The organism is Hymenobacter rubidus (assembly GCF_016734815.1).
Lineage (GTDB): Bacteria > Bacteroidota > Bacteroidia > Cytophagales > Hymenobacteraceae > Hymenobacter > Hymenobacter rubidus.
Map to the genome: position 1 here is coordinate 57,672 of NZ_JAERQF010000002.1, position 57,671 is coordinate 115,342.

44 protein-coding genes (1 of these 44 only partly in view) are annotated in these 57,671 nt (G+C 61.1%); 34 read left to right on the forward strand and 10 right to left on the reverse strand.

Annotation, left to right across the window (positions count from 1 at the left end; genetic code table 11):
- The 4 genes from JKL48_RS01570 to JKL48_RS01585 form a co-directional block, all read left to right on the forward strand.
- Positions 1-2,317 carry the 3' portion of a hypothetical protein gene (locus JKL48_RS01570; RefSeq protein WP_201977689.1) on the forward strand. It extends 74 nt beyond the left edge of the window, so 2,317 of the gene's 2,391 nt are visible here — the last part of the coding sequence; its start codon lies off the left edge, out of view; its stop codon occupies positions 2,315-2,317.
- Between the two features lie 95 nt (positions 2,318-2,412).
- Positions 2,413-5,301, forward strand: a complete 2,889-nt coding sequence (polA, locus tag JKL48_RS01575) for a DNA polymerase I (protein ID WP_201977691.1) — start codon at positions 2,413-2,415, stop codon at positions 5,299-5,301.
- Positions 5,302-5,436: 135 nt separating this feature from the next.
- Positions 5,437-5,877: a DoxX family protein gene (locus JKL48_RS01580; RefSeq protein ID WP_201977693.1), complete on the forward strand. Its 441-nt coding sequence runs from the start codon at positions 5,437-5,439 to the stop codon at positions 5,875-5,877.
- Positions 5,870-6,352: a DinB family protein gene (locus JKL48_RS01585; protein WP_201977695.1), complete on the forward strand. Its 483-nt coding sequence runs from the start codon at positions 5,870-5,872 to the stop codon at positions 6,350-6,352. Before JKL48_RS01580 ends, JKL48_RS01585 begins: the two co-directional genes overlap by 8 nt.
- An 8-nt stretch (positions 6,353-6,360) precedes the next feature.
- Here JKL48_RS01585 and JKL48_RS01590 read toward each other — a convergent pair whose 3' ends face one another.
- A complete protein-coding gene (locus JKL48_RS01590; RefSeq protein WP_201977698.1) occupies positions 6,361-8,496 on the reverse strand; it encodes a sigma-54-dependent Fis family transcriptional regulator in 2,136 nt (711 codons plus the stop codon).
- A 291-nt stretch (positions 8,497-8,787) separates the two neighbouring features.
- Here JKL48_RS01590 and JKL48_RS01595 point away from each other — a divergent pair, with 291 nt between their 5' ends.
- The 4 genes from JKL48_RS01595 to JKL48_RS01610 all read left to right on the forward strand — a co-directional run bounded on the left by JKL48_RS01595 (position 8,788) and on the right by JKL48_RS01610 (position 13,622).
- On the forward strand, positions 8,788-10,152 hold the full coding sequence (locus JKL48_RS01595; RefSeq protein ID WP_201977699.1) for a TolC family protein: 1,365 nt from the start codon (positions 8,788-8,790) through the stop codon (positions 10,150-10,152).
- A 146-nt stretch (positions 10,153-10,298) separates the two neighbouring features.
- Positions 10,299-10,748, forward strand: a complete 450-nt coding sequence (locus JKL48_RS01600; RefSeq protein ID WP_201977700.1) for a universal stress protein — start codon at positions 10,299-10,301, stop codon at positions 10,746-10,748.
- A gap of 56 nt (positions 10,749-10,804) precedes the next feature.
- Complete coding sequence (locus tag JKL48_RS01605; protein ID WP_236668552.1) at positions 10,805-11,908, forward strand: HlyD family secretion protein; 1,104 nt, start codon at positions 10,805-10,807, stop codon at positions 11,906-11,908.
- A 142-nt stretch (positions 11,909-12,050) separates the two neighbouring features.
- Complete coding sequence (locus JKL48_RS01610; protein ID WP_201977701.1) at positions 12,051-13,622, forward strand: DHA2 family efflux MFS transporter permease subunit; 1,572 nt, start codon at positions 12,051-12,053, stop codon at positions 13,620-13,622.
- 189 nt (positions 13,623-13,811) lie between these two features.
- Here JKL48_RS01610 and JKL48_RS01615 read toward each other — a convergent pair whose 3' ends face one another.
- From JKL48_RS01615 to JKL48_RS01625, 3 genes are all read right to left on the reverse strand, one after another.
- Positions 13,812-14,855 (reverse strand): hypothetical protein, encoded by a 1,044-nt coding sequence (locus tag JKL48_RS01615; protein WP_317191877.1) that lies wholly within the window; start codon positions 14,853-14,855, stop codon positions 13,812-13,814.
- Positions 14,856-14,987: 132 nt separating this feature from the next.
- Positions 14,988-16,331: a TonB family protein gene (locus JKL48_RS01620; RefSeq protein ID WP_201977703.1), complete on the reverse strand. Its 1,344-nt coding sequence runs from the start codon at positions 16,329-16,331 to the stop codon at positions 14,988-14,990.
- On the reverse strand, positions 16,306-16,716 hold the full coding sequence (locus JKL48_RS01625; protein WP_201977705.1) for a BlaI/MecI/CopY family transcriptional regulator: 411 nt from the start codon (positions 16,714-16,716) through the stop codon (positions 16,306-16,308). The genes JKL48_RS01620 and JKL48_RS01625 overlap by 26 nt, the downstream gene beginning before the upstream one ends.
- 267 nt (positions 16,717-16,983) lie before the next feature.
- Between JKL48_RS01625 and treF the strand changes: the two genes are divergently transcribed.
- From treF to JKL48_RS01650, 5 genes are all read left to right on the forward strand, one after another.
- On the forward strand, positions 16,984-18,597 hold the full coding sequence (gene treF / locus JKL48_RS01630; RefSeq protein ID WP_201977707.1) for an alpha,alpha-trehalase TreF: 1,614 nt from the start codon (positions 16,984-16,986) through the stop codon (positions 18,595-18,597).
- Between the two features lie 216 nt (positions 18,598-18,813).
- On the forward strand, positions 18,814-19,368 hold the full coding sequence (locus JKL48_RS01635; RefSeq protein WP_201977708.1) for an RNA polymerase sigma factor: 555 nt from the start codon (positions 18,814-18,816) through the stop codon (positions 19,366-19,368).
- On the forward strand, positions 19,365-21,191 hold the full coding sequence (locus tag JKL48_RS01640) for a hypothetical protein (protein ID WP_201977709.1): 1,827 nt from the start codon (positions 19,365-19,367) through the stop codon (positions 21,189-21,191). Before JKL48_RS01635 ends, JKL48_RS01640 begins: the two co-directional genes overlap by 4 nt.
- Before the next feature lie 1,909 nt (positions 21,192-23,100).
- Complete coding sequence (locus JKL48_RS23345; protein ID WP_201977710.1) at positions 23,101-24,129, forward strand: T9SS type A sorting domain-containing protein; 1,029 nt, start codon at positions 23,101-23,103, stop codon at positions 24,127-24,129.
- Positions 24,130-24,408: 279 nt separating this feature from the next.
- Positions 24,409-25,224, forward strand: a complete 816-nt coding sequence (locus tag JKL48_RS01650; protein WP_201977711.1) for a porin family protein — start codon at positions 24,409-24,411, stop codon at positions 25,222-25,224.
- Between the two features lie 255 nt (positions 25,225-25,479).
- Here JKL48_RS01650 and JKL48_RS01655 read toward each other — a convergent pair whose 3' ends face one another.
- Positions 25,480-27,531 carry a vWA domain-containing protein gene (locus tag JKL48_RS01655; RefSeq protein ID WP_201977712.1) on the reverse strand — a complete coding sequence of 684 codons (2,052 nt, stop codon included), beginning with the start codon at positions 27,529-27,531 and terminating at the stop codon, positions 25,480-25,482.
- 237 nt (positions 27,532-27,768) lie between these two features.
- Here JKL48_RS01655 and JKL48_RS01660 point away from each other — a divergent pair, with 237 nt between their 5' ends.
- Together JKL48_RS01660 and JKL48_RS01665 are read left to right on the forward strand one after the other, a co-directional pair.
- The gene (locus JKL48_RS01660; RefSeq protein WP_201977713.1) at positions 27,769-28,458 is read left to right on the forward strand and encodes an RNA polymerase sigma factor; all 690 of its coding nucleotides are present in this window, start codon (positions 27,769-27,771) and stop codon (positions 28,456-28,458) included.
- A complete protein-coding gene (locus tag JKL48_RS01665; protein ID WP_201977716.1) occupies positions 28,445-29,629 on the forward strand; it encodes a zf-HC2 domain-containing protein in 1,185 nt (394 codons plus the stop codon). Before JKL48_RS01660 ends, JKL48_RS01665 begins: the two co-directional genes overlap by 14 nt.
- A 122-nt stretch (positions 29,630-29,751) precedes the next feature.
- On the opposite strand, the gene JKL48_RS01670 is transcribed toward JKL48_RS01665, so the two are convergent.
- Positions 29,752-30,822 (reverse strand): proline iminopeptidase-family hydrolase, encoded by a 1,071-nt coding sequence (locus JKL48_RS01670; RefSeq protein WP_201977717.1) that lies wholly within the window; start codon positions 30,820-30,822, stop codon positions 29,752-29,754.
- A 526-nt stretch (positions 30,823-31,348) separates the two neighbouring features.
- Here JKL48_RS01670 and JKL48_RS01675 point away from each other — a divergent pair.
- Positions 31,349-32,581, forward strand: coding sequence for a S8 family serine peptidase (locus JKL48_RS01675; protein WP_201977718.1), 1,233 nt, complete (start codon positions 31,349-31,351; stop codon positions 32,579-32,581).
- Between the two features lie 226 nt (positions 32,582-32,807).
- On the opposite strand, the gene JKL48_RS01680 is transcribed toward JKL48_RS01675, so the two are convergent.
- Positions 32,808-33,191: a dodecin family protein gene (locus JKL48_RS01680; protein ID WP_201977719.1), complete on the reverse strand. Its 384-nt coding sequence runs from the start codon at positions 33,189-33,191 to the stop codon at positions 32,808-32,810.
- Positions 33,192-33,424: 233 nt separating this feature from the next.
- Here JKL48_RS01680 and fumC point away from each other — a divergent pair, with 233 nt between their 5' ends.
- The 7 genes from fumC (at position 33,425) to JKL48_RS01715 (ending at position 38,542) form a co-directional block, all read left to right on the forward strand.
- Positions 33,425-34,819, forward strand: a complete 1,395-nt coding sequence (fumC, locus tag JKL48_RS01685; protein WP_201977720.1) for a class II fumarate hydratase — start codon at positions 33,425-33,427, stop codon at positions 34,817-34,819.
- Between the two features lie 86 nt (positions 34,820-34,905).
- Positions 34,906-35,529 (forward strand): hypothetical protein, encoded by a 624-nt coding sequence (locus JKL48_RS01690; protein WP_201977722.1) that lies wholly within the window; start codon positions 34,906-34,908, stop codon positions 35,527-35,529.
- A gap of 68 nt (positions 35,530-35,597) precedes the next feature.
- Positions 35,598-36,191, forward strand: coding sequence for a GNAT family N-acetyltransferase (locus JKL48_RS01695; protein WP_201977724.1), 594 nt, complete (start codon positions 35,598-35,600; stop codon positions 36,189-36,191).
- Positions 36,184-36,591 carry a diacylglycerol kinase family protein gene (locus tag JKL48_RS01700; RefSeq protein WP_317191883.1) on the forward strand — a complete coding sequence of 136 codons (408 nt, stop codon included), beginning with the start codon at positions 36,184-36,186 and terminating at the stop codon, positions 36,589-36,591. Before JKL48_RS01695 ends, JKL48_RS01700 begins: the two co-directional genes overlap by 8 nt.
- A 90-nt stretch (positions 36,592-36,681) precedes the next feature.
- On the forward strand, positions 36,682-37,140 hold the full coding sequence (locus JKL48_RS22965; protein ID WP_236668554.1) for a DUF6970 domain-containing protein: 459 nt from the start codon (positions 36,682-36,684) through the stop codon (positions 37,138-37,140).
- A gap of 92 nt (positions 37,141-37,232) precedes the next feature.
- The gene (locus JKL48_RS01710; protein WP_201977726.1) at positions 37,233-37,727 is read left to right on the forward strand and encodes a DinB family protein; all 495 of its coding nucleotides are present in this window, start codon (positions 37,233-37,235) and stop codon (positions 37,725-37,727) included.
- A gap of 284 nt (positions 37,728-38,011) precedes the next feature.
- Complete coding sequence (locus JKL48_RS01715; protein WP_201977728.1) at positions 38,012-38,542, forward strand: gluconokinase; 531 nt, start codon at positions 38,012-38,014, stop codon at positions 38,540-38,542.
- Positions 38,543-38,762: 220 nt separating this feature from the next.
- Here the strand turns inward: JKL48_RS01715 and JKL48_RS01720 are convergent, their stop codons facing one another.
- Positions 38,763-39,605, reverse strand: coding sequence for a DUF4382 domain-containing protein (locus JKL48_RS01720; RefSeq protein ID WP_201977730.1), 843 nt, complete (start codon positions 39,603-39,605; stop codon positions 38,763-38,765).
- A 279-nt stretch (positions 39,606-39,884) separates the two neighbouring features.
- Complete coding sequence (locus JKL48_RS01725; RefSeq protein ID WP_201977736.1) at positions 39,885-42,917, reverse strand: AsmA family protein; 3,033 nt, start codon at positions 42,915-42,917, stop codon at positions 39,885-39,887.
- A gap of 465 nt (positions 42,918-43,382) precedes the next feature.
- Between JKL48_RS01725 and JKL48_RS01730 the strand changes: the two genes are divergently transcribed.
- The 3 genes from JKL48_RS01730 to JKL48_RS01740 all read left to right on the forward strand — a co-directional run bounded on the left by JKL48_RS01730 (position 43,383) and on the right by JKL48_RS01740 (position 47,127).
- On the forward strand, positions 43,383-44,606 hold the full coding sequence (locus tag JKL48_RS01730) for an OmpA family protein (RefSeq protein WP_201977737.1): 1,224 nt from the start codon (positions 43,383-43,385) through the stop codon (positions 44,604-44,606).
- Between the two features lie 125 nt (positions 44,607-44,731).
- Complete coding sequence (locus tag JKL48_RS01735) at positions 44,732-45,763, forward strand: PorP/SprF family type IX secretion system membrane protein (RefSeq protein WP_201977743.1); 1,032 nt, start codon at positions 44,732-44,734, stop codon at positions 45,761-45,763.
- Positions 45,764-45,831: 68 nt separating this feature from the next.
- Complete coding sequence (locus JKL48_RS01740) at positions 45,832-47,127, forward strand: SUMF1/EgtB/PvdO family nonheme iron enzyme (RefSeq protein WP_201977751.1); 1,296 nt, start codon at positions 45,832-45,834, stop codon at positions 47,125-47,127.
- A gap of 73 nt (positions 47,128-47,200) precedes the next feature.
- On the opposite strand, the gene JKL48_RS01745 is transcribed toward JKL48_RS01740, so the two are convergent.
- Positions 47,201-47,902: a ComF family protein gene (locus tag JKL48_RS01745; RefSeq protein ID WP_201977753.1), complete on the reverse strand. Its 702-nt coding sequence runs from the start codon at positions 47,900-47,902 to the stop codon at positions 47,201-47,203.
- 219 nt (positions 47,903-48,121) lie between these two features.
- Here JKL48_RS01745 and JKL48_RS01750 point away from each other — a divergent pair, with 219 nt between their 5' ends.
- The 8 genes from JKL48_RS01750 (at position 48,122) to mnmG (ending at position 57,621) form a co-directional block, all read left to right on the forward strand.
- Positions 48,122-48,535, forward strand: a complete 414-nt coding sequence (locus JKL48_RS01750) for a carboxymuconolactone decarboxylase family protein (RefSeq protein ID WP_201977755.1) — start codon at positions 48,122-48,124, stop codon at positions 48,533-48,535.
- Positions 48,532-48,924, forward strand: a complete 393-nt coding sequence (locus JKL48_RS01755; RefSeq protein WP_201977756.1) for a hypothetical protein — start codon at positions 48,532-48,534, stop codon at positions 48,922-48,924. Before JKL48_RS01750 ends, JKL48_RS01755 begins: the two co-directional genes overlap by 4 nt.
- A gap of 137 nt (positions 48,925-49,061) precedes the next feature.
- Positions 49,062-49,832, forward strand: a complete 771-nt coding sequence (locus JKL48_RS01760; RefSeq protein WP_201977757.1) for an exodeoxyribonuclease III — start codon at positions 49,062-49,064, stop codon at positions 49,830-49,832.
- 176 nt (positions 49,833-50,008) lie between these two features.
- On the forward strand, positions 50,009-53,539 hold the full coding sequence (locus tag JKL48_RS01765; RefSeq protein WP_236668555.1) for a DUF4175 family protein: 3,531 nt from the start codon (positions 50,009-50,011) through the stop codon (positions 53,537-53,539).
- A gap of 164 nt (positions 53,540-53,703) precedes the next feature.
- Entirely contained in the window at positions 53,704-54,150 is a 447-nt protein-coding gene (locus JKL48_RS01770; protein WP_201977758.1) for an ATP-binding protein, read from the forward strand.
- Between the two features lie 5 nt (positions 54,151-54,155).
- Positions 54,156-54,653 (forward strand): rRNA maturation RNase YbeY, encoded by a 498-nt coding sequence (ybeY, locus tag JKL48_RS01775; protein ID WP_317191878.1) that lies wholly within the window; start codon positions 54,156-54,158, stop codon positions 54,651-54,653.
- A 175-nt stretch (positions 54,654-54,828) separates the two neighbouring features.
- A complete protein-coding gene (locus JKL48_RS01780; protein WP_236668556.1) occupies positions 54,829-55,560 on the forward strand; it encodes a GNAT family N-acetyltransferase in 732 nt (243 codons plus the stop codon).
- A gap of 192 nt (positions 55,561-55,752) precedes the next feature.
- A complete protein-coding gene (mnmG, locus tag JKL48_RS01785) occupies positions 55,753-57,621 on the forward strand; it encodes a tRNA uridine-5-carboxymethylaminomethyl(34) synthesis enzyme MnmG (protein ID WP_201977759.1) in 1,869 nt (622 codons plus the stop codon).
- Positions 57,622-57,671 lie beyond the last annotated feature (50 nt).

The following is a 57,671-nucleotide window of genomic DNA, read 5'->3' on the forward strand; positions in this document are numbered from 1 at the left end:
GGACACCCTGGGCGGCGTTGCGCGCAAGCTGCGCCAGTACGAGCAGCGGGGCCCGCACGAAAAGCTGTTTCTGCACCTCGACCGGCCGGCGTACCTCTGCGGCGAAACCATGTGGTTTAAGGTCTATGCGGTGGACGGTACTTCCGCCCGGCCGCTGACTTTGAGCAGCGTGGCCTACGTGGAAGTGCTGGACGCCGGCAACCACCCGGTGCTGCAAGGCAAGGTGGCCTTGCAACACGCCACCGGGCAGGGCTCCTTCGTGCTCCCCAACGCGCTGGCGGCAGGCAGCTACACGGTGCGGGCCTACACGAGTTGGATGAAAAACTTCAGCCCCGAGGCCTATTTCCACTGTTCGGTCACGGTCATTAACACGTTCACGGCTTCCGGAGCGGCGAGCAAGGATTCCTCGGCCACTTCCGAGGCCCGCTTTTTTCCGGAAGGCGGCAACCTGGTGCGGGGCCTGCGCAGCCGGGTTGGCTTTCAGGTGACGGACCGGGCGGGCCGGGGCATGGCCGCTACGGGCAAGGTAGTGAGTCAGAGTGGGGCGGTGGTGGCCACGTTCAGAACCTTGCGGCTGGGCATGGGAGCTTTCGACTTCACTCCGGCGGCGGGCCCGGAAACCTACTCCGCCGTGGTCACGCTGGCCACCCGGCAGGTCATCACCCGGAAGCTACCGCCGGCCTTTGAGCAAGGCTACGTGCTGCGCCTGGACAACACCGGCCCCGACCAATTAACCCTGACGGTGCACGCCAGCAGCACCCAACCCGAAACCGTGTTTCTGCTGGGCCACTCGCGGCAGCAAACGGCCCTGGCCACCCGGTTGCAGCTGGTGAATGGCCAGGCCACGCTTGTGGTGAATAAAGGTGCACTACTGGCAGGCGTGTCGCATTTCACGCTGTTCAACGCCAACCAGCAGCCCGTGTGCGAGCGGCTCTATTTTAAGCCCCCACCGCCGCAGCTGGCCATTTCCGTGCGCCCTGATAAGGCCCAGTACACCACCCGCGAGAAGGTGAGCCTGGCCCTTACGACGACCGACCAGCAAGCGCCGCTGCCCGCCAACCTGTCGATGGCCGTGTACCGGCTCGATTCATTAGCGGCCCGGCCCGGACCAGCCATCGACCGCTACCTCTGGTTGCTGGCTGACGTGCGGGGCGCAGTAGAAAATGTGGACGACTACTTCACGGCCACCGGCCCCGAAGCGGCCGAAGCCACCGATAACCTGATGCTGACGCAGGGCTGGAGCCGGTTTCGGTGGGAAGACGTGCTGGCTGCCAAACCGTTCGAATTTCTGGCCGAGCCCAACGGCCCCATCATAGCCGCGCGCCTTGCGCAGGTGGGCACCCACCTGCCCCGGCAGGGTGTGCTGGCTTACCTGGCCTCGCCGAGTCGCATCACCCGGCTTAGCACGGCCGAAAGCAATGCCCAGGGCTTGGTGTGGTTTGAACCCAGCCGTTTTACCGGCCCGCGCGAAATCATTCTGCAAACCGACCCGGCCCAGGACAGCACCTGCCAACTCACGGTGTTCGACCCGTTTTCGACGCGATTTGCGGCGGCGGCGCTGCCGCCCTTCGGGCTGTCGGCACGTTTCCAGCCCGACTATGCCAAGCGCCATGTGCAGGCCCAGGTGCAGAACGTGTTTATGGGCAAGTACCGCAACCGCTACGCCCCCGAACCCACAGACAGTATGGCCTTCTATGGCAAGCCGGACGAGACGTATTTGCTGGACAAGTACACTCGTTTCAAAGTAATGGAAGAGGTGTTGCGTGAGTACGTGCCGGGCGTCGTTGTTCGCATTCGCAAAGACGGCTTTCACTTGTTGGTGGTGGACCGGCTGAACAAAATCGTGCGGCAGGAAACCCCCATGGTGTTGCTCGACGGCGTACCGGTGTTCAATATCAACAAAATAATGGCCATGAACCCGCTCAAGATTCAGAAGCTGGACGTCATCGATGGCCGCTATTTCCACGGCCGCGCCATCTACAACGGCATTGTGGGCTTCACTACCTACAAAGGCGACCTCGAAGGCTTCCCGCTCGATGCCCACGCGCTGGTGCAGCAATACGACGGCGTGCAGCGCCAGCGCGAGTTCTACGCCCCGCGCTACGACACGCCCGAGGCTGCCAAAAGCCGCCTGCCCGACCTGCGCAACCTGCTCTATTGGAACCCCAACCTCAGCACCAGTGGGGCGGCCGGCAAAACCGTGGATTTCTACACCGGCGACCAAACCGGCCGCTACCTCGTGGTGCTGCAAGGCCTGGCAGCCAACGGGCTGGCCGGCAGCCACAGCTTCGTGCTGGACGTGAAGCCGGCGCTGTAAAAAACAGCCGTGCACAGCCTTGAAAAGGCCCTGCTATTCGGGAATAGCAGGGCCTTTTTTCGACCATCTGCCTTCCGCAACCGTACTTTCGTACCATGACCGATACCGCTCCCACCGCCCCCAAGAAGCTCTTTCTGCTCGATGCCTTTGCCCTCATCTACCGCTCGCACTTTGCGTTCAGCAAAAACCCGCGCATCAATTCCAAGGGTATGAACACCGGGGCCGTGCTGGGCTTCACCAACACGCTGGTGGAAGTGCTGCAAAAGGAAAAGCCCACCCACATTGGCGTGTGCTTCGACGGGCCTAAAAAGACCTTCCGCCACGACCAATTTGCCGCTTACAAGGCCCAGCGCCAGGCCATGCCGGAGGACATTGGCATTGCCATTCCCTACATCAAGCGCATCATTCAGGGCTTTCACATTCCCATTCTGATGATGGACGGCTTTGAGGCCGACGACGTCATCGGCACGCTGGCGCAGAAGGCGGAAAAGCAGGGCTTTGAGGTGTTTATGATGACGCCCGACAAAGACTATTGCCAGCTGGTGACGGACCACATCAAAATTTACCGCCCCGCCTTCATGGGCAACGCGGCCGAAATTCTGGACGTGGCCCACGTGCTGGCCCGCTTCGAGATTGAGCGCGTGGAGCAGGTGATTGACATTCTGGGCCTGCAGGGCGATGCCAGCGACAACATCCCCGGCATTCCCGGCATTGGCGAAAAGACGGCCAAGACGCTCATTCAGAAGTACGGCTCGGTGGAAAACCTGCTGGCCAACGTGGACGAGCTCAAGGGCAAACAGCAGGAAAACGTGCGCAACTTCGCCGAGCAGGGCCTGCTGAGCAAGGAATTGGCCACCATCCACGTGAACGTGCCGCTGGAATTCGAGCCCGAAAAACTGGTGCTCGACGCGCCCGACGAAGCCACGCTGCGCGACCTGTTCGACGAGTTGGAGTTCCGGCAGCTGGCCGCCCGCATCCTGGGCGGCGGCCCCGAGCGCACGCCGGCCCGCGTGGCCGCGCCCGGCAGCACGCCCACGCGCCGGCCCAAGCCGGCGCCCGGCGGCCAGGCCTCGCTCTTTGGCAACCCCGGCGATGAGGCCGTGGCCATTGGCGCCGAAGAAGGCGAAACGGCTGGCTACGGCGCCCCCGCCGGCCCGCGCAAACGCCTGGAGGACGTGCCCTACCAGTACCACCTGATGGACACACCCGAGCTGCGCAAGTCGCTGCTGAGCTTCCTGTTGCAGCAAGCCGAGGTCAGCTTCGACACCGAAACCACCGGCCTCGACACCATGACGGCGCGGCTGGTGGGCCTGAGCTTCTGCTGGCTGCCGGGCGAGGCCTACTACGTGCCCGTGCCGGCCGACGACCAGGAAGCCACCCAGGCCATTGTGGACGAGTTTTGCCCCTTTTTCGAGGCCGAGCACATTCTCAAAATTGGCCAGAACATCAAGTACGACCTCACCATTCTGCGCCACTACAACGTGGAGGTGAGCGGGCCGCTGTTTGACACCATGCTGGCCCACTACCTCATCGAGCCCGACATGCGCCACAACATGGACGTGCTGGCCGAAACCTACCTGCACTACACGCCGGTAAGCATTCTGGAGCTCATCGGCCCCAAGGGCAAGAAGCAGATAACCATGGCCGACGTGCCGCCCGCCCAGGTGAAAGACTACGCCTGCGAAGACGCCGACGTGACCCTGCAGCTCAAGCACGTTTTCGAGCCCATGTTGAAGGACCTCGGCCTGCTGGGCTTGCTCAACGACGTAGAAAACCCGCTGGTGCCGGTGCTGAGCAGCATTGAATACGAGGGCATTCGGATTGATTCGAACGCCATGAACGAGTACTCGGCCGAGTTGCAAGGCTACATCAAGGAGTTGGAAACCCAGATTTTCCGCGAGGCCGGGCAGGAGTTCAATATCGGCTCGCCGAAGCAGCTGGGCGAGGTGCTGTTCGACAAGATGGACATTGGCAAGGGCAAAATCAAGAAGACCAAAACCGGCCAGTACGCCACCGGCGAGGAAGTGCTCAGCCTGCTCGCGGCCGACAACCCCATTGCCGCCCTCATCCTCGAATACCGCCAGCTCACCAAGCTGCGCAGCACCTACGTAGAGGCCCTGCCCCAGCTGGTGAGCCCCGCCGATGGCCGCGTGCACACCAACTTCAACCAGGCCGTGGCCGCCACCGGCCGCCTCAGCAGCACCAACCCCAACCTGCAGAACATCCCCATCCGCACGGAGAAGGGCCGCGAAATCCGCAAAGCCTTCGTGCCGCGCGACGACCAGCACGTGCTCCTCGCGGCCGACTATTCGCAGGTGGAGCTGCGCATCATGGCCGATTTCTCGGGTGATAAAACCATGATTGAGGCCTTCCGCCTGGGTCAGGACGTGCACACCAGCACCGCCAGTAAGGTATTTAAGGTGCCTATGGACCAGGTAGATGCTGAGATGCGCCGCAAGGCCAAAACCGTCAATTTTGGCATCATCTACGGCATTTCGGCCTTCGGACTGGCCCAGCGTATCGGCATCAGCCGCAAGGAGGCCACCGACATCATCGAGACCTACTTTCAGGAATTCCCCTCGGTGAAGGCCTTCATGGACGACAGCATCAACCGCGCCCGCGAGCTGGAATACGCCGAAACGCTGCTCAAGCGCCGCCGCTACCTGCGCGACATCAACTCGCGCAACGCCACGCTGCGCGGCTACACCGAGCGCAACGCCATCAACGCTCCCATTCAGGGCACGGCCGCCGACATCATCAAGATGGCCATGATTAACATCTACCACTGGCTGCGCGAGGAGAAACTCCAGACCCGCATGATTCTGCAGGTGCACGACGAACTCGTGTTCGACGCCGTGCAGGAAGAGGTCGAGTACATCACCCCCAAAATCAAGGAGTTGATGACCACCGCCCTGCTGCTGCCCCACGGTGTACCGCTGGAAGTGGAAGTGGGCACGGGGCGAAACTGGTTGGAGGCGCACTAACTCATAGCCAAGAGGAATAAGAGGAACGGGCATGCTTCGACTGCGCGCAGCACGACCGTTCCTCTATTCCTGCCCCTTTGCCACACCTCCAACTACCCGCAGGCCGTATAGCCATTTCACCCACTTACGCCCGCCATGCCGCACCGCCCCCACACCACCACGCTCCAAAACGTCGCCCGGGGCGTACTGGGCACGTTCATGGTTTTTGCCGGCACCGGCCACCTCACCTTTGCCCGGCGCGAATTCCAGGCCCAGGTGCCCGACTTTGTGCCCGGCGACAAGGACACCACCGTGCTGGCCTCAGGCGTGGTCGAAATCGGGCTGGGACTCGCGCTGCTGTTGCTGAAGGGCAAAAACCGGCGGCGCATGGGCATTGGGCTGGCCGCGTTCTACGCAGCGGTATTTCCCGGCAACGTGCACCAGTACACCGAGCGCATTTCGGCCTTCGGGCTCGATACCGATGCCAAGCGGCTGGCGCGGCTCTTTTTCCAGCCCGTGCTGATGGGCGCGGCCCTGTATTCGACCGGTGCTTTGCAGCCCCTAACGAAACCGAAACGCCAGAATGCCAATGGATAGGCCCCATCAGAAAGCCATGCTGGCGGAATTAACCAGCCTGCTCACCAAAGACAACGCCCACACTACTTTCGAGGACGCCTGCGCTGATTTGACGCCCGAAATCTGGAACCAGCGCGTGCCCGACGTGCCCTACACCATCTGGCAGCTGGTCGAGCACGTCCGCATCGCGCAGTGGGACATTGTGGAATTCTGCCTCGAGCCGGAGCACGAGTCGCCGAAATGGCCGGAGGGCTACTGGCCCGCCCCCGATGCCACCGCCGACGAAGACCAATGGCAGGAAGCCCTGGACCACATCCGGCAGAACCGGCAGCGCTTCCTCCACCTGCTGCACGCCCCCGGCACCGACCTGCTGGCCAAAATACCCCACGGCACCGGCCAGACCATTCTGCGCGAGGCCATGCTCATTGCCGACCACAACGCCTACCACACCGGCGAAATCATCCTCATCAGGCGCTTGCTGAAGGCTTGGAAATAGACATTCACTCACGCCTCTACCCCTACCATCCGCTTAATCCCCAGCTTTTTCATCCGCGCTTCCAGCGTTTTGGGGTTGATATCCAGCAGCACGGCGGCCCCCTGCGAACCGCTGACGCGGCCGCCGGTGCGGGTGAGGGCGGCGAGTATATGGTCGCGCTCCTGCTCTTTCAGCGTCTTGATGGGCGTTTCGGGCTGGGGCGCGGGCGCAGCGGTGGCAGCCATCATGAGCGGCGCCCCGGCAAAGCCCGCAAACTCCAGAAACGGGCCTTGGCTCACAATGATGGCCTGCTCCAGCACATGCTCCAGCTCGCGGATATTGCCAGGCCAGGAATACGATTGCAGCGCGGCCAAATCGGTGGGGCGCACTTGCCGGACGGGCTTGCCCAGCCGCTTGCTCAGGCGCTGGATGAAGTGGCGCAGCAGGGGCTCAATGTCTTCGCGGCGCTCGCGCAGGGGCGCTAGCTCGATGGGAAAAACGTTGAGGCGGTAGTATAAATCGGCCCGGAACCGGCCGGCAGCTACTTCGTCGGCCAGCACGCGGTTGGTGGCGGCAATGACCCGTGCGTCGGAATGCAGCACTTTGGTACCGCCCAGGCGCTCGAACTCGCGCTCCTGCAGCACGCGCAGCAACTTGGCCTGCAGGTCGAGGGGCAATTCGCCGATTTCATCCAGGAAAATACTGCCGCCGTTGGCTAGTTCGAACTTGCCGATGCGGCGCTCCACGGCCCCGGTAAAAGCCCCTTTTTCGTGGCCAAACAGCTCGCTTTCAATCAGCTGCGCGGGCAACGCGGCACAGTTGAGTTTGATGAGGGCGCGGGCGTGGCGCGGCGAAGCGTTGTGCAGCTCCCGCGCCACCAGTTCCTTGCCGGTGCCGGTTTCGCCCGAAATCAATACCGTGGTGTCCGTCGGAGCCACTAGGCCGATGCGGCGCTCGACCAACTGCAAGGCCGGGCTGCTGCCAATAAAAGTACCCGAATCGGCTCCGAAGCGGGCCGAGGTGTTGATTTCATCAACCAGGTAGGTGCGTTCCTGCTCTACCTGAGCCTTCAATTCCTCAATCTGCTCGAAGGCGAAGAGGTTTTCGAGGGCCAGCGCAATCTGGGGCGTGAGGGCCAGTACGGTGGCCAGGTCTTCGGGGCGGAAGGCCGTGGGGTTGGGCGAGGCCAGCATGAGCACGGCCGCGCCATCGGGCCGCTGCCAGATGGGCACAATGAGCATGGCGCGCGTGCCGTACTCTTCGTACACATACCGCAGCAGCGGGTAGCGCTGGGCCTGGGCCCGGAAGTCATCGGCCGCATAAAGGCCGGGCACCTTCAGCAAGTCGCTCAGCTGGTGATACATGGCCGAAGCGTCGAGCCGGTTCAGGCCGTACTGGCGGTTGGGGTCGAGGGCCAGCAGGGGCGCATCAGGCCCCTCGCCGGAGCGCGAAAACTCAGCGAACCCCTCGAACGGCTCCTGCCGGCCGGCCCGCTGCACCCGCAAGCCAAAGTAGTCGAACCGCACCACGCGGCTCAGCGCCTCGGCTACGGCCCGGAACAGCGGCTCGCGCTGCTTGATGCTGAGCAGGGCATTGGTGATGTTGAGCTGCAGGGTCCGCTCCTGCTCGCGCCGAGCCACTTCCTCGAAGGCCAGCGTGTTGGCCACGGCAATGGCTATCAGGGAGCCAATTTTTTCCAGCAGCTTTTCGTCGGCGGCCGTGAAGGTGGGCGTGCGGCGCGAGGCCAGCGTCATGAAGCCGGTGAGGCGGCCGCCGATGTGCAGCGGCACCGCCGTGAGGTGCGTGACGCCCAGGTGGGTCATCTTCTTATACGCCGCATACTCCGGATAATCGGCCAGGTACTGTTGCGGCGTGAACTGCTGCACGCGCGGGTTGGCCACCAGTTTTTCGAGCGGTGAGCCGGCAATGGGCGAAAAGTAGTCGGCCCCGGGCGGCAGGGGCGGCGCTTCGTCGGTGCCGTAGTAGTCGCGCAGGAACAGGCGCTTCTGCTTTACTTCCTCATCAAACACGTTGATGCCGATGAGGTCGAAGGGAAAAATGAGCCGCAACTTGGTCGTGACAACCTTGAACAACTGGTCTTTATCGCGAATCGTGGCGATGGCCTCGTTGAGGTGCAGCAGCAGAGTTTCGTCAGTGGTCGGCATGGGCAGTGCGGTAGCTTTCGCTTGCCGGGACTAATGATTTGGCAAGTTTTTCACGGCCAGCGAAAGCGAACCGCACAACAAATTTTCCTTAAATAACAGGAGTAAAAGTAGGGTGATTCCTGCTATTTGAGGAATATGAAGTTAGACGACTAACTAACAGCCATACTTTATCTAGGCTCGAAATAATTTTAATTAATTGTTATTCAGCTAGTAAATACAAAAAAAAGTAACAGCGGCTGGGGTGGCATGCCTTTCGGTAAGGGCGGGGCACACCCTATGCCACTTGGCCTTATGTTTTCTCATCAACACCTCTTGGGCTTTGCCGGTTTGTCGCTGTTCGGCGGCTTGCTGCTGGCCCAGCCGGCTCTGGCGCAAAACCAGCCCGGCGTACCGGCGGCTTCCCAGGCCATTGGCCTGGCCAGCGACTCCCTGACTCTTGGCGCGACGCTGCAAGCCGTGCTCGACGCCAACCCCAGCATTACCAACCTCACCGAGCTGGCCAATGCTTCGACCAGCCGCCTGAGCCAGACGCGGGCCGGCTTCCTGCCGCAGGTAACGGGCACGGCCACCTATACCCGCATCGACCCGGTGGTGAAGCTGCCGTTCAATGGCGAAACGCTCCAATTTGCGCCGAATAACAACTACGACTTTCACCTCACGGCCCAGTACCTGCTGTTCGACTTTGGCAAGAACGAGGCAACGGTGAAAGTAGCCGAGTCGCAGGTGCAAACGGCGCAGGACAACATCAACGTAGCCCGCCGCGACCTCGCCTTTAATGCCGCGCAGGTGTACTACAACATCCTGTTCATGCGCGAAAGCATCAAGGTGCAGGACCAGCAGATTGCCTCGCTACAAGCCCACCGCGCCGAAATGAACAAGCGCGTGCAGGCCGGCGTGAGCACCCGCTTCGACGTGACCACCACCGATGTGCGCATCACGCAGGCCCAGAACACCAAGCTCGACCTGCAGAACCAGCTGCGCAACCAGCAGGTGCAACTGGCCCGCTTGCTGCACAAGCCTTCCAACGCCGACATTCCGGTGAAAGGCCGCCTCACCTACGAGCCGCAGCCTGTAGATATTGAAGCCGAAGTAGCCAAAGCCAGCAACAACCGCCCCGAGGTGAAGCTGGCCCGCGACGCCGAAAACACGGCTGCCCTGCAAGCCCGCCTCATCGAGAAGAGCAACATGCCCAGCCTGGGCGCGGGCGTGCAGGCCGGTGCTAAAAACGGCTACATTTTGCCCGACATCAACCGCATTCGCTTCAACACGGTGGGCGTCATCCAGTTGTCGGTGCCGATTTATGACGGCAACAAGAACAAGAAGCAGCGCGTGGAAGCGGCCGCCAATGCCCGCGCCGCCGTGGCCCGCACCGCCGACACGCAGGAGCAAATCCGGGCCGATGTGCGCCAGGCTGTCAACAACATGGACTTCAGCCAGGCCCGCCACGAAAACGCGCAGCAGCAGGTAGCCCAGGCCACCGAGGCCCTGAGCAAAGCCCGCGACCGGTACCGCTACGGCGTGGGCCAGAACCTCGACGTGCTGGACGCCGAAACCCAGCTCGCCCAGGCCCGCCTGGCCCTGGTGCAGGCCGAGTACAACTACACGCTGGGCCAGTACCAGCTGCGCCGCGCCACCGGCGAGCAGATTTGGCAATAAGCATTAGAACGACGACAGTTGAACGTCATGCTGAGCGCAGTCGAAGCATCTCTACCTCAATACTAATTAATTACTACTACGGTAGAGATGCTTCGACTGCGCTCAGCATGACGGGCCGAAACTTTCTATTCCCGCTTCCCCCTAAAATGAACCTCTCCACCATCCTTTGTCCGCTCGATTTCTCGGCCGCGTCGGCTGGGCTGGTGGCCTATGCGGCGGCCCTGGCCGTGGCCACCGGCGCCGAGCTGCGGCTGCTGCACGTGTGCGAGCCGCAGGAGGACCCCACCGGCCAGCAGCCCGACGCCAAGGTGTTCGGCTCCTGCAAGGGCCGGATGCAGGAACTGCAAGCGTCGGCCGAACAGGCGGGCGTGGCCCGTGTGCACACCGGCATGGTGCGCGGCGAAGCCGCCCCGGAAATTGTGGCCGAAGCCGACCGCCAACAGGCTGATTTAATTGTTATTGGCGCGCATGGCCAAACGGGCCTCACGCGCTTTTTGATGGGAACCACCGCCGAAATCGTGCTGCGCACCGCCCGGTGCGCCACGCTGCTGGTGCGCGCCCCGCTCCAACCCGAAACCGCAGCGGCTCAGGAATAGCCCGGCCGCCGCTCCGCTCCTTTTTTCGTAAAACACCGCCCCGAATACTTACTAAGATGGCCCAGACCGAAACTTCCGTTCAAAACGCTCCTGCTCCTTACCCCAACGCGGCCGCCGAAAGCGAGCCGATGGAAGAGCCAAAAAAGCGCAACCCCCTTGTCTTTATCATCCTGGCGCTGGTGTTGCTGGCCGGGGGCTACTACGGCTTCACGCGCTACCAATTTGCCAAAGCCCACGAAAGCACCGACGACGCCCAGGTAGAAGGCGACGTGTACCCGGTGCTGCCCCGCGTGGGCGGCCCGGTGCTGGAAGTGAAAGTGGACGACAACCAGCCCGTGAAAAAGGGCCAGGTCCTCGTCACGATTGACCCGGCCGACTACCAACAGCGCGTGAACGCCGCCGAAGCCGCCCTCTACGCCGCCCAGGCGCAGGTAGCGGCCGCCCGCGCCGGCGTGGCTACCGCCAGCGCCAATGTGCGCACCGCCCAAACCGGCATCGGCGTGAGCCAAGCCAACCAGGAGCGCCTGCAGAAAGACCTCAAGCGCAGCGAGCTGCTCCGCAAGCAGGACATCATCCCGCAGAGTGAGTACGACGCGGTGCAGGCCAATCTGAAAGCCACCGCCGCCCAGCGCGCCACCGCCACCGACCAGGTGAGCGTAGCCCGCCAGCAGGTGGCCGCCGCTCAGCAGCAGATTGCCGTGGCCCAGGCCGTGGTGAAACAGCGCCAGACCGACCTCGACAACGCCAAGCTGCAGCTGAGCTACACCACCATCACGGCGCCGCAGGATGGCATCATCAGCAAGAAAAACGTGCAGCCCGGCCAGGTAGTCGGGCCTGGCCAGCAGCTGTTTGGCATTGTGGGCAGCGCCCGCACCTGGATTATCGCCAACTTCAAGGAAACCCAGCTGGAGGACATGAAAGTGGGCCAGCCGGTGAAAATCGAAGTGGACGCATACCCGAAAGAGGAGTTCCAGGGCCACATCGAGTCGCTCTCGGCCGCTACCGGCGCCCGCTTCGCCCTGCTGCCCCCCGACAACGCCAGCGGTAACTTCGTGAAAGTGACCCAGCGGATTCCGGTGCGCATTGCCTTAGATAAAGTGGACCCTGAGCACCCACTACGCGCCGGTATGAGCGTGAATGCGGTGGTGCAGGTGAAGTAGCAGGTTGTTCTATTCTGTCATCCTGAGCGCAGCGAAGGACCTTATCGCGCTTGAACAGTTTGCAGCAACTCGGGCATTGCAGACGTGATTAGGTCCTTCGCTGCGCTCAGGATGACAGGAAAATCTATAAAACAGATATAAAATGGAAACCGGATTTACCAAGTGGATTATCGTTGTGACGGTGGTCCTCTGCTGCTTGCTGGAGCTCATTGATACCAGTATTGTGAACGTGGCCCTGACCCAGATGATGGGCAACCTCTCGGCCACGCAGCAGGAAGTGACCTGGGTGATTGCCTCCTACGGCATCGCCAACGTGATTGTGATTCCGATGACCGGCTTCCTGGCCGAGCAGTTTGGGCGCAAGAACTACTACTTCGTGTCGGTGTGCATTTTCACGCTGGCCAGCATGGCTTGCGGCCAAAGCACCAACATCTGGGAGCTGGTGGCGTTTCGCTTCATCCAGGGCATCGGCGGCGGTGCTTTGATGGCCACTTCGCAGGCCATTCTGATTGACACGTTCCCGCCCAAGCAGTTGCCGCTCGGCCAGGCGCTGTTTGGCATGGGCGTGATTATCGGGCCCACCATCGGGCCGGCGCTCGGCGGCTACATCGTGGACAACTACGACTGGCCCTGGATTTTCTACGTGAACGTGCCGGTGGGCATTCTGGCCGCTATTTTCACCCTGACATTCATCCGCGACCCCGAGCGCATTAAAAACGCCATTCCCCGGCCGTTGCGCGAAATCGACTGGGCCGGCATTGGCCTCCTGATTCTCGGTGTGGGCTCGCTGCAGCTGGTGTTGGAGCAGGGCGAAACCGAAGACTGGTTCGAAAGCGCCTACATCAACACGTTTGTGCTGCTGGCCGCCATTGGCCTCATCGGTTTTGTGTGGCGCGAACTCACGGCCAAGCAGCCCATCGTGGACCTGCGGGTGCTGGGCAAGAGCCGCAACCTGGCCGTGGGCGCGATATTGTCGTTCGTGCTGGGCTTTGGCATGTTTGCTTCGGTATTCATCTTCCCCATTTTCACCCAGCGCATTCTGGGCTTCACGGCGGCTCAAACGGGTTCGCTGCTGTTGCCGGGAGCTTTGGCGGCCGGCTTCATGATGCCGGTTATCGGGCGCATGCTGCAGGCCGGCATCCCACAGAAATTCATGATTCCGACCGGCTTCGTTATTTTCTTTGGCTTCACGTATTGGATGGCCAAAATCATTTCGCCCACCGCCGGCGAGGACGACTTCTTCTGGCCCCTGATGGTGCGCGGCCTGGGCATGGGACTGATTTTCCTGCCCATCACCACCATGAGCCTGGCCGGCCTGAAGGGCAAAGACGCGGGCCAGGCCGCCGGCCTCACCGGCATGATTCGCCAGCTCGGCGGCTCGTTTGGGGTGGCCATTGTGGGCACCTACCTGGAGCGCAGCATCGCCCAGAACCGCATCAGTCCGCTGGCCCATATCTCGCTCTACGACACCAACACCGTGCAGCGCGTCCAGGCTTTCACCCAGAACTTCCTCTCGCACGGCTTCCCCTTGGAGCAGGCCCAAAAGCAAGCTTATATGGCCCTGGAAGGCATCCTGATGAAGCAGGTATCCATCATTACCTACGCCCAGGTATTCTCGATTATCGGCTTTTTCTTCCTCATCTGCCTGCCGCTGGTGCTGCTCATCAAGCGCGCCAAAACGGCCGAGAAAATAGACCTGAACGCGGCCCACTAGGGCCGTGAGGTGCGCAACGGTGAGGTCAGGCCTTAGCCGTCCGGGCTCTCCTTCTTCGCATATAGGTTCGTTTCGCAAACGCAAAAAAGGCCCCGCCAGTTACCTGGCGGGGCCTTTTTTGCGTTTGCGAAACGAACGTTGGCCAGCTGAGCATGAACTTGACCTCCTCGCCGTTTCACACCTCACCGCTTACTGATATTGTATGTAGAGAGGCTTGGGCGTGAGTTGGGCCAATATTTCGGATGGCGTCATCATGTGGTGAGGGGCCGGCTTGGGGTCGTACTCGTAGAACAGCTTGAAGCCGGTGTACTGCACAGGCTCGGTCTGAATGTAGTCGTGGTACGAATCCTTTTTCAGGGTGGGCTCGCCGTGGCCGTCCATGTGCATCACCACCTGCACGCGGGGGTCGAGCTTGATGTTTTTGTAGTTCGTAATCATCTTCCTGGTGAAGCGGTGCACCGTCAACACCTTGGGCGGCAGGTGGTTTTCGCTCACAATGCGGGCCAGGAAGTTGATGGTGAAGTTCACGTCCTTGGCGTCGAGCGTGCCGATGCGCTGGTTGGGGCGCACGCCGGGCATGGTGGCCAGCGAAAACTCGGGGTCGATGCCGAGGTGGATGTCGGGCTGCTTGAGGTAGGGCTCCAGCTTGGGCAGTTCCACGGGCAGGGTGCTGTGGCCGGGCTGCACGTCCAGAAACAGGATGCAGTGGTGCTCGCGGGCCCAGGAAATCACCTCCTCAATGGTGGCTTTGGAGTTCATCAGGCGCCACTTGCCGTCTTTGCCGGGCGAGCCCTGGGCTGTGATGGTGACGTTGTGCAAGGCCGGCTGCACCGGAATGCTGGGGTCGGCGGCCTGCCACTCCTTCAGCACGCCGGCAAACTTGCGGAACATCTGCTCCTTGGGCTCGCGGCCCAGAATGCCCATGCCCTTCGAGCGAATGTTGCCATAAAACGCCACAATGCGGTGGCCCGGCAGGATGGCACCCGGCAGCTGCCCGTTTTTCTTGGCAATGGAGTCGGCCTTCAGCGAGTCGCGCCGCATGGCCAGCATCTTGATTTTGATGGTGTCAATTGGCGCGGGCTTGGCGGCCGTCTCGCCATCCGCAGCGGCAGTGCCTGAGGCGGCGGTTTCGCCCTCGGCGGGGCGGGTTTTGCAGGCGGGCAGGCTGGCGGCGGCCAGCAGGCCCAAGGCGGCAGCCACGATGGCTTGACGTGGCAGGAAGGAAATCAACACTGAATGAAAACGAGTTAGAAGGCCAATACAGTCCGCAAGTTAGCCCATTTTGCCGGGTTGGCGCTGGACTTAACGCAGAAAGGCCCCGGCGCAGACCGGAGCTTTTCAAGCGGTTTCTCACTTCATGCCGGGTTATTGGCTGATGATTTTCACGTTTTCGCCGCCGGGGAGTGCGGCCGTGGCAAACAGAATGGGCACGGTGAAGCTCACGGCCACGGGCTTGCCGTCTTGGGTGCCGGGCTTGAAGCGCGGCAACTGCGCAATGGCGGCCAGTACCGCCGCGTCGTATTCCGGCCCGAGGCCCTTCACGATTTGCGGGTTGAATACATCGCCGGTGCTGTTCACGACGAAGGAAACGAATACCCGGCCCGTTTTCTGGCTGGCCACCGTTACCTGCGGGTAAGTCAGGTGATTTTGGATGTATTCGACGATGCCCCGGGTGCCCCCGCCGGTGGTCAGCTCGGGCATTTTCTCTACGTAGGTGTACACCTTTTCCAGCGTGGGCGGGGGTGGCGGGGGCGTCATGGCGGCTTGCGCAGCGCTCGGCGCAGCCGGCTCGGTGGGCGACGCGACTTTCTCGCAGGCAACGGTGAACAATAAGGCGCCGAGCAGCGGCAGCGCCAGCCACTGCTTCCAGCGGCGAATGGGGTTGTTTTTCTGTATCATGGCAATGCGACGTAGGGTTTGGGAATGGGAGAAGGTGTGCGCAAGCGGGACGGAGAAACCGAGGCGGCTGGCCACTTGCCGGGCCAGCAGGTGCGTGTAAGATTGAGCGGGCGAAAAGGCCGGCGCCAAACTGGTGGCGTGGCGCAGAGCGGCCTCATCGGCTAGGTATTCGTGGGTGAGGGCCAGGGCCCGGCCGCACAAATGCACGAAGGGGTTGAACCACAGCCCGGCGCGCAGCAGCTCCAGCAGCAGGCGGTCGTAGGTGTGGCCCTGGCGCACGTGGGCCAGTTCGTGGCGTAGCACCTGGTCGGCTTCGGCCGGGCTCAGGGCCAGGGTTTCATCCCAGAAAATGAGGCGGCCGAACGAACTGGTGGGCAACTGGCCGTGAGTAGGCACCAGCGTGTAGCCTTCGCATTTTTCGCGGGCCAGGCGGCGCGTGTTTCGCCACAATTGTCCCATTTCGACGGCTAGGCGGCCCAGCATGAAAACGGCGCCGGCCAGGTACACCAGTAGCAGCACCCGGGGCCAGTCGAGGAGCGCCGCCGGCGCTTCGCCGGGCCCCACGGCCACCGTGGGCAGCAGCACGGCGGCTACGCCGGCCAGCGGAGCGGACCCGGCGTTCCAAGTGGCGGGCACGGCCACGGGCAGCAGCGGCAGGCCCGCCGCCAGCAGCGGCCCTAGCACCAGAAACCAACGGTTGTAGGCGAAGCTGCGCTCCTGGCGCAGGACCAAGCGGTAGCAGAGCCACCACGCGCCCAGCAGCACCGTGCTGAGCAGCATCCAATTAAGCAGGCTGATTGGGGTTGTCATCGTCGGTGGGGTTTTGGGGTTGGGAAGCGTGGCGGAGTAGTTCGTCGAGTTGGGCGGCGTCGAGGTTTTCTTCTTTGGCGAAAAAGGAAATCAGTCGGCTAAAGGAATTGCCGAAATGCCCGCCCAGCAGCTTGCGCAGCGAAAAGCGGCGGTAGTCGTCCTGCTGCACCAGCACGAAGTAGCGGTGCGTGCGGCCAAAGGCTTCGTGGTCGACGAAGCCTTTGGTTTCGAGGATACGGATGATGGTCGAGACGGTGTTGTAAGCCGGCTGGGGGGCCGGCAGCTCGGCCAGCACGTCCTTCACGAAAGAGGGGCCAAGGCGCCAGAGCACCTGCATGACTTGTTCTTCGGCGCGGGTGAGTTCGGGGAAAGCAGCGGGGTCCATGTGGTGGTCGGGAATGGGGATATCAGGGTATTACAAACGTACAACTAATTTTTTAGTTTTAAAACTATGTCATTAGTTCACAAGAAAAGACGCTTGAAACCCAGCGGCGGCAGTGGCAAAGCCGCTTCCGGCCCAAGGCTGCGGGTAGTGCGAAGCGAAAATGGCTGAGCTACGTAAGCCTCCAGAAATGCCGCCTCGCGTCTTGGTGTGCAACGGCTTACTTTCATGCCCATGAGTAGAATTATACCCTGCTGGCCACTCGTTCTAATGAGCAGCTTTACCGCTTTCGCTCAAACCGAAACCGCCCCGCCGTCTGCCGCCGCGCCCGTGCCCAATTCCAGCCCCGCCAGTGCTTTGCCTGCTTCGCCCCGGCAGTTGTTTCCGGGTTTGTTTGAAGCGGTGCAGCTGGGCCGGGTTTTTCCGGATAACAAAACCTTTGTCGATGCCGCGCCCCGGCAGCGGCCGGCCACCATTCTGGCCGCATGGCAGCGCGAGAAAAGCCAGCCGGGCTTTCAGCTTAAGGCCTTCGTGACCGCGCATTTCGACCTGCCAACCGATGGCGCAACGCCCTTTAAAACCGACCTCAAAGCCGGCCTGCGTCAGCACCTCGACACCCTGTGGACGGTGCTGGCTCGGCCCGCCGCGCCGGCTGCCAGCCCGGCCGACTCGCTGGCCGAGTTTCGCTCGCTGCTGCCGCTGCCTAAGCCGTATCTGGTGCCGGGCGGGCGGTTTCGGGAGGTGTATTACTGGGATTCGTACTTCACGATGCTGGGGCTGGCCGAGGCCGGCAAAGGGCCGCTGCTGAAGGATATTACCGACAATTTTGCCTTTCTCATCGGGCGCTACGGCTTCATTCCGAACGGCAACCGCACCTACTACCTCACCCGCTCGCAGCCGCCGTTTTTCGCCAACATGGTGCAGCTGCTGGCCCAGGAGCGCGGCAACGGCGAGCTGCTGCGCTACCGCGCCGCCCTGGAGGCCGAATACCGCTACTGGATGCACGGCGCCGAAGAGCTCAAGCCCGGCAGCGCCGCCGGCCGGGTGGTGCGCCTGCCCGATGGCGCCCTGCTGAACCGCTATTGGGACGACAGCGACGAGCCCCGCGAAGAATCGTACGCGGAGGACGTAGCCGCGGCCAAACAGAGCAAGCAACCCGCCGCGCAGTTCTACCGCAACGTGCGGGCGGCAGCGGCCTCGGGTTGGGATTTCAGCAGCCGCTGGTTTGGGCCGGCGGGTGGGCTAGGCAGTATTCAGACCACCGATTTGCTGCCGGTGGACCTGAACTGCCTGCTTTTCAACCTGGAAATGACCCTGGCCGAAGCTGCCCGCACGGCGGGCCAGCTGGCGCAGTTCCGCAGCTACCGGGCCAAGGCAAATCAGCGCCAACAGGCCTTGTTGGCCTTGTGCTGGGACGCGAAGGCCGGGTGGTTTCAGGACTATAACTGGCAGAGGCGGGAGCAGTCGCCGGTGCGCAGCCTGGCGGGCGTGTTTCCGCTGGCGTTTGGGCTGGCCACGCCGGAGCAGGCGGCGCGGGTGGCCACGGGCCTGAAAACCAGCTTCCTCAAGCCCGGCGGCCTGGTAACCACCCTCACCGCCACCCGCCAGCAGTGGGACGCGCCCAACGGCTGGGCCCCGCTGCAATACCTGGCCGTGGAAGGCCTCGCGCGCTACGGGCAGCCGGCCCTCGCCGACACCATTGCCAACCGCTGGATTCGCCTCAACAGCCGCGTATTTGCCCAAACTGGCAAACTGCTGGAGAAGTACGACGTGGTGAACGTGAACCGGCCCGCCGGGGGCGGCGAGTACCCGTTGCAGGACGGCTTTGGGTGGACCAACGGCGTGCTGCTGCGCCTGCTGAACCGGGAGAACACGAAGAGGTAGTGGGCTGTCTGTCATCCTGAGCGCAGCGAAGGACCTTCTCACGTTAGAACGCTTGCAGTTCAGCGGTGAGAAGGTCCTTCGCTGCGCTCAGGATGACAGACGCCCCTTCCGAATAACAGTCCCGTAAAAAAGGTTGGCCTCCCCGGCAGCCTTTTTGGGAGGTAACTTGTCTGACGGGCAGCGCCCGGCCGGGTTGCCGCTGCCTTTCCACTGTTAATGCCCCTTTCTACGGAACTGGACGAGCTTCTTGCCGCCTGCCGTCGCTACGAACCAGCGGCGCAGCGGAAGCTCTATGCCCGCTACGCCGCCCTGATGCTGGGCGTGGCGCGGCGCTACACCCGTTCCCTGGACGAGGCCGAGGACATTCTGCAAGATGCTTTCATCAAGGTTTTTACCCGCCTGAATGAATTTCGGGGCGAGGGCTCGTTTGAGGGCTGGATGCGGCGCACGGTGGTGAACACGGCCCTCAACCACTGGCAAAGCGGGCAGCACCGCCGCCAGCAACTGCTGCTCGACGACGTGCCCGAACCCTTCGCCCCCGATGCCGACGCCTTCGACCGCCTGGGCGTGGCCGAGGTGCTGGCCCTGATGGAACGCCTGCCCGAAGGCTGCCGCATGGTCCTCAACCTCTACGCCATCGACGGCTACACCCACGGCGAAATCGCGGAAATGCTGGGCATTCAGGAAAGTACCTCCAAGGCCCAGCTCAGCAAGGCCCGCAAACAACTCCACCTGCTGCACCAGCAGCAGACCAGCTATTACCGATTATGATACCCGAACCAGACGATAACCGCCTTGATGAGTCCCTGCGCAGCAAGTTTGAGCAGTTTGCCCCGCCGCCCAGCGGCCGGGTGTGGCCGGGCATTGCCCCGCACGTAGGCCCACCGCCCCTGCCGCGCCCACGACGGCGGTCCTTGCCGCTGCCATTGCTGTTTGGCCTCACGGCGCTGCTGGCCGGACTGGTCGGCTGGCTCCTGCCGCACGGTGTCGAGGTGCCCGCTGCTGCGGTAAAAGTAGCACAGGTGGACACGGCGCAGAAGTCGAAAATGACGCAACATAAGGCCAGTATGGTACCATCGGGCTTTTATTCGCCCAACCTGGAGGTGAATTCGCCAGCGCTAAAACCCGCTTTACCAGCGCGGAACTCCCAAGCGGCAAACCTGCACTCAGGTTTGGCCGGTACTAAGTCGAATTCGCTGAGCTTGAAGTCAGGTTTGGCCAACCTGAGCCTGGCTTTGGCAAATGAGAAGACCAGAACACGGAAATTGGGGCTGGCCCTTGCCCTTCGGGATGCTGAAAGCCGCCGCCGCAACAACCAGTTGCCGCCAACGCAGGAGCAAAACGTTCCTGCTTCGGCGTCGGCAGTAGCAACCGAAGCCACAACCGAACCACCCCAGCCGCTGGCAGACGCGGCCGTGACGAGCCTGCCGGCATCTGCTCCCGACTCGCTGCCCACCACCCTGCGCCCGCTGGTAGCCCTGGAGCGCCAGACGCTGGGGCAGCTGCCGAGCACCGCCACGCTGGCCGCCGGGCCACTCGAAGCCGAAAGTCGCACCGGCTTCATCGGCACGCTGCGCCGGGAGCGGGCCGAGCTGCTGCGCCTCCAGCGCCGCACCGATAGCCTGCTGCTGGCCCTCGGCGACATTCTGCCCGGTGCGCCCGCCGTGGCCGCCCGCCCCGATTCAACCCAACCAACAACCGACAGCAAACAACCGGCAACCAACCGCTGGAGCGTGCTGCTCACGGCCACGCCCGAGCAAAATACCCTCACCCTGCAAGGGCCGGAAAACGACAACCTCACCGCCTTGCGCCGCAACCACGAAACCGGCCGCGCCGGCTTCAGTGCCGCAGCCCTGGCCGAATACAAGCTGACGCCGCGCCTTGGCGTGGGCGGCGGCGTGGGCTACACCACCTTCGGGGCCGACCTGCGCGTGACCAACAAAACCACCGACGTGAACGTGACCTACAACACCACGACCACGACCAACACCGCCGTGTACACGGCCGTCAACCAGACGCACTCCATCCGCATCATTCAGGTGCCGCAGCTCTCGCCCCGGTTCAATGGCAGCGGCCAGGTAATTGGCTACGACACGGTGTATGTGGCCCGGCAAGACACGGTGTATTCGACAACCATTCAGCACGATACCGTGCGGACCACCAACCGAGTCACCACTCCCACCATTACCAAAAAAGAAACGCTGACCTCCAAGCTGCTCCAGCCCAACTACCGCTTCTTTACGGTGCCGGTGCTGCTGCGCTACCGCCTGGCCGCGCCCGGCACCAGCCGCCTGTGGACCGATGTGGCCCTGGGCGCGCAGCTGCAATTTTTCCTCGGCGGCACCCAGGTGGTGACGGACGATGGCGAAAACTTCCGCACCGAAAAAATCACGGCCGGCAACGGGCCTTTCCGGACCCTGAACGTGGCACTTTCGGGCTCGTTGGCCCTGAACTACGCCCTTACCAACCGCCTCAGCGTGAGCGTGGCGCCCAGCATGCGCTGGCAGGCGTTGTCGCTGTATAAGTCCGAAACCGGCCTTATTCAGCAGCCCACCGCCACGGGGCTGATGTTCGGGGTACGGTTCGGGCTCTAAACTATTTGTTGCCGGGCCGGCAGCCTTTTGCGGACGGCTCCGGTCTGGCCCTCAGAAACGCAGTACCGCGCTCCGGCCGGAGCGGTGCTGGCCGGTTTCACTGCGCGCGGCCACGCCTCTGGCTTCTTCCATCCTCTTTCTGATGCTCATGAAAATTCTACGCCATTGCTACCTGTTACTGTTTTTTCTGTCCGTGGCTGGCCTGGGGTCGGCGCGGGCGCAGTCGTTTACCTGGGCTAAAGTGGCCCGTGGGGCGCTCGATTCGACCGCAGTACAATTGCAGGCCAGTGCTACTGACGCGACCGGTAACACCTACGTAGCTGTCCAGTTTCGTGATAGTTTGCGAGCGGGCAGCTTCTTTCTCTCGACACTCGGCAGCCGTTCCGTCGGACTAATCAAGTATGATTCTACCGGTGTAGTAGTATGGGCAAAGCTGTTGCGAAACATTATAGTAGGTCAACTAGCGGCCGATAACAGTAGTGGTAGCGTATTCATTACGGCTAGCATTGGTAGTACAAACGGAGGCATTTGGGATGGTAACGCTGTAGCATTTAATGCGAACTCGGCTTTTTTTGGTAGATTTTCAAGCAATTCAACACTGCAATGGACTCAGACATTACCAGTACTGCCTCAACCCTACTATGAAGGACATAGAATAGTTGCCGATGGAGCAGGAAACGCTTATATTCTGGGCACTGTGAATGGCAATACAACTTTTAATGGGATGAGTCTGCTTAATAGACAATTATTATTTTTAAAAACTAACGGCGCAGGTACTTTGCAATGGGCGCAGGTGTTACATGGCGACTTTTCAAACTCTCTATCCAGTTACGTTTTAGGCGCTAAACCAAGCGGGGGGTGCTTGATAAGCGGACAACTGGCCGGACCATTGTATTTGGGTTCGGGCACCACGAATGTTCTGCTCACCGCTCGGCCACAATACGACTATTTTGTGAGCAGTTTTGATAATAATGGTGCGCACCAATGGAGCACTCTGGTAGGAAATGCTACGGCTGGCACGCAAGCCTACGGGGCGGTTGGTGCAGCTGCTGCCGATGCTAGCGGCAATTGTTACGTTACAGGGAATGCCTATGGCTCACTGCCTTTGGGCGGCAGTATCGTAAGCGGTTATTTCTTGGCTAAATACGATGCGGTCGGCACACTTCAATGGGCGCGGAATATATTGAATACCAACGGTTCTGGAGTGCTCGCCGTAGGAAGCACTGGCCCTACGGTTGTCATTGGCACTTTCGTATCAAACGGCCTAGCTGCTCCCCTTGCTGGCACCATTCTTCTGCGCTCACCGGCCAACATATTGCATTACAACGCACAAGGGCTGGAACAATGGGCTGTAGCTAGCACTTGGACGTCTGCTTCGCCTTCTTTCTCTCCCATGAGCTTAGGCAGCGATGCCCGCGGCAATTTGTATCCTGTTGGGATGCCACAATTTGCACGCTTTCGGAACATTCCGACCCCAATACCCGCCATTTTGCTGGGCGCTCAGACGGTATTGGGCAATGGTGCCATCGTATCTCGCCTCAACACCTACGCCAATACCCTGCGTGGGCAAGTATATTTCGACTTGAACGGAAATGGCCAGCAAGACACTGGCGAGGGCGTTTTCCCACGTCAGACCACGGCATTATTAGTTCAAGGCGGTGCCACTTCCTATTCTCCAGTAAATACCAGTGGTGAATTTCAAGCTTACGCTAATTCAGGCACTTATTCTCTGAGCCTGGGCCTGATACCGTCCAGCTATACCCTGACGCAGCCAGCCAGCGGTGCGTATACGGGCACTTTTACCGGTAATAGCCAGCTTGTAAGTGGCCAAAACTTCGGTATTGCACCAATCGCCAATCAAGCAGATATCCGGGTTACGCTCACATCCTACAGCATTCCTCGAGCGGGTTTGACTACGCGTTACCGCCTCACGCTGGAAAACGTGGGGACCACAACCGTGCCAGCAGGCACGGCTACGCTGGCGCTCGATAGCCACATAACATACATAAGCAGCACGCCCAGCGGCACGGTAGCGGGCCAAACTATCACCTTGAATTATGCTGCGCTGGCTCCTTTCGGGCAGTCAAGTTATGATGTGCTGTTCAGCCTGCCTATTAATACCGCAATCGGTACGGCTCTCTCTACTATAGCTTCCGCCCCGCTAACCGGCGACGTGGTACCGGCCGATAACACTGCTACCCTAGCCCAAACCGTGGTGGGAGCTTATGACCCCAACAGCATTGAGGTCAACTACGACCGCCTGACGCCCACTCAAGTGGCCGCCCAGCAGCCGCTCGATTATACCATTCACTTCCAGAACCTGGGCACGGCTTCGGCCCAGAATGTCATTCTTAGTGACACGCTGGATTTTCGCAAGCTCAATCTGGCCAGCCTGATGCTGGTGTCGCAGTCGCACAGCTGCATCTGGAGCCTCACCAGCACCGGCCCCAATACCGGCCAGCTCACGGTGCGCTTCCTGGGCATCAACCTGCCCGAGCGCAACGTCGATGTGATTCGCTCGCAGGGCTTCGTGCGGTTCCGAGTGCAGCCCAAAACGACCTTGGCCGTGGGCGAAATCATTCCCAACCGCGCCGGCATCGTGTTCGACTACAACGCGCCGGTACTCACCAACACGGCCACCACCACCGTGTTCTTGGCCACCGCCGCCCTGACCCGCCCCGAAGCCCCGGCCTGGACGGCCTACCCCAACCCGGCCACCGACGCCATCACCCTCACCGCCGAGCTGGCCACCGCCGGCCCGGTGCGGGTGGAGCTGCTCGACATGCTGGGCCGCCCCGTGCGCCAGCAAACCCTGACCGCCCCCGCCGGCCCCTTGCGCCAAACCGTGGACCTGCGCGGCCTGGCCGCCGGCGTGTACGTGCTGCGCCTCACCCCGCCCACCGGCCCGGCCACCAGCCGGCAGGTGGTGCGCAACTAGCCTTCTACCTTTTTTCTGGCTACCGAGCCGGGCCGCCCAGTGGAGCGGCCCGGCTTTTTGCGTTTTTACGCCTGGGCAGTTGGTCGATTTCGTGCGGCCATTCATCACGGTGTTGAGGGAATTGGTCTGGGCAACGGGAAAGCGCGGCCAAGCACGCGGCCGCTCGGCCAGTGGTTTGGCACGGTTTTGCAATGTTCCCTTTCATCGGCCAGCAGCCGGGCCGGGTGCCCGGCCCAACCAAGCGGCCGGCTTCTTTCACTCCTTTCAACCTTTCTGGTTATGAAATTTTCACGCCTTTCGGGCGGCCTGGCCGCGGCTTGCCTATTGATTTCTGCGGCAGCAACTACTGCATCAGCCCAAGGGGCCCGCGACGCCTACGGCAACCCCAAAGCCGCGCCGTCGCCCCGGCCGATGGGCCCCGTGCGCCGCGCCCCCAGCTATTCGCGGCAGCCGGTGTACTCAGCCGCGGTCAGGGCCAGCACATCGGGCGTGCGGTTTGGTTTCCGGGGCGGGCTGAACGTGGCCGACCTGCAAGGCGATGCCGTGCAGAGCTTCACCACCCTGGCCGGCTACGCTCCCGACGGCACCATCACCAAGCAGATGCGCCCCGGCTTCTATGCCGGCCTCTACGCCACGCTGCCTCTGGGGCCCAGCTTCGCCATTGAGCCGGGCGTGAACTACTCCGAAAAAGGCGCGGTGCTGCGGGCTTCGCTGCCCTTCCCGGCCCTCGATTTCCTGAACGCCAACGTGACCGGCACGGCCCGCCTGGCCTATGTGGATGTGCCGGTGCTGGCCAAGGTATTCATCACGCCCGGCTTCTACCTCTATGCCGGCCCCCAGGCTTCCTTCCTGGTCAGCGGCAAGGCGCGGGTCGATGCCGGCGTGCTGGGCTTCTCGGCCTACAAGCAGGATTTCGATGTAGCGGACCAGCTGCGCAAGGTTGATTTCGCCGCCGTGGGTGGCCTCGGCTACCAGTTCGAAAACGGCCTCGGCATCAGCGCCGGCTACGACTACGGCCTCACCTCGCTCGACGCTGGCAACCGCTTCCAGGCCTACAACCGCGTGGCCAAAGTGGGCCTGAACTACTCCTTCTAATTCTAAAGCCGATTAACGGCCATTATCGTCCCCTGTTTTTTCGTCCTATTTATTCGTAAGCATCCGAGATAGATTATTGAAAAGGCCCCGCTGGTAGCACAGCGGGGCCTTTCTGGTTTGTGGCTGTCATCTCTGGCTTCGTTTGTCATCCTGAGCGCAGCGAAGGACCTTCTCACCGCTAAACAGTTTGTAGAGGTAACTGGCCCAGCTGTGACAAGGTCCTTCGCTGCGCTCAGGATGACAGATGGAACTCTCCTACCGCGCCCCCACGGTGCCGCTGCTGCTCAGGCCCTCGGCCAAACGCACGAGGCGCACCAGCTCGGCGCGGTAGCCGTCGGAATCGGCGCCGCGGGCGTCGTTGGCCAGTTTTTCGGTGGCGGCCCAGGTGGCGGTGCCGCGCTGCTCGCTTTGGCGCAGCAACATGCCGAACTGCGCCACGGCGGCCGCGAAGCGGAAGTCGGGCGAGGCCTTCTCGATGGCTTCGGGCGCGCCTACCAGGGGCTGGGCCAGAAGCTTGCTGCTGCTGCCTTGCGGCTCTTTGTAGCGCAGCTTCACGGTCAGCACGTCGTTGGTGAGGAACTGCTGCATGGAAGCTGCAGTGGGTTTGCTGGGCTGGTATTTCAGGTCGTCGATAAGGGGCTGGGCGCTGCCCACGGGCACTATTTCGTAGAGGGCTGTGACGGTGTGGCCCGCGCCCAGCTCACCGGCATCTTTGCGGTCGTTGTTGAAATCCTCGGCTTCGAGCATCCGGTTTTCGTAGCCCACCAGGCGGTAGTTGGCCACGCGGGCGGGGTTGAATTCGATTTGTAGCTTCACGTCCTTGGCTACGGTGAAGAGCGTGCCGCCGAACTGCGCCACCAGCACCCGGCCGGCTTCGTCGAGGTTGTCGAGGTAGGCGTAGTTGCCGTTGCCTTTGTCGGCCAGGGTTTCCATGCGGGCGTCGCGCAGGTTGCCGCGTCCGCAGCCCAGCACCGTCAGGAAAATGCCGGTTTCGCGCTGGTCTACAATGAGCTGCTCCATGGCCGCATCGGAGCTTTCGCCCACGTTAAAATCGCCATCGGTGGCCAGAATCACGCGGTTGTTGCCCTCTTTGTTGAAACTTTGCTTGGCGGTAGAATAGGCCAGTCGCAGGCCCGCACCGCCAGCCGTAGAGCCACCCGCCTGCAAGCGCTCAATGGCATCGAGAATAGCCTGTGGCTGTGAGCCGGGCGTGGGCGGCAGCACGAGGCCGGCCGCCCCAGCGTAGGCCACCAGCGCCACATGGTCCTGGGGGCGCAGCTGTTTCACCAGCAGTTTCAGGCCGGCCTGCACCAGCGGCAGGCGGTCGGGGCTGTCCATCGAGCCCGATACATCGACCAGGAAGACTAGGTTGGCGGGCGGCAGCTTGGCGGTTTCCACTTTCTTGGCCTGAATGCCGATGCGGGCCAGCTGGTGCGCGGTGTTCCAGGGGCACACGGCCAGCTCGGTGCTGATGCGCACGGGGTCGGGTGAGGTGGCAGCTGGCGCGGCGTAGTCGTAACGGAAGTAGTTCAGCATTTCCTCTACCCGCACGGCGTCGCGCGGGGGCAGCTGGCCTTCGTTCAGGAAGCGGCGCACGTTGGTATAAGAAGCATTATCTACATCCAGCGAAAAGGTGCTGAGCGGGGCATTCTTCGCCGAGAAAAAGGCGTTTTCCTTAACGTGGGCGTAGGTGTCGCCGGCTCCGGCTTCCTCCTTGGCCGGCAGGGTGGGCAGGGGCGCGGCCATTGTGCTGCTCGGTAGCAATTCGTAGTCAGCGGTGGAATAGCCCACCTCATTTTTGGCCCGTTTAGCTTTCCGGGCAGGCGCCGCACCGCGTATCTGGACGCCGGCAACCTTGCCCTCCAGCCCCTGCACTTGCGAAACGGAACCGGTTACGTCGCGGCGGGTCTGGCTGCCGTAGCCCGTCACCACCACCTCGTTCAATTGCCGGTTATCGGCGGCCAGGCTCAGGTTGATGGTGTGCAGCTTGCCCACCGGCTTGCTCACCGTCAGGTAGCCGACGGAGCTGAACTGGAGCACCGCCTTGGCTGCGTTGAGCACCATCAGGGAGTAACGACCTTGTGCATCGGTACTGGCACCCGTGACCGTGCCCTTGATGAGCACCGTGACACCCGGCAGCGGCTGATGACTGGCCTGGTCAGTCACCTGGCCGGATACCACCCAGTCTTTCGTGGTGTTTTCCAGCGCCGACTGGCCGGCAGGAGTAGGCGAGGGCGTGGCTTGGGCCGCGACGGACGCCGGGCGCAGCAAGACGGTGAGCAGCGGTAGCAACAACAGGTTTCGCATGACAGCAGGGGTTTGGGGTGAAACTTGCTGACTTGATGCGGGAGGGCGGCGGATTGCACACGTGGCATTGAAAGAAAACAGGCCGTCATGCCGAGCGCAGCGAAGCATCTCGCGTGGGATAGTAATTCAATCGCAGAAAAAGAGTTAGTAGTGGCACGCGAGATGCCTCGGCTGCGCTCGGCATGACGGCCTGCTGGAATCATCCTTTCTCCGAAATACTCCTAACTTCCCAGCCCGATGTTCTTCCGCCGCGCCAAACCGTCCGCTGCTGCCGCGCCGCTCTCCGACCAGGAGCTGCTGGCCCGCTACCGCGCGCACGGCAACGTGGCCGACCTCGGCCTGCTCTACGACCGATATTTGCCGGAAGCCTTTGCCGTGTGCCGCCGCTACCTGGCCCCGCCCGACGAAGACGCCCAGGATGCCGTGATGCAGCTGTTTGAACACCTGGTGAAAGTGTTGCGCACCCACGCGCCCGACAACTTCCCGGCCTGGCTGTACACCACTGCCCGCAACCATTGCCTGATGCAGCTGCGGGCCCGCAAGCGCGCCGGCCCCAGCGCGGGGCCGCTCGTGCTCAGCTTTCCCGATGCCACCGATGTGGAAACCGCCGCCGGCCGGCATCTGCTGGACGAGGACACGGCCGCCGAAGACGCCGAAGCTGCCGAAAACCGCCTGCAAAGCATGGAGGCGGCATTGGCCCAGCTGCCGCCGGCTCAGCGCCGCTGCCTCGAATTATTTTACCTTGAAAAGAAAAGCTACCGCGAAATCACCCTCGAAACCGGCCTGGAGCTGAACCTGGTGCGCAGCCACCTGCAAAACGGCAAGCGCATGCTGCGCCGCCAGCTGGAGCCGCCCGCGCCGCCCAGCGCCGCTCCCCGCCCCTCGCGCCCTACTTCCGATAACAACCCGCTCCATGTCGCCCGCTGATTCGCCTTTTGCCCCGCTGCCTGCCCCCGGTCCGCACCCGGCCACGGCGGAGTTGCGCGCCTACGCGGCCGGCACCCTCAGCCCCGCCGAGGAGCACCGCATCGAAGCGCACCTGCTTGATTGCGAGCGCTGCGCGGACATCGTGGAAGGCTTTTCGATGAGCGACGCCGCCACTACCGACCGCGCCGTGGCCGAGCTGCGCACCCGCCTGCAAGCCCGCATCGGCCAGGAAGAGCCTGCGCCGGTAGCGGGCGGCTGGGCCTGGCCGCGCATTGCTGCGGCTGCCGCACTGCTGGCGGCCGTGGGCGGTGGAATCTGGACGTTGGAGCAGCACCAAACCGCTCCGGCCCCTGCCACTGCCCGCCTCGAGAAAGTAGCCCCAGCACCGGCGCCAATAGCAGCGCCTGAGTCGGCACCGGTCACCACTCCAGAAGCGGAGGCAGCGCAGGAAACAGCGGGAAAGCCAACACGCCCTAAGTTGGCTGATTACGCAGCCGTGGTGCCATCGCAGCCCAAGAACCGCACCGCACCGCGTACCATCAGGCGTAGCAGCAGGGCCACTGATGCCTTCGCTAACCGCACCGAATTAGCCGACACGGAAGCACCCCTCAGCAGTGCCAAGGATGCTTCCGAGGCCAAAGTCTCTACGGCTGCTCCCATGGCTGCTGCGCCATCGCCCACCAACGCCGCGGGCTATTCCAGCGCTGGCCCCCCACCAGCCGCCACTAAAAGCGAAACCACCCTAGCCAGCCGGGCGGCCCCGGACAGTGCCGCCACACTAAGCGAGGTGGCCGTGGCCTCGCCGATGAAGAAGGCCAAAGCCAAAGCTGCCAGCCCCACAGCGTCCATGGTGGTAAACACGCCCATGCCCACGGCGCCCGCTATTAGTCCCGCGCCGGTAGGCGGCTCGCTGGCCTTTCGTGAATACCTGCGCCGCGAAGCTTCCCAGTTTGAGTCCGAAATCAACAACCTGCGCCTGAGTGGCACGGTACGCGTGCAGTTTACGGTAGAGGCCGATGGCAAGCTTAGCCACCTGAAGGTGACGCGCGGCCTCCGCAAAGACTACGACGACGAAGCCCTGCGCCTGGTGTGCGAGGGCCCGGCCTGGCAGCCCGGCATTGCCGGTGGCAAGCGCGCCCCGCTGCCCATGGAAGTGACCGTGCCGTTTTAGTATAATCACTTGTCATCCTGAGCACAGCGAAGGACCTTATCACGTTTGATTCGATTGAGTTGTTGCTCGTCGTTCAGCGGTGATAAGGTCCTTCGCTGTGCTCAGGATGACAGGCAGATTTATTACAGCTCCGCGCCCGGCTTCACCGCCCCCGCATCCACCGATTTCAGGAACGTAATCAAGCCCTTGAAATACGTCTGCTGGTCGTCGTACATGCTCATGTGGCTGCCGTTGGGGCAGATGAGGGAGTTGCCGCGCTGCACTTTGGTAGCAATCATGCGCATGTGGGCGGGGTCCATGGTGTCGTGCTTGCCGCCGATGCTGAGCACGGGCACGCGCAGCTTGGGCAGGTCGGGCACCCGGTCCCAGGTGGTGAGCTTGCCCGAAATGCCGAACTCGCTGGGTCCCTGCATGGTCACGTACAGCGACTGGTTGATTTTGCCCAGCGAGCGGGTTACGGGCTCGGGGTTGGGCACGATGCGGCACAGGTGCTCGGCGTAGAAATTGGGTTCGAGCAGGGCCATGTAGCGCGGGTTGCTGAAGTCCTTTTTCGCCTCGATGGCGCGGATTTCCTTCAGCACTTCGGGCTTCATCTGCTTGGCCAGCACCTCATCGGCGTACTTGCCGTAGTCGGGGCAGCTCATCATCATGTTGGAGATAATGAGGCCCTTGAGGTGCTGCTGGTACTTGAAGGCGTACTCGGCGGCCAGGATGCCGCCCCAGCTGTGGCCCAGCAGGTAGAAGTTGGTGTTGTCCAGCTTCAGGGCCTGGCGCACCTGCTCCACTTCTTCCACGTAGCGCGGCAGGCTCCACATGGCGGTATCCTTGGGGTTGTCGGAGTTGCCGCAGCCGAGCTGGTCGTAGTAAATGAACTCGATGCCTTCTTTGGGCAGGAAGTTCTCAAAGCACTCGAAATACTCGTGCGTAGCACCCGGCCCGCCATTCAGCAGCAGCACTTTGATTTTGGGGTTATTGCCGAAGCGCTTGGTCCAGATGTTGAACTTGCCTTTTGGCGTCGTTATCGGAATCACCTGCACGCCGCCGTCCTGCACGCCGCTTTCGGTGGTGGCGAAGTAGCGGGCCAGCGTGTTTGGCTCGCTGGCTCCGGCCGGTTTGGGTTGGTTGCAGCCTGCCACCAACAGGACGCTTAGCACAAGCGCGGCCGACAACCGCACGGGAGTAAAGATTTTCATTTGCAGGAAAAACAGGGTGAAGTCATCATTCGGCTGGTTAGCCCGTCGAAATAACGTCATTCCGGAACAAGTATGCGGGCCCCGCTCCGAGCCCGCGCAACCCAGCACATCAGGTGGCGCGAGGCAAGCGGGAAAATACCCCCTTCTGAAGTCGTAAAAACCCTGTCATGTTAGTGCACTTTTTAGCGCCGTTTGCCATCGAGCTAAATACTGCCATGGCCTTTTACCCGACCTCTACTTATTAGTAAGATTCAATTTCAAATAAAAGTAAAGTAAAATATTCAACAAACATTAATTTTAGGAATTTTTTAATAGCGGCACTGGTTTAGTACTCAGAATATGAGGAATAGCCTAGAATACCAGCATCCGGGCCCGATTTCGGATGTGCCTGATTTTATCCTCGAAAAGAAACAGCACTAAACAAATCCAGGACAAAGACAACTATTGCCTGGAACTTTCTTTGACTTCGCTGCCTTTCTGCCGCCGATTCCGCTTCGCTAATCATCCACTTTATTTCCCCAGCTTAATGCAGAAATCTAAGTCGACCTCCTGGCTGCTCAGCGGCTTAATGCTCACCGCCTCTTGCACCTTCTACTCCTGCTCGCGGGAGGAAGTGGCGCCCACCAGCTCGGTAGCCACCAGCACCTCCACCGCCGATTCCCAGGCCGCTGACCTGATTCCCGGCCAGTACATTGTGGTGCTGAAGGACAACGCGGTGGCTACCTCGGCCACCGATACCTACAACGACAAAGTGGGCAAAGTGAAGGCTGCCGCTCAGGCCCTGCTGCGGGGCCGCGGCCTCCAGGCCACCGCCGTCGACCGCGCCTATGGGCACGTATTTAAGGGCTTTTCGGCCCGCCTCACGGGGCCGGAAGCCGCCGCCCTGGCCAGCGACGGCCGCGTGGCCTACGTGGAGCAGGACAAGATTATCAGCCTCGGCAAGCCGGTGAAAGGCGGCACGACCACCACGACCACCCAGCCGGTCCAGACCACGCCCTACGGCATCACCCGGGTGGGCACCGGCGACGGCACCGGTAAAACCGCCTGGATTATCGACACGGGCATTGACCTCACCCACCCCGACCTGACCGTGGACGCAAACCGTAGCCGCTCGTTTCTGAGCAGCAGCAGCGGCGCCGACTATGCCTCGGCCAACGACGGCAACGGCCACGGCACCCACGTTTCGGGCACCATTGCCGCCAAAAACAACTCGATTGGTGTGGTGGGCGTGGCCGCCGGGGCTACGTTGATAGCAGTGCGTGTGCTCGACGACAACGGCAGCGGCACCAGCTCGGGCGTGATTTCGGGCATCGACTATGTAAGCGCCAATGCCCAAGCCGGCGACGTGGCCAACATGAGCCTCGGCGGCAGCGCCTCGCAGGCCCTCGACGATGCGGTGCTGAACGCCTCCAATAAAGGCATTCTCTTCGCCCTGGCGGCCGGCAATGACGGCGCCAGCGCCACCCTCACCTCGCCGGCCCGCGTGAACGGCACTAATGTCTTCACCATCTCGGCCATGGACAACACCGATACCTGGGCCTACTTCTCGAACTACGGCAACCCGCCCGTGGACTACTGCATGCCCGGCGTCAACATCAATTCGACCTGGAAAGGCGGCACGTACAACACCATCAGCGGCACTTCGATGGCGACGCCGCACATGGCCGGCGTGCTGCTGATGCGCGGCAAGAGCTTCACCACCAGCGGCACCGTGATAAACGACCCCGACGGCTCGGCCGACGCCATTGCGCACCTGTAGCGGGTTCAACTTTTAGTCAAAACAAAAAGGCAGCCCGCGGGCTGCCTTTTTGTTTTGGCAGTAGGAGTGTTTGTATCAAGTTGCTGTACCACGTTAACCGAATAAAGTTGACTGTTCTGCTGAGCGCAGTCGAAGCATCTCTACCTCAATACGAATCCAATCGAAGCAACGAAGCAGTAGAGATGCTTCGACTCCGCTCAGCAGGACGGCCTTCCGGTGTTAACCGTTAGCCGCTGTAGCCGCCACCGCTGCCAGGCTCGGTGGCGCTGCCATTTTCGGGCGTGGCGGGCGTAGGCAGGTCGGGCGCGGTGTGCAGGGCGAGGTGGCTGTAGTCGGGGGCCCCGTTGCCGGCTGGCATGGGGGCTTCGTCGAAGGTGCGCTCGATTTCCGTCATGTCGAAGTCCTCCACCGGCGTTCCGAAACTCACTTTGGCCGTGATGCGGTACTCCACAATGCGGTTGTCGCGCACTTTGCAGCTCTGGTCTTTGATGTAGATGGAAGAAATATTGGGCACCGAGCTGCTGAGCGACGTGATGGCACGTTGCAGGGCATCCTCGAAGCTTTTGTCGGACGAGGCCAGAATTTCAATGACTTGTTTGATGGCGGACATGGATGGCGGTGGTGAAACAGTGAAATGGGGAGTGTGCGGGGCGGGGCGGCAACCGGAGGCGCCGGCTGTGTTTAGTACCTGCGGTGCTTTTCCGTGTACGCGGGCAGTCCTTTCTTGGCCATTCTGGTTGAAATAAATGTCACGGTTCGGCGGTGGTGTACTTTTGCACCCGGCCACGGCCGCTTTGGCTTTTCAAAACCCACCATTTCACTCTTCACCACCTCACCAACAGCATGGATTTCCGCACCGAAAAGGACACCATGGGCACCGTGCAAGTGCCTGCTACCGCCTACTGGGGCGCCCAGACCCAGCGCAGCATCGAGAATTTCCCCATTGCCCAGGACATCAACCGGATGCCCAAGGAAATCATTGCCGCTTTCGCCTACCTGAAGAAAGCCGCTGCCCTCACCAACCGCGACGCCGGTGTGCTGCCCGCCGAAAAGGCCGAGCTGATTGGCCAGGTGTGCGACGAAATTCTGGCCGGCAAGCTCGCCGATTCGTTCCCGCTGGTGGTGTGGCAAACCGGTTCGGGCACGCAGTCCAACATGAACGTGAACGAGGTGATTGCCTACCGCGGCCACGTGCTGCAAGGCGGCCAGCTGGCCGATGAAAAGAAAGTATTGGCCCCCAACGACGACGTGAACAAGAGCCAAAGCTCGAACGACACGTTCCCGACGGCCATGCACATCGCGGCCTACAAAATCCTGGTCGAAACCACCATTCCCGGCATCGAGAAGCTGCGCGACACGCTCAAAGCCAAGAGTGAAAAGTTCATGCACATCGTGAAAATCGGCCGCACCCACCTCATGGACGCCACGCCGCTCACCGTGGGCCAGGAGTTTTCGGGCTACGTGTCGCAGCTCGACCACGGCCTGCGCGCCATCAAAAACACGCTGGCCCACCTGAGCGAGCTGGCCCTGGGCGGCACCGCCGTGGGCACGGGCATCAACACGCCCAAAGGCTACTCCGAGAACGTGGCCAGGCACATTGCCGACCTCACCGGCCTGCCCTTTGTCACGGCCGAAAACAAGTTTGAAGCCCTGGCCGCCCACGACGCCATCGTGGAAGCCCACGGCGCCCTCAAAACCGTAGCCGCCTCGCTGATGAAAATCGGCAACGACATTCGCCTACTGGCTTCAGGCCCGCGCGCCGGCATCGGCGAGCTGCACATTCCTGATAATGAGCCTGGCAGCAGCATCATGCCCGGCAAGGTGAACCCCACGCAGTGCGAAGCCATGACGATGGTGGCGGCCCAGGTGATGGGCAACGACGTGGCCATCAACATCGGCGGCATGAACGGCCACTTCGAGTTGAACGTGTTCAAACCCGTCATGATTTACAACTTCCTGCACTCGGCCCGCCTCATCGGCGACGTGTGCGTGAGCTTCAACGACAAGTGCGCCGTGGGCATCGAGCCCCTCGAAGCCAACATCAAGAAGCACGTCAACAGCAGCCTGATGCTGGTGACGGCCCTCAACCCCTATATCGGCTATTACAAGGCCGCCGAAATTGCCCAAACCGCCCACAAAAACAACTCAACGCTGAAGGAAACTGCCATTCAGCTGGGCTACCTCACGGCCGAGCAGTTTGACGAGTGGATGAAGCCCGAGGAAATGGTGGGCATGTAAGCGCCGTCTTCGTTGAACGTTGTTCTGGTCAAACCGTCAAAGCGCAGTCCTGCTCCGGGCTGCGCTTTTGCTTTGTAGCTTGTAGTATGAAACCCCTTCGGCTTCTCCCGTATCTGTTGGTGCTGGTGTTTTGCGTTGTTGCACCAGTGGCTGCCTCGGCCCAGCTGGCGCAAGCCGTTCCGGTCGACTCGGCCACGGCCAGGGCCGCGCTGCTGGCCAGTGCCAAACAGTACCCCACGTTTTACCGGGCAGTGCGGGAGGTGCAACAGCAGGATACACTGCTCAAACGGCTGGTGCTCGTGCGCAACGGCCGCAACGACGGCCCGGCCGCCGCGTTTCCCAACGGGGCCGTGCGGCTGGATGTGCGCTACCTGCAAAGTCCCCAGCCGGGCTTCGACGACAACCGCATGGTGGTGGTTTTCTATCATGAAATCGGCCACTTGCACTACTTCCGCACTATGCCGCAGGCCCAGCGCACGCCCGACGCCAGCGAGCGGGCCGCCTTCGACTACTCGCTGCAAGCAACCCGTCGGCTGGCCGAAGCCGGCGACTGCGGCCCGCTGCAAGCCGGCCTGCATTTTATGCTGCTTCGCAGCCAGTCGAACGACGTGGCCGACCCGCACGTGCGCGCCCTGAAAAACCTGGTGCAAGAGCCCGCCTACGCCGAATACCGTCGCTACGTGGCCCGGCATTGCCCGGCGCGCCCCTAGTGGGCCGGTGGGTTGATTTGAATTTTTGAAGGCAACTTTGCCAACTCATTTGCTCTTCGTTGCCTCGCATGGATTTCTCCACGCCCATCGTCCTCGAAAACCACCGCGTGCGCCTGCGTCCGCTGGAAATCACCGATTTTGAGCCCCTTAAAGCAGTAGCGTTTGATGCCGACATCTGGAAATACACCCTCACGCGGGGCGACGACGCGGTGAGTCTGGCCGCCTACATCCGCCAAGCGCTGGAAGCCCGCGAGCAGAACCTGCGCTACCCGTTTGCCATCATCAACCGCGAAAGCGGGGAGCTGGCCGGCAGCACCAGCTACTACAACGTGGCGCCCGCCGACAAGCGCCTGAGCATTGGCTACACCTGGGTGGGCACCAAATTCCAGCGCTCGGGCCTGAACCGGGCCTGCAAGCACTTGCTGCTCAGCCACGCGTTTGGCGCGCTCGACTGCGAGCGGGTGGAGCTGGAAACCGACGCGCGCAACCACAAGTCGCGCACGGCCATGAGCCGCATGGGCGCCACCGAGGAAGGCACCCTGCGCAGCCACCGGCCCACGCAGGGCGGCATCCGGCGCGACACCGTTATTTTCAGCGTCATCCGGCCGGAGTGGCCGGCCCTGCGCGAGTCGGTTTTCCAACAATTTGACGTTCGTGGCTGAGCCGGCTTCTTCCGGCCCCGGCCCGTTGCGTCCGCCCAATGGCCTGTGGCGGCGGCGCGTGGCGAGCTTCGGCCACGCCTTTCGGGGCGTGTGGGCCGCCCTGCGCTCCGAGGTGCACCTGCGCTTTCATGCGGCCACGACGGTGGTGGTTATCGGCCTGGGGTTTTACTGCGGCATTTCGCGCCTGGAGTGGGCGTTGGTGGCTATTTCGGTGGCCTGCGTGTGGGCAGCCGAGCTGATGAATACCGCCATTGAGGCCCTCACGGACCTGGCCTCGCCGGCCTACCATCCGCTGGCGGGCAAGGCCAAGGACGTGGCGGCCGGGGCCGTGCTGCTGGCCGCGCTGGGTGCGGCAGTGGTGGGGGTGCTGGTGTTCGGGCCCAGGATTTTTAGTCACTAATGCGGGGGCTATTCTGAACCATTGCTTGCCGGGGGCGTAACCATAGCCGGCCGGTCGGTTATCGGCCGGCTCCTGCCTTATTTTCTTGCCATGCGCCTGCTTTCTCTCGCTTTCTCCTTGCTCCTGACCACGGCCTGCGCCCGCCAGCAAGTGAGCGTGACCACGCCCACCACGCCCCCCGAAGGACCCAACGTGGCCGGCACCTCCACGCCCGCCCCCACCAGCGCCAACACCGTGGACCCCGTATATGCCCGCGTTATGGAATCTGACACCACCCACCGCCCCGCCTGGCTCAAAGCCCGCATTGCCGCCGTGCTGGCTGAGCGCAAGCGCAACCCCATCACCCGCATTCTGAGCTATCAGTACGACGGCCAGACGGTGTACTTTGAAACGGCGCCCTGCTGCGACCAATTTTCCCAGCTCTTTGACACCAAAGGCCGCCTGATTTGCCAGCCCGATGGCGGCATCACGGGCCGGGGCGATGGCAAATGCCCGGATTTCGACAAGAAGAAAACCAACGAAAAACTGGTCTGGCAAGACCCACGGTAGAATGAAGAATTGGGAATGAGGAATGAAGAATTTATTCAACTGCCTCATTCCACCGATTCTTCATTCCTCATTCCCAATTCTTCATTATCATCATGGACACCATTGCCAAGCTCGGCGCTTTCAACGTCTGGGCCAACGAAACGCTGTTGCGCCGCCTCGACTCGTCGGTGGCCGCCGGCAAAGAAGCGCCGCAGCCGGCCCTGCGCATTTTCAGCCACGTCATCAACGCCCAAGCCATCTGGATTGCCCGCCTCAGCGGCACCCAAAGCCCCCTGAAAGTGTGGCAGGAACACGACCTGGCCGGCCTGCACCACTGGCACGAGCAAACCTCCCAGCACTTGGCCGACCTCTGCGCCCAGGCCCAGCACGATGATGCTGAGTTGAACCGCCACATCCAGTACACCAACTCGCAGGGCGATGCCTTCGACTCGCAGGTGAGCGACATCCTGACCCATGCCGTGATGCACGCCAGCTACCACCGCGGCCAGGTAGCCACCAAAATGCGCGAAGGCGGCCTGGAACCCGTCAATACCGATTTCATTACTTACTGCCGCGAAATGAGCGGGCAGGTGCAGCCGCAGCTGTAGCGGCTGACCATACAGCCCGTTATGCTGAGCGAAGTCGAAGCATCTCTACCGCGCCGCCTGTCATCCTGAGCGCAGCGAAGGCCCTTCTCAAGCCTGTGCCAGTTAATTTATTGCCAAGCCAACTGTTCTTCGATGAGAAGGTCCTTCGCTGCGCTCAGGATGACAAGAGTTGCACGCGATATGCTTCGCCGCGCTCGGCACGACGGCTTAGCAGCTGCCATTTTACCACCGCAGTATGTGCGCAAGCGTACATTGCGGTTTCATTTCTCATTCCATTCAGGCACATGATTTTTATCGTTATGGGCGTTTCGGGCTGCGGCAAAACCACCGTTGGCCAGCAGCTGGCACAGCAACTAAAGCTGCCGTTTTACGACGCCGATGACTTCCATTCGAAGGCCAACATCGAGAAAATGAGCCACGGCACGCCCCTCACCGATGAGGACCGGCGCGACTGGCTGGCTACCCTGGCTACCGACCTCGGCCAGTGGGCACAAGCTGGCGGGGCCGTATTGGCCTGCTCGGCTCTGAAGGAAAGCTACCGCACCACGCTACAAAGCCACGTACCAGAGCCCTTCCACTGGGTGCTGCTGGATGGCCCCAAGGAATTGCTCCTGGAGCGAATGGGTACGCGCCAGGGTCATTTTATGCACTCGAACATGCTCGACTCGCAGCTGGCAACACTGGAAAAGCCGGCCTATGCCCTCCATCTATCCATCACGAACACCCCATCCCAGTTGGTGGAGCAGATAGTGACTGCGCTACAGCAAAACCCCGCCGTTGGAACAAAGCCGGCAGATTCTGTTACTACGTCCTAGGCGCAATTTACCGACCAGCAAAAAGCCCCAACATAAATTGCTGGGGCTTTTTATTACAGTGGTTTTGGAGTCGGTATAAAGGCGCTGGAAGTAGCGCGAACTTTGTCGTTCGCGTCACCATGCCATCTTATCGACGCGACTGGCGCGGGGACGCGAACGACAAAGTTCGCGCTACGGTACACCGACCCCGAAACCGCTCTAGCTGCATTTAATCTGTTGGCTAGTTCAGCGACGTGGTGCCGAGGTCACTCACCTGTTCGTTGGTCACCACCACGCCGGTTCGCACCTTGTTCACGTAAGCTGGCTGGCCCGTCGGGGCCGTGGTGCTGGGGAAAAATTCGACCCGGTAGGTGCCGGCCGCCAAACCGTTAATCTGGTAGGCACCCGAAGCATCGGCCCAGGTGCTCACCGTATCGGGGCCGAGAATGGAGCTGCGAATGGCCAGAATCTGGGGCAAAGCGGCGGCCGGGCTCACGGTGCCGCGCAGGCCACCGCGCAGGTCCTGCGCCACCACCCGAATGACGGGTTTGAGCAGGTAACGCTCCTTCTTGTCGTTGCCGGGCTTCCAAGTGCCGCGCTCCACAATGGACTTAGCCACGTCGAAATCAAGCAGCAGCTGGAAGGTTTCGCGCTGCTTCAAGGTCGCTTTTTCCAGCTTCAGCTTCACGCCCGAAGTTTGGCCGCTGGGCGTTTTCAGGTCATATTGCTGGCCGTCGCGGCCCACCACGTAGCTGTTGGGGCCCAAAATGAGGCGAATTTCTTTGAGGTCGCCGGGGGCAAAGTCGTCGCTCACCAGCAGGGCCGAACGGCCGTTCACATAGTCGAGTACGTTGATGGCTTGTGGGGTGAAGCCCAAGGTTTTCCAGCCATCGGGGTCGTTTTCCTCCTTCAGGTGCACCTCAATCTGGCGCACATCGAGCACCACGCTCCGGAAGTCGCCGGGCGCATCCATCAGCCGCACTTCCAGTTTCGACGAATTAGCGTCTTCCGAGGTGCTTTTCGAGCAGCTGGCCAGCCCCAACAAGGCAGCCCCTGCAAGGGGCAATAGACGGAGAACTTTCATAGGTTAATGGCTAACTAAAAATGGAAATAATACAAGCCTTTGGCAACCAATAGGCTACCTGAGCTTCCCATACTCCAATTATACTGCCAAAGTTTCTTTGGAAGCCGTTGAGTTGGCCGAGAATCATCTGAACCGTCCTGCTGAGCGCAGTCGAAGCATCTCTACCTCAACACTAACTCAATCGTCAGGAATAGTTACGTGGTAGAGATGCTTCGACTGCGCTCAGCAGGACGGTTTATTCGCTCAATTTCATTAGCTCAATCATTCTCCTGATTGCGGCTAATGCTTCGCCGTGTCGGCCGGCTCTGCGGGTTTGGGCTTGGCTTTCGGCTTGCCAAAGAGGCTATTGAAGCCTTTGGCCAGTTGCTCCTTGGCCTTGTTGGCCGCGTCGATGCGCTGCTGCTTTTTGTCGAGCTCGGCCTGGGCGGCGGCTTCCTCGGCCGTCTGGCCGGCGCGGCGGATGCTGTCTTCCTTGCTTACGGCGCGGGGTTTCACACCCAGCAGGTCGAGGGCTTTTTGCTTGGCCACGTTTTTCACCAGCGTCTGGCCCTGGGCCTTCATGCTGCCGCTGGTGAGCTTCACCACCGGCGCCTTCACCGTGCCGCCAATGTTGAGGCCCAGCGTCACGCGGTCGGTGCCCTGAATGTTTTGCACGCCGGTGAGCTGCGTGAGCTTGCCATTGAGCGCGTTGCCGAGCTTGCCGGTGGGCGTGTTGATGGCCGTGACGTAGGCCAGCGCGCCGGTGAGGCTGTTCTGGCCACCCAGCGTCATCTTCACGTCGCCAATGGTCAGGTCGAAGGGCTGCACCACGAGGTTGCCATCCACCAGGTTGGCCTGGATTTTTTTGTTCACCACCACCAGCGTTTTCAGCTCGGGCAGGGTGGTCAGGCTGGCCACTTTGGTCATTACTTCCGACTGATTGATGGCCGCCTTTATCACGTCGAAAATGCCCTTGCCGCTCAGCGTGGCCAGGTTCGGGAACATATCGGGCCCCATCTCGCCGCTCACGTTGAAGGTGGTGCCGAACACGCCCTCCACCTGGCTGGCCAGCGGCACCAGGGTTTTGATGGTGTTGAACGCCGAAAAGGCCTTCTGAAAGCTCAGGTTGTTGATATTCAGCCCGAAGTTGAATTTCGGGTGCGCCAGGTTCTTGCTGCTGTAGCTGCCCGTGGTGCCAAAGCTGGCGCCTAGGGTATTAAACGTCAGGTTTTTGAGCGTAGCCGTTTGGTCGTTCACGGCTACCACGCCCTTGGCATCGGTCAGCTTGAGGTTGTCGTAAGTCACGTTGTCGACGTGACTGTTCAGCACCAGGTCGAAGAACTTCGGAATCTGCAGCACGCCCTCGGCCTTGGCCGGGGCCTTGCCGCCGGTAGTCGCCACCGTGGGTTTGGCCGATACCTCGTCTACCATCCACTCGTTCACATTGAAATTGCGCGAGTTCACCGTCAGGTTGCCTTTTAGCGACTGCCCCGGCGTGAACAAATAGCCCAGGTAGTTGCTGATGGTGCCGGAAGCCGCAAAATCAGAGCTGCCGGCCACCCCGTTCAGGCTTTGCAGCGCAATCTGGTTGTTGTTGAACGTGGCCGTGCCGCTGCTGATTTTCACGCCCTGCGGCAGGTCTTTGCTCTTATAGGTCACGTTGCTGGCCCGCACCGTGCCGCTGGCCACCACGTTTTGGTAGCGGCCGGCTTCTACATCGGCCATGTTGCCTTTGGCGGCAATGTCGCCGGCCACGCGGCCCGTCACGGTCATGCCCTGGAGCGGGAAAATCTTGGTAATCTTGGTCAAATCCACCGTGCCGCGCACGTTGGTATCGAACACCGGCTTGTCGATGTTGTGGGCCGTGAGGCGGCCTTCCAGCGGCTCGCCTTCCAGCACCATCTTGAACTGAGGCAGGTTGATTTGGGTGTCGTTTACCTGACCCGTGGTGTTCACCACCGTCCCGCTCAGGTTGATGTTCTCAATCGGAGCCGGGAATTTGGCCGATTTCACGTAGCCGTTGGCGAGACGGATGGCGGCATTCACCACCGGCATCTGGGTCTTGGAATACACGCCCTTGGCCGTGCCATCCACAAAAAACTGCCCGCGCATAGCCAGGTCTTTCACCGGATACACCTTCAGGGCCTCCGCCAGGTTCACGTTGGCTTTCACGCGGCCGTCCACCTTCATGGGGTTCAGCCCGTCTATGGCAATGTTGCCATCCACCGGGTCAGGGCCCAGGTCCAGATGGAATTGCGGAATATTCACCTTCACGTCGTTGGTCACGCCGGTCGGGTTGTCCACTTTCATTTTCAGGTTGATGTTTTTGGCCTCCCGTGGCAGGTCCGGGTACTTGAAGCGGCCGTTGGTTACGGTCAGGTTCACGCCGTAGCCGGGCAGCTGCGTCGCCGTTTGCGTGCCCTTCGCGTAGCCATCAAAGGCCACCAGCCCGCTGGTTTCAATGTTCTTAAACTTCTCGGTAAACACACCCGGCACCAGGCTGAGCAAGGTTTTGAAATCGGTTTCCAGCGCCTTAAAGGTGAGGTCGTAGGTAATGTCCGTCGCATTGGGCAAGCCAATGGCACCCGCGAAGCTGAACGGAAAGTCGTTGAGCTTAATCTTGTTGTCCTTGAACGTGTAGAGGTTCTTATTCAAATCCATGTTCAGCGTCACGTCGGCATCAAGCTGCTTGTCCGTCACGTAGGCCACGCCGCCGTAGGTCATGTCGAGGTCGGCCGCCGTCGTTTTCGACGTCATGTCGAACACATTGCTGGCGAAGTCGCCGCTGCCGCTGTGGTTCACGCCGCGTGCCTCCATGCGGAAGGGGAGAGTCAGGTCCTCGTAGCGCAGGTGCGCGTCCGTCAGCTTCCAGCCCTTGATGGCGAGGCTCACCTGGCTGGTATCCTGACCTTTGGCCGCGGCCGCCGAGTCCGAAATCATCACGTCCCAGTTGGCGCGGCCGCTCTTCAGGCGGCGCAGGCTCAGGTCGGGCCGCTCCAGCTCCACGGTATTAATCTTGATTTCCTGGCCCTTAATGACGGTCATCACGTCCAGCCCCACGCGCAGGTTGGGCAGGTAAGCCAGCGTGTCGCGGCTGAACGAGTCGAGTCCAATCACGCGCAATTCCTTAATGTCCAGCGTCAAATCCGGGAAGGAGTGGAGCAGGCTCACGCCGATGTTGTTCGGGTCGTACTCCACTTTGGCCCGCACGCGCTGGGCAATCTGCTTGTCGGCCAGCGCCCGCAGCTTGTCCTTAAACAGAAAGGGCGCGGCCACCACGGCAGCCACCAACACAACCACAAAAACCAACAGTCCCAACAGTATTTTCCGCATAAAACAGGTATTGAATGAATAGCTGAACCAACCCAACAAAGGTAAAACCAGGACCGTGCCTGCTTTTGCACCGTCGCAGTCCCAAAACGCATTTCCAGCGTCCCAACCCGCGCAACGCAGAAGTGCAAACCACCAGAAACGCGGCCGGCTTTCGCTTGATGCTCGTCCGCAAGTTCATCAGCCTGGGAGGCAATCAATAAAATCAAATTTTTTAGATTGAATAAGTTATAAATATTTTGAAAATTGTTACAAATTGGTTTTTGGTTTACCTTTGGCTTATCAACCAACTAGCTGTTGTTTCTCGGCAATGCATCGGTCCGGATAACACCTTGCTATTGGCTACTTAGAGCAGTTTCCAGGTTGGTGGATGGAGGTAGAAACGCAACATTTTGTGTCTCTACCTCCATCCACCAACCTGAAAACTGCTCTATCTACCTCGTCACGATTACAATTTCTCTGTTGACTATGAAGCGTTTTGCCTTTTTGCTGCCGCTGGTATTGCTTAGCCTGCTGACGAGTGTAGCGCGCTCAGGCGCTGCACAAACGCCCGCCATGAGTCTGATGGGCAGCGTGCAGTCGGAAGAGCGGAAGCCCCTGGCAGGGGCCGCCGTCACGGTGGTTCACATGCCTTCGGGCGCCCGGTACGCCGCAGCCTCCGACGCTTCGGGTCGCTTCGTCATTGCCAATCTGCTGGTGGGCGGCCCGTACCTCATTCAAGTTGGCGAAGGCGGCTACCGCCCGCAGACGGTTGAAAACATCTTCCTGGAAACCGGAAAAACGGCTAACTTCACCGTTACCCTCAGCAAATTGGGCAAAACCAAAGCCCGCGACCTCGCCGATAATTCGGCAAATGGCACCACGCTCACCCTGGCTAAGGAAGCAGCCGTGGGTGGCCCCGTGCTGCTCACAACCAGCACCGCTCCAACCTCGCCCGCTGCGGCTCAGGCCGGTGCTAGGGTGGCGTCGGAAGCGAGTGCTGCCAAAGCAGGGGCTGCCCATTCGACAGCGGGGTCTTCATCCGGTTTGTCTACTGGTCCGGCTGCGGACCTGCCGGGTGCCGTGGCCTCCGCAACAGCAGTTCCAACGGCTACTGCCCCTCGCTACAAGCGCTACAACCGTTACCCCGACCGCAAGCCCGGCACCAAAGTCAGAGTGGCCGACCCCATCGTGCCCGGTCATTTCGACGCCAAAAGCGGAAACTACATCTACGAAACCGGCCAGCCTACTGCCCTGAAGCTGGCCAATGGCAGCGTCATTACGGGCGTTGGCATCAATTCGACCGAGAGCTACCTGTACCGGTTTCTGGCCAACCCCAGCACCCTGGTGGACACCCTGGACCTCACCCAGGGCTGGTACAACTTCGACCGGGTATTCTTCAATCCCGGCAAGGCCACGCTTACGCCGGAGTCCATCGGCCAGCTGCGCAACATTGCCACCATCCTGCGGGCCTTTCCCAACGCTTGCATCAAGCTCGGTGGCTACACCGACAGCACCGGGACTTATAAAGTGAACCGGCAGCTGAGCGAAGCCCGTGCCCGTACCGCCTGGGCCAGCCTGGTCGAAATGGGCATCAGCCCCAGCCGCCTCGACGCCCGCGGCTACGGTTCCAACTACGCCATTGCCGAGAACAACTCCGACGAAGGCCGCGCCAAAAACCGCCGCCTAAGCGTGAAAGTGCTGCAGAAATAAGGTCCTGGGCCGCGTCTGGCATAGCTCTTGCGGCCTGGCAGTGCCTTACCTTCGTCGTTGCCTGCTGCACTAAAACGCCCGGTGGCGGCGTTGTGCGGGTTCCTATGTCAGTGTTTTCTTCTGCGTTGCGCTTTTCATTCCGGCGGCCGGCTTCAGTAGCGGCCGCGCTGCTGTTGGGTTCCGTGGGGGAAGCACAGGCGCAGGACGTTTTTTTCTCTCAGTCTTTTGCCACGCGCCTGCACACCAACCCGGCTTTCACGGGCCTGGTCGACGACTACAGCGTCACGCTGAGCTACCGCAACCAGTTTCCCACCCTGTCCGGCTCGTTCGTCAGCTCGCAGGCCGCTGCTGATTTGCGCCTCAACCAGCCCGGCCAGCACCACGCGCTTGGCCTGCTCATCAACCAGGACCGCGCCGGCGCCGTGGGCTATACCCGCCTCGAAATCGGCGCCCTCTACGCCTACCACACCCGCCTCACCGAAAAGCTGGCCTTGAGTGGCGGCCTGCGCGCCAGCTACGGCCGCCAGCGCGTCGGATATGATAATTTCGTGTTCGGCGACCAGATTCAGGAAGATGGCAGCGTGGTCGGCCCTTCGGCCGAATCCCTGGATTTTCCGCCTGTCAATTACCTCAGCCTGGGCACCGGCGCCGTGCTTTACACCGAGCAAGGCTGGCTGAGCGTGGCCGGCCAGCACCTCAACCAACCCAGCTTGGGCTTCCGCACTGAAAGCCAGCTGCCCATTCTGCTCAGCATCTCGGGGGGGTACAAGCTATTTGCCATCAAGCCCGGCCAGGGCGTGGCCAACCGCGAGGTAAGCTACACGCCCGTGGCGGCCTACACCCGTCAGGGCGGCTCCCAACGCGTTGAAACCGGCATTTATCTCACCGCATCGCCGGTCACGCTGGGCGCCGTATATCGCAATATTTCCCTGCCCGGCAGCGTTAGGCCGCAGCAGCTGGTAGCGGTGGTGGCCGGTGTGCAGGCCGGCGCCCTGCGCGTGGGCTACAGCTACGACGTGGGCCTGAGCCAGCTAAGCTCCGAGCTGGGCGGGGCCCACGAAGTGACCCTGGCCTTGCGGGCATTTGACCGATTAGAAAATGCGCATCGCCGTCTAAAAAGACGGGTTTACCCAAAAGCCCCTTGTCCGGCATTTTAATTTTTTGTATTATTGCGTCCTAATTACCTTAGATAACTCTTCAGCCCTCATACTTTTTTAACTTTGTTATGAAATTAACTCATTATCTACGCTTAGCCACGCTGGGTCTTGTGGTGCTGGCAAGCTGCGGCAAGAAAGGCCCGCCAACGGCCTCTAAACCGGGCAAATATTCCTCTACGACGGGTATTGAGTACAACACCGAGAAGGGCATGGCCGTGGCCAACTTCAAGAAAATCCCCGAAGGCCCCGGTCTGGTGTTTATCGAAGGCGGCCGCACGGTGCTGGGCTCGCAGGAAGAAGACGTAACGATGACGCACGACAACATCGAGCGCACCGTGACCATTGCCTCGTTCTACATGGACATGACCGAGGTGGCCAACATTCACTGGCTCGAATACCTGCACTTTATCCGCACCGACTCAGCCGAAGAATTTTATAAGTCGGCCCTGCCCGATACCACGGTGTGGGCGCGCGACCTGTCGTTCAACGACCCCTACGTGACTTACTACCTGCGTTACCCCGGCTTCCGCTACTTCCCCGTGGTGGGCGTGAGCTGGCTGCAGGCCGACGACTATTGCACCTGGCGTACCGCCAAAGTAAACGAGCGCCTCGCCGCCGGTGGCGACAGCAAGTCGGGCAAAGGTGGCCTGTTTGGCAAGAAAAAATCCAAAGGTGCCGCTGAAGGCGCCGCCGCCGAAGGCACCATGGGTACTGCCGGTGCACTGGGCAACGGCAAAAGCTCAACCTCCATCGAAAACGGCAACACGCTGCCCAACTACCGCCTCCCCACCGAGGCAGAGTGGGAATACGCCGCCCAGGCCCTCATCGGCACCCAGGAAGTGGGCAACGAAAACCAGGAAGAGAAGCGCATTTACCCCTGGGATGGCAAATCGACCCGCAACTCGTACGGCGGCAAAATGGGCCAGTTCCTGGCGAACTTCAAGCGCGGCCGCGGTGACTACGCCGGTATTGCCGGCAGCCTGAACGACGGTGCTATGATTACGGAGTACATCTACTCGTACCCGCCGAATGACTACGGCCTCTACAACATGGCCGGTAACGTGAACGAGTGGGTACAGGACGTGTACCGCCCCCTGTCGTTCCAGGACGTAGAAGACCTGAACCCCTTCCGCCGCAACGGCGTGGGTGACCCCGCCGACAAGTACGACAAAAACCCCAACGCCGCCGGCCGTGGCGGTTACCAGTCGCTGATTGACGACCACGTGCGCGTGTACAAAGGCGGTTCGTGGCGCGATGTGGCCTACTGGCTCTCGCCCGGCACCCGCCGCTTCATGGCCGAAGATTCTTCGACGGCTACCATCGGTTTCCGTTGCGCCATGATTAACGCTGGCTCGAACAAGTAAGCCGATTCTTCAAGCGAATAAAAAGGCCGCTCCTGAATAAGGAGCGGCCTTTTTATTTTGGATGTTTTGAATTTTAACGGTCGGCGCAGGCAATGGTGGCAATACTTACCTCGGCAGCTCCTGCCGCCAGCAGCACCGCGCCGCAGGCCTCCAGGGTAGCCCCAGTGGTCAGCACATCATCCACAATCAGAATGCGGCGGCCTGCGACATGGGCAGGGTTTTCGACCTCGAACACGGTGGCCACGTTTTCCCAACGCTCAGCGCGGTTCTTCTTGGTTTGCGTTTTGGTGTTGGTGGTGCGGCGCAGGGCGGTGTTGCTGGCGGGCACTTTCAAGCCCTCCGAAAGGCCGGTAGCAAAGGCGGCAGCCTGGTTGTAGCCGCGCTTGGCCAGCTTGCGCGGGTGCAGCGGCACGGGCACGATGAGGTCGAAATCGGCCGCTATTCCGGCGGCGAATAATTCAGTTCCATAGAGTTGGCCAAGGGCGGTGCCCACGTCGCGCTGGCCTTGGTACTTGAGCTCGTGGAGCAGGTGTTGCACCCGGCCGTGACGTATGAAGCGCAGGTAGCTCAGGGCGTGGCGGATGGGCAACTTGCCCCAGAAGCGACGGCCCAGCGGGTTTTGGTCGGGTGGCAGGCGGTGGAAATCGGTATACGGCAACTCGGCCCGGCAGCCGGTGCAGAGGTGGCTTTCGCCCGTCATTAGCGGCTCCTGGCAGGCCAGACACAGGCGCGGGTAGATGAGGCCCACAAAATCGGCCCAGAGCGTGCGGAGCATGAGCGGTAGAAATGGGAGCGAGGTTTAGGAGTAATTTTGAAGAAGCAATGTAGCCAAAATTCGTGGTCATTCCCCCTAATTACGTCATGCTGAGCGCAGTCGAAGCATCTCGCTCGGAGAAGTAATCATATTCGTTGAACGATTGGTTTACTGCTGCAGGCGAGATGCCTCGGCTGCGCCCGGCATGACCGTGCTTTTCTCTTAGCTAATTCCCTAAAAATGTCCCAAGTAACCGAATTCAACGAGTACCGCCAGCGCATGAATGCCACCATCATGGCGGCCGATAACAAGGTCATCAAGCGGTTTTTCAACCTCGACACCAACACCTACGCAGCCGGCGCGCTCGACGTGAAAACCAAGGAAATGCTGGGCCTGGCCTGCTCCATGGTGCTGCGCTGCGACGACTGCATCAAGTACCACGTGGGCAAATGCTTCGAGGAAAAGCTCACCGACGAGGAGATTTACGAGGTGTTTGCCATTGCCAACATCATCGGCGGCAGCATCGTGATTCCGCACTTCCGCCGGGCGGTGGAATACTGGGAAATCCTGAAATCGGAAGCCGGCGCCGGCGCCCACGACGGCGCCGCCCTGGCTGCCCACAAAGCCGAACACGACGGCCAGCCCGCCGCATGAGCGAGGACCTGAACCACGCCGCCCCAGCCGAACACCCCGAGGCCGAAGCCGACTTCGATGCCCGCTGGGAAACCCTGATGGTGGAGATGCAGGAGCGTTTCGGCAAGCGGCCGGACCTGAACGCGCTGCTGCTGCTCATCGGCATTCAGGAGCTGAACCAGGGCCTGACCACCTTCACCAAGGAGCAAAAACAGGACCTGATGCACATTGCTACCTGCCGGCTGTTCAGCCTGAGCGGCCACTACGAGCAGACGCACGTGGACGAGGACGGCTGGCCTCACTACAAGCTGCTGCGCCCCGTGCCTTTTGCTAATTTGAAAGAGCAGGAGCGCATGCTGAAGTGGCACATTCTGGAGTATTTCGCGCTGGACCCGGGAGATGACCTATAAGCTATATAGGCCGTCCTGCTGAGCGCAGTCGAAGCATTTCTACTGCAATAGTAAATCCTGTTAATTGGATTAGTTATGTGGTAGAGATGCTTCGACTGCGCTCAGCAGGACGGCCTGAGTTTAATTCAGAAAACCACATGAAAATCGTTTCTTACAACGTCAACGGCCTGCGCTCGGCCCTGAGCAAAGGCCTGCTGGACTGGGTAGCTGAGGCCGCACCCGACGTGCTGTGCCTGCAGGAAATCAAGGCCAGCCGCGAGCCGATGGACGTGTCGGGCTTCGAGAAGCTGGGCTACTTCGCTTACCTGCATCCGGCCCAGAAACCGGGCTACAGCGGCGTGGCCGTTTTCTCGAAGGTGGAGCCGAAAGCCGTGGTGCACGGCTGCGGCCAGCGTTGCTACGACGACGAAGGCCGTGTACTACGGCTTGATTTTGAGGATGTATCGGTGCTGAATACCTACATGCCCTCGGGCACCAGCGGGCCGGAGCGGCAGGCCTTTAAGGTAGAGTGGCTGCACTTTTTTCGCGACTACGTGGCGAAGCTGCGAACCGATGGAAAAACCCCGCCGCTGCTCATCGGCGGCGACTTCAACTGCTGCCAGACGGCTATCGACCTGCACAACCCCAAGGCCAACCAGAACAGCCCCGGCTACACGCCGGAAGAACGACGGTGGTTTGCCGATTTTTTGGCCGATGGGCTGGTTGATACTTTTCGGCATCACCACGGCGGGGCACCGGGCCATTACTCGTGGTGGAGCTACCGGGCCGGCTCGCGCGACCGCAACGTGGGCTGGCGCCTCGACCACTGGCTGGCCGATGCGGCCCTGCAACCACGGCTGGCCGGCGCAGGTCTGTTGCCCGATGTGGTGCATTCTGACCATTGCCCGGCCTGGGTGGAGGTATTGTAGCAGAACGAGTAGCGCGAAATTTCATTTCGCAATGAGCGAAGCGAATCCTACTTTCTGAAGTGGTTAGAACTCGCGCTGCTCGATGCAAAATGAAATTTCGCGCTACACGTTCTATGCCCGCCAAACGAACCAAGCAGCCCGCTCCTGATGTATCTTTCCCAACTAAGACCTGATTTATGGCGATGCTGATGGAGCGCGGCGCTTCGGCGGCCGAGTACCCCGCCCTGGCGCGGGTGCGAACGGAGCTGGAAGCCTTCAAGCGCAAGTTTTACCTTAACCTGCTGGTGCGTGGCTTGCTGGTGGCCGGTGGGCTGCTGCTCACATTTTTTGTGGCGTTCAACGGGCTCGAATATTTTCTTTACCTGCCCACCGTGGTGCGGGCCGGGCTGCTGTTTGGCTTCATCGGCCTCACTGTTTACAGCTTTGCCCGCTGGATTTGGACGCCGCTGGCCGCCCTCACCAACCTGCGCCGGCTGCTTAGCGACGAGCAGGCGGCCCGCCGGGTAGGGGAGTTGTTTCCCGAAGTGCAGGACCGCCTGCTCAATGCCTTGCAGCTGCAGGGCCAGGCCCGCGACAACGCCCTCATCACCGCCAGCCTGGAGCAGCGCGCCGCCCAAATGGGCGACATTTCCTTTGCCAAAGGCATCGATATTCAGCAGCAGAGCCGGCCGCTGTGGAAATACGCGGCTATTCCCGCCGCCGTGCTGCTGTTGCTGCTGGCGTTTTACCCCAGCTTCCTGGTGCAGGGCACCGAGCGTATCTGGCACTACAAGCGGGCGTATTCGCCGCCGGCGCCGTTTCAGTTTCAGATTAAAAACCCCAAGCTGACGGCTTTCAAAGGGGAAGATTTTACGCTGGATGTGGGCGTGGCGGGCAACGCGCTGCCGGCCGACGTGAGCATTGCCTTCGACGAAGGCGAGCGCAAGCTGAGCAAGGTAGCTGGGCGCGGCGACCGGTTCCGCTACACGTTTGAGCAGCCGCAGGGCGACGTGACGTTTCAGCTGAAAGGCGCCGGGTTTGCCTCGCCCGAGTACCAGCTCACGGTGCTGGAGCGGCCCAACCTGCGCGATTTTAAAGTCAATATCACCTACCCGGCTTACACCGGCAAGGCGGCCGAAACCATTGAAAACGGCGGCAACCTGACCGTGCCCGAAGGCAGCACGGTGCGCTGGGAATTTGCCACGGCCGCCACCGATGAGCTGGCGCTGGTGTTCCAGAACCCGGACGAGACGCTGGCCGCCACCGGCGACGACGGCACCTTCGTAGCCGAGCGGCGGGTACTGCGTTCGCAGCCCTACGTGCTGCGCCTGAAAAACCCGGCCAGCCTCAACCGCGACCCCATTTCTTATCAACTCACGGCCGTGCCCGATTTGCCGCCCACGCTCACGCTGGAGGCTTTTTCGGATACCGTGACGCGGCGCTACCTGGCGCTGGGCGGCACCGTGCGCGACGACTACGGCCTGACCCGGCTGGAACTGCATTATGCATTGCGCCGCGCCGGGCAAGGACCAAATTCAGTCCCCAGTCGCGTAGGGGCCACGCCGCTGGGCTTGCCCCGTGAGAGCGCCGGCACTTATGCCTATACCTGGAACCTGGGTGCCCTGAACATGCACCCCGGCGACCGCCTCGAATACTTCGTGGAAGCCTGGGACAACGACGGGGTGCACGGCCCCAAGGCCACTCGCACCCGCCCGGCCGAGTTCCGCCTGCCGAGCAGCCGCGAATTGCGCCAGGAAATGCAGGCCCAGGCCCAATCCGTGGCCAGCCAAATGAGCCAGGCCGCCAAGCAAAGCGAGAAGCTGGAGCGCGAGCTGGCCAAAACTCAGGACAAACTGAAAACCAAGCGCGACCTGAGCTTCCAGGACCGCAAGCAGCTGGAAAACATGCTGGACCAGAAAAACCAGCTCAACCAGCAGATGGAGCAGATGCAAAGGATGTTTGACCAGCTGCAGCAGAAACAGGACCAGCTCAGTCCCAAAAGCGAGGAGCTGGCCAAAAAAGCCGAGGAGCTAAAAAAGCTGATGGCCGACCTGCTCGACCCCGAAACCAAGAAGCTCTACGACAAGCTGCAAAAGCTGCTGGAAGAAAAAAAACAGCCCGACGCCGAGATGCAGAAGCTGCTCCAACAGCTCGAAAACAAAGAAGATACTCTGCAAAAAGAGCTCGACCGCGCCCTCGAAATGTTTAAGCAGATGCAGCTGGAGCAGAAGGCCGAGGAAACCGCCAACAAGCTCGACGAGCTGGCCAAGCAGGAAGAAAAGCTGGCCGAAAAAACTGAGCAGAACGACAAGGAAAACCCCGATAACAATGCCTCGAACCAGGAGCAGAAAGCCAAGCAGGAGCAACTCAAGCAGGAGCAGGCCCAGAACCAAAAGGAATTTGAAGACCTAAAAAAAGAGCTGCAAGACCTGAAACAGATGGACAAGGAGCTGGGCGACCAGAACGGCATGGACGAGCAGAAGCCCGAACAGGAGCAGACCGACCAGGACATGCAGGAAAGCCAGCAGAGCCTCAGCAAAAACCAGAACAAAAAGGCCGCCGGCAAGCAGAAAAGCGCCGCCTCGCGCATGAAGAAAATGGCGCAAAAAATGCGCGACCAGATGAGCGAGGAGGAAAGCGACCAGGCCCAACAAAACATCGACGACCTGCGCGACATCCTCGAAAACCTGCTCACCCTGAGCTTCGACCAGGAGCAGCTAATGAAGGATTTCCGCAAGGTGAATCAGAGTGACCCGCGCTTCGTGCAGCTCGGCCAGACCCAGCGCAAGCTGCGCGACGACGCCAAAATCATTCAGGATTCGCTCTACGCCCTGGCCAAGAAGGAGCCCAAGATTCAGAGCTTTGTGACCCGCGAAGTGGGCGAGATGAACGGCCGCATGGACGAGTCGCTCACCCACATCCAGCAGCGCGACCTGACGCGCGCCACCGCCACCGAGCAGCAGGCCATGACCAGCATGAACAACCTGGCACTGATGCTGCAAAGCTCCCTCAACCAGATGCAGCAGGAAGCCAAGGCCGGCCAGGGCCCGCCCCAGGACGGCCCGGGCAAGCCCGGCAAAAAGAAAGGCAAGGGCAAAGGGCAGGGCCAGGGCAGCAAGCCCGGCCCCGGCAACATGGGCCAGATGCAGCAACAGCTCAACGAGCAGATTCAGAAACTCTCGCAGAGCGGCAAATCGGGCCGGGCCATGTCGGAAGAGCTGGCCAAGCTGGCCGGTCAGCAACAGATGCTGCGCCAGGCCATGCAGCAGCTCGACAAGATGCAGCAGGGCCAGGGCAAGCCCGGCGGTGCAGGCCAGGCCGGGCAGGGCAAAGACGGCAAGGATGGAAAAGAAGGCAAGGAAGGTGGCCCCAACGGCAAGGACGGCAAAAGCGACCAAGGCGGCGGCCAGGGCACCAGCGACATCAAGAAAATGATGGAACAAACCGAAACCGACCTCGTGAACAAGCGCCTGACCGAGGAAACCATCATGCGCCAGCAGCAAATCCTTACCCGCTTGCTGGAAGTAGAAAAATCGGCCCGTGAGCGCGACCAGGACACCAAACGCGAAGCCCAAGCTGCTCAGTATAAACCACCGGTTTTCCCGCCTGCCTTCGACAAATACAAGGTCAGCAAAGAACGCCAGACGGAATTACTACGTAGTACTCCACCAAGCCTCACTCCATACTATCAGCGCGAAGTGGGCGAATATTTTCAAAAAATCAAGTAACCATGGCCGGCCTCCCATCCAAACGTCTCCTGGTTTCGTTAACCGATTCATGTTCTGCCGGAACCAGGTAAGGTGGGCCCGCATAAATAGTGGTGGCGCTTTGCTGCCAAAAGACTATTTTTGCCGCCCTTAACCCGCCGCCGTCCTACCTATCAAACCGCCTTATGAAGCAGGTAAAAATTCAGATTCCGTCGCTCGTCGAAAACATCCGCGTGGTGGAGAGTTTCATCGATAACTCCAAGGATACCTTTCAGATTGAGGACGATATCTACGGCAACATCATGGTGGCCGTAACCGAAGCAGTAAATAACGCCATTCGCCACGGCAACAAATTCGATAAGGACAAGAACGTCTATTTGTCGCTGTACGTGGAGCCGCAACAGCTCAAATTTGAGATTGAGGACGAGGGCGCCGGCTTCAATTACGACAACTTGGACGACCCCACGGCGCCCGAAAACCTGGAAAATCCCGGTGGCCGCGGCATCTTTCTCATTCGCCATTTGGCCGATGAAGTGGAATTTAGCAAAGACGGCCGCCGCGTGCAGCTCACGTTCCAGCTCGCGCCCGCACCCGCCGGCACAAACTCCACCGCCGACCACATCGCGGCCTGATTGCCATGATGAGTACCCCGCCGATGGGCCCGCCCCACCACGAAAACTTCCCACCCGGCGAGCTCCACCACGAAGCTCCCGGCATCGAGTTCATGGTGGAGGACGTGCCTGAATTTGAATTGTCCGATGCTGAAGGGGTAATTGACTGGATTGAGCGCGTGGCCAAGGTGCACGAGCACCGCATTGTGCAGCTCACCTACATCTTTTGCTCCGATGACTACCTGCACCAGCTCAACGTCGAGTACCTCGACCACGACACGCTGACCGACGTCATCACCTTCGATAATTCGGACGACGCCGACATTCTGGAGGGCGACATCTTTATCAGCGTGGAGCGGGTGCGCGAGAATGCGCAGGACCTGGGCATCCCCTTCCGCGACGAGCTGCACCGCGTCATGATTCACGGCGTGCTACACCTGCTCGGCTACCACGACAAAGACCTGCTGAGCCAAACGGCCATGCGCAAAAAGGAAGACGACTGCCTGTCTCTCCGCACTTTTTAGCCCAGCCGTTGTTGTTCAGCTAAGATTAAAAAGAACGTCATGCTGAGCGCAGTCGAAGCATCTCTCCCGTGTGACTAACCCTTATTAATGGGATTACTACTGCGGGAAAGATGCTTCGACTGCGCTCAGCATGACGTTCTTTTTATAGGTTTCTAGTCGTCTTCCCGCTTTTTCCATGTCTGCTTCCCCTTCTGCCCTGCCCATTATTCGGGGCGATGCGTTGGATTTTTACTTGGCCCAAGGCTACTACCGGATGCAGCAGGAATTATTCACCTGCCACTTCGTGCCCTTCGGCAAGCGCCTTTACACCGCCCACTGGCTGCGGCTGGACCTGAGCCGCGTAGAATGGGGCCCCGAGCAGCGCCGGCTGCTGCGCCGCAACGCCCGGTTTGCCGCCACCGTCTGCCCGTTTCGGCTCACCGAGGAATATGAGGAATTGTACGCCCGTTACCACGCCTCCATCACCTTCGATGCTGCTCCAACCATCGAAGCCGTGCTGCTTGGCGGTGAGCCCCACAACGCGTTCAACACCCAGGTCATCGAGCTGCGCGACGGCGAGCGCCTGATAGCTGCCGGCATCTTCGACCTTGGCGAGCGCACCATGGCCGGTATCCTGAATTTCTACGACCCCGATTACCGTCAATTCAGCCTCGGAAAGTACCTGCTGCTGCTGAAAACCGACTACGCCCGCCGCCTGCGCCTGGAGTACTACTACCCCGGCTACCTCGTGCACGGCTACCCCAAATTCGATTACAAACTATTCGCCTGCGCGGCGGCCACCGAGGTTTTTGATAACGTGCGGGGCTTCTGGCAGCCTTTTTCCTGGGAAATCGTCAACGCGCATTCGGCCGAATTGCTGGATGAATGGCTGTCCGAAGACCTGCGCGAAATGGTCGACCCCGACTAAACGGTTCTGCCTAACCCGAATTCCTGAACCCACAAGCCGTTTCACGTGAAACTGACAACTGGCTGCCTTTTAGCGCAGAGTTTCGCGGATTAAGCCGAGGTGCGCAAAGTTTTCCGGTTGAACTGTTTTAGTTATTCCGAACTTTGTCAAATACTTCGCGGAACTCAGCTCCCTCCGCGAAACTCTGCGCTTATGTTTCAGCAAGAAGAATACGACGTCATTGTAGTAGGCGCGGGCCACGCCGGCTGCGAAGCCGCGGCTGCCGCCGCCAACCTCGGCTCGAAGGTGCTGCTGGTGACGATGAATATGAATACCATCGCCCAGATGTCGTGCAACCCCGCCATGGGCGGCGTGGCCAAGGGCCAGATTGTGCGCGAAATCGACGCGCTGGGCGGCCAGTCGGGCATCATCACCGACCAGACCATGATTCAGTTTCGGATGCTGAACCGCTCCAAGGGCCCCGCCATGTGGAGCCCCCGCGCCCAAAGCGACCGCATGCGCTTCGCCGAAGCCTGGCGCCTGACCCTGGAAGGCATCGCCAACGTGGACTTCTGGCAGGAAGCCGTGACCGGCATCGTGGTGGAAAACGACGCCGTGGTAGGCGTGAAAACGCAGCTCGGCATTGAGTTCCGCGGCAAGTCGGTGGTGCTCACGAACGGCACCTTCCTGAACGGCCTCATCCACATCGGCGAGAAGAATTTTGGCGGTGGCCGGGCGGCCGAGAAAGGCAGCCGCGGTATCACTGAGCAGCTGGTGGAGCTGGGTTTTGAAGCCGGGCGCATGAAAACCGGCACCCCGCCCCGCGTGGACGGCCGCAGCCTGGACTACTCCAAAATGGAAGCCCAGGGCGGCGACGAGGTGCCCAGCAAATTCTCCTACCTCGATACGCCGCGCCTCACGCAGCAGCGCCCCTGCTACATCACCTACACCAACGAGCGGGTGCACGACATCCTGCGCGAGGGTTTCGAGAAGTCGCCTATGTTCCAGGGCCGCATCAAGGGCCTGGGGCCGCGCTACTGCCCCAGCGTGGAGGACAAAATCAACCGTTTCGCCGACAAGGACCGCCACCAGATTTTTGTGGAGCCCGAGGGCTGGAGCACCGTGGAATGCTACATCAACGGCTTCAGCAGCTCGCTGCCGGAGGACGTGCAGTACCGCGCCCTGCGCGAAATAGCGGGCTTTGAGAACGCCAAGATGTTCCGCCCCGGCTACGCCATCGAGTACGACTTTTTCCCGCCTACCCAGCTGGCGCTCACGCTCGAAACCAAGCTGATTGCGGGTCTGTATTTCGCGGGCCAGATTAACGGCACCACGGGCTACGAGGAGGCCGCCTGCCAGGGCCTGATGGCTGGCATCAACGCCCACAACAAGGTGCACGGCAAACAGCCCTTCATTCTCAAAAGGAGCGAAGCCTACATCGGTGTGCTCATTGATGACCTGGTGAACAAAGGCACCGACGAGCCCTACCGCATGTTCACGAGCCGCGCCGAGCACCGCATTCTGCTGCGCCAGGATAATGCCGACCTGCGCCTCACGCCGCTGGGCCACGAGTTGGGCTTGGCGTCGGATGAGCGGCTGGAGCGCGTGCGGATGAAGGAAGCCCAGACCGCCGAAATCGGCACGCTGTTCCAGAAATTCGCCATCGAGCCGGCCGAAATCAACCCGCTACTGGTGGAGCTGGGCTCGGCCGAAATCCACGAAAAAACCCGCGCCGTGAACCTGCTGCGCCGCCCCAACGTGGAGCTGACCGACCTGCGCCGCGCCCTGCCCGCGCTCGATGAAGCGTTGGCGGCTTACGATGCAGAAGCATTGGAGCAGGCCATTATCAACATCAAGTACGAAACCTACCTGCTGAAGGAGCAGCAGCAGGCCGAGCGCATGCAGGAGCTGGAAAACTTCGTAATTCAGGGCCGGCTCGATTACCGCGCCATGCCCGCCCTCTCGCACGAGGCCCGCGAAAAGCTGCTCAAGATTCAACCAGAAACCATTGGGCAGGCCTCGCGCATCAGCGGCATCTCGCCCGCCGATGTGTCGGTACTGATGGTGTACTTGGGCCGTTAGGTCATCTTTGAACGTCGTGCTGAGCGCAGCCAAAGCATCTTTACTGCGCC

Coding starts and splice junctions, on each gene's coding strand:
- polA (WP_201977691.1), top strand. CDS start 2,413: ATGACCGATACCGCTCCCACCGCCCCCAAGAAGCTCTTTCTGCTCGAT.
- JKL48_RS01580 (WP_201977693.1), top strand. CDS start 5,437: ATGCCGCACCGCCCCCACACCACCACGCTCCAAAACGTCGCCCGGGGC.
- JKL48_RS01585 (WP_201977695.1), top strand. CDS start 5,870: ATGGATAGGCCCCATCAGAAAGCCATGCTGGCGGAATTAACCAGCCTG.
- JKL48_RS01590 (WP_201977698.1), bottom strand. CDS start 8,496: ATGCCGACCACTGACGAAACTCTGCTGCTGCACCTCAACGAGGCCATC.
- JKL48_RS01595 (WP_201977699.1), top strand. CDS start 8,788: ATGTTTTCTCATCAACACCTCTTGGGCTTTGCCGGTTTGTCGCTGTTC.
- JKL48_RS01600 (WP_201977700.1), top strand. CDS start 10,299: ATGAACCTCTCCACCATCCTTTGTCCGCTCGATTTCTCGGCCGCGTCG.
- JKL48_RS01605 (WP_236668552.1), top strand. CDS start 10,805: ATGGCCCAGACCGAAACTTCCGTTCAAAACGCTCCTGCTCCTTACCCC.
- JKL48_RS01610 (WP_201977701.1), top strand. CDS start 12,051: ATGGAAACCGGATTTACCAAGTGGATTATCGTTGTGACGGTGGTCCTC.
- JKL48_RS01620 (WP_201977703.1), bottom strand. CDS start 16,331: ATGACAACCCCAATCAGCCTGCTTAATTGGATGCTGCTCAGCACGGTG.
- JKL48_RS01625 (WP_201977705.1), bottom strand. CDS start 16,716: ATGGACCCCGCTGCTTTCCCCGAACTCACCCGCGCCGAAGAACAAGTC.
- treF (WP_201977707.1), top strand. CDS start 16,984: ATGAGCAGCTTTACCGCTTTCGCTCAAACCGAAACCGCCCCGCCGTCT.
- JKL48_RS01635 (WP_201977708.1), top strand. CDS start 18,814: ATGCCCCTTTCTACGGAACTGGACGAGCTTCTTGCCGCCTGCCGTCGC.
- JKL48_RS01640 (WP_201977709.1), top strand. CDS start 19,365: ATGATACCCGAACCAGACGATAACCGCCTTGATGAGTCCCTGCGCAGC.
- JKL48_RS01650 (WP_201977711.1), top strand. CDS start 24,409: ATGAAATTTTCACGCCTTTCGGGCGGCCTGGCCGCGGCTTGCCTATTG.
- JKL48_RS01655 (WP_201977712.1), bottom strand. CDS start 27,531: ATGCGAAACCTGTTGTTGCTACCGCTGCTCACCGTCTTGCTGCGCCCG.
- JKL48_RS01660 (WP_201977713.1), top strand. CDS start 27,769: ATGTTCTTCCGCCGCGCCAAACCGTCCGCTGCTGCCGCGCCGCTCTCC.
- JKL48_RS01665 (WP_201977716.1), top strand. CDS start 28,445: ATGTCGCCCGCTGATTCGCCTTTTGCCCCGCTGCCTGCCCCCGGTCCG.
- JKL48_RS01670 (WP_201977717.1), bottom strand. CDS start 30,822: ATGAAAATCTTTACTCCCGTGCGGTTGTCGGCCGCGCTTGTGCTAAGC.
- JKL48_RS01675 (WP_201977718.1), top strand. CDS start 31,349: ATGCAGAAATCTAAGTCGACCTCCTGGCTGCTCAGCGGCTTAATGCTC.
- JKL48_RS01680 (WP_201977719.1), bottom strand. CDS start 33,191: ATGTCCGCCATCAAACAAGTCATTGAAATTCTGGCCTCGTCCGACAAA.
- fumC (WP_201977720.1), top strand. CDS start 33,425: ATGGATTTCCGCACCGAAAAGGACACCATGGGCACCGTGCAAGTGCCT.
- JKL48_RS01690 (WP_201977722.1), top strand. CDS start 34,906: ATGAAACCCCTTCGGCTTCTCCCGTATCTGTTGGTGCTGGTGTTTTGC.
- JKL48_RS01695 (WP_201977724.1), top strand. CDS start 35,598: ATGGATTTCTCCACGCCCATCGTCCTCGAAAACCACCGCGTGCGCCTG.
- JKL48_RS22965 (WP_236668554.1), top strand. CDS start 36,682: ATGCGCCTGCTTTCTCTCGCTTTCTCCTTGCTCCTGACCACGGCCTGC.
- JKL48_RS01710 (WP_201977726.1), top strand. CDS start 37,233: ATGGACACCATTGCCAAGCTCGGCGCTTTCAACGTCTGGGCCAACGAA.
- JKL48_RS01715 (WP_201977728.1), top strand. CDS start 38,012: ATGATTTTTATCGTTATGGGCGTTTCGGGCTGCGGCAAAACCACCGTT.
- JKL48_RS01720 (WP_201977730.1), bottom strand. CDS start 39,605: ATGAAAGTTCTCCGTCTATTGCCCCTTGCAGGGGCTGCCTTGTTGGGG.
- JKL48_RS01725 (WP_201977736.1), bottom strand. CDS start 42,917: ATGCGGAAAATACTGTTGGGACTGTTGGTTTTTGTGGTTGTGTTGGTG.
- JKL48_RS01730 (WP_201977737.1), top strand. CDS start 43,383: ATGAAGCGTTTTGCCTTTTTGCTGCCGCTGGTATTGCTTAGCCTGCTG.
- JKL48_RS01740 (WP_201977751.1), top strand. CDS start 45,832: ATGAAATTAACTCATTATCTACGCTTAGCCACGCTGGGTCTTGTGGTG.
- JKL48_RS01745 (WP_201977753.1), bottom strand. CDS start 47,902: ATGCTCCGCACGCTCTGGGCCGATTTTGTGGGCCTCATCTACCCGCGC.
- JKL48_RS01750 (WP_201977755.1), top strand. CDS start 48,122: ATGTCCCAAGTAACCGAATTCAACGAGTACCGCCAGCGCATGAATGCC.
- JKL48_RS01755 (WP_201977756.1), top strand. CDS start 48,532: ATGAGCGAGGACCTGAACCACGCCGCCCCAGCCGAACACCCCGAGGCC.
- JKL48_RS01760 (WP_201977757.1), top strand. CDS start 49,062: ATGAAAATCGTTTCTTACAACGTCAACGGCCTGCGCTCGGCCCTGAGC.
- JKL48_RS01765 (WP_236668555.1), top strand. CDS start 50,009: ATGGCGATGCTGATGGAGCGCGGCGCTTCGGCGGCCGAGTACCCCGCC.
- JKL48_RS01770 (WP_201977758.1), top strand. CDS start 53,704: ATGAAGCAGGTAAAAATTCAGATTCCGTCGCTCGTCGAAAACATCCGC.
- ybeY (WP_317191878.1), top strand. CDS start 54,156: ATGATGAGTACCCCGCCGATGGGCCCGCCCCACCACGAAAACTTCCCA.
- JKL48_RS01780 (WP_236668556.1), top strand. CDS start 54,829: ATGTCTGCTTCCCCTTCTGCCCTGCCCATTATTCGGGGCGATGCGTTG.
- mnmG (WP_201977759.1), top strand. CDS start 55,753: ATGTTTCAGCAAGAAGAATACGACGTCATTGTAGTAGGCGCGGGCCAC.